Annotated in this window: 52 protein-coding genes and 1 tRNA gene (1 of these 53 running past the window's edge); 45 read left to right on the top strand and 8 right to left on the bottom strand. The window is 59.2% G+C overall.

Translation table 11 applies throughout. The annotated features are described in order from the left end of the window. The 16 genes from A7K61_RS08950 to A7K61_RS08885 all read left to right on the top strand — a co-directional run. On the top strand, positions 1–506 hold the 3' end of the coding sequence (locus A7K61_RS08950; protein WP_069557436.1) for an efflux transporter outer membrane subunit. It extends 937 nt beyond the left edge of the window; the window shows 506 of its 1,443 coding nt (coding positions 938–1,443); its start codon lies off the left edge, out of view; the stop codon is at positions 504–506. An 81-nt stretch (positions 507–587) separates the two neighbouring features. Continuing rightward, a complete protein-coding gene (locus A7K61_RS08945; protein WP_019819550.1) occupies positions 588–1,220 on the top strand; it encodes a hypothetical protein in 633 nt (210 codons plus the stop codon). 252 nt (positions 1,221–1,472) lie between these two features. After that, the gene (locus A7K61_RS08940) at positions 1,473–2,969 is read left to right on the top strand and encodes a YdgA family protein (RefSeq protein ID WP_047712291.1); all 1,497 of its coding nucleotides are present in this window, start codon (positions 1,473–1,475) and stop codon (positions 2,967–2,969) included. Positions 2,970–3,305: 336 nt separating this feature from the next. Next, on the top strand, positions 3,306–5,786 hold the full coding sequence (gene pgaA / locus A7K61_RS08935; RefSeq protein ID WP_069557435.1) for a poly-beta-1,6 N-acetyl-D-glucosamine export porin PgaA: 2,481 nt from the start codon (positions 3,306–3,308) through the stop codon (positions 5,784–5,786). Between the two features lie 12 nt (positions 5,787–5,798). Further along, positions 5,799–7,796, top strand: coding sequence for a poly-beta-1,6-N-acetyl-D-glucosamine N-deacetylase PgaB (gene pgaB / locus A7K61_RS08930; protein ID WP_047712293.1), 1,998 nt, complete (start codon positions 5,799–5,801; stop codon positions 7,794–7,796). 2 nt (positions 7,797–7,798) lie between these two features. After that, entirely contained in the window at positions 7,799–9,139 is a 1,341-nt protein-coding gene (pgaC, locus tag A7K61_RS08925; RefSeq protein ID WP_014716391.1) for a poly-beta-1,6-N-acetyl-D-glucosamine synthase, read from the top strand. Positions 9,140–9,141: 2 nt separating this feature from the next. Further along, a complete protein-coding gene (gene pgaD, locus A7K61_RS08920; protein WP_003187480.1) occupies positions 9,142–9,618 on the top strand; it encodes a poly-beta-1,6-N-acetyl-D-glucosamine biosynthesis protein PgaD in 477 nt (158 codons plus the stop codon). A 502-nt stretch (positions 9,619–10,120) separates the two neighbouring features. Further along, positions 10,121–11,842 carry a ShlB/FhaC/HecB family hemolysin secretion/activation protein gene (locus A7K61_RS08915; RefSeq protein ID WP_069557434.1) on the top strand — a complete coding sequence of 574 codons (1,722 nt, stop codon included), beginning with the start codon at positions 10,121–10,123 and terminating at the stop codon, positions 11,840–11,842. A 30-nt stretch (positions 11,843–11,872) separates the two neighbouring features. Beyond that, a complete protein-coding gene (locus A7K61_RS08910; RefSeq protein WP_256557728.1) occupies positions 11,873–19,792 on the top strand; it encodes a filamentous hemagglutinin N-terminal domain-containing protein in 7,920 nt (2,639 codons plus the stop codon). Beyond that, a complete protein-coding gene (locus A7K61_RS31125) occupies positions 19,789–20,280 on the top strand; it encodes a pentapeptide repeat-containing protein (protein ID WP_082239679.1) in 492 nt (163 codons plus the stop codon). Before A7K61_RS08910 ends, A7K61_RS31125 begins: the two co-directional genes overlap by 4 nt. A 297-nt stretch (positions 20,281–20,577) precedes the next feature. Beyond that, on the top strand, positions 20,578–21,174 hold the full coding sequence (locus tag A7K61_RS08900) for a hypothetical protein (RefSeq protein ID WP_069557433.1): 597 nt from the start codon (positions 20,578–20,580) through the stop codon (positions 21,172–21,174). Between the two features lie 167 nt (positions 21,175–21,341). Next, entirely contained in the window at positions 21,342–22,037 is a 696-nt protein-coding gene (locus tag A7K61_RS08895; RefSeq protein ID WP_019819568.1) for a hypothetical protein, read from the top strand. A gap of 116 nt (positions 22,038–22,153) precedes the next feature. Next, a complete protein-coding gene (locus A7K61_RS31120; RefSeq protein ID WP_072435749.1) occupies positions 22,154–22,597 on the top strand; it encodes a hypothetical protein in 444 nt (147 codons plus the stop codon). 210 nt (positions 22,598–22,807) lie between these two features. Further along, on the top strand, positions 22,808–23,185 hold the full coding sequence (locus A7K61_RS31115; RefSeq protein WP_081088332.1) for a hypothetical protein: 378 nt from the start codon (positions 22,808–22,810) through the stop codon (positions 23,183–23,185). 670 nt (positions 23,186–23,855) lie between these two features. Next, positions 23,856–24,191 carry an Imm63 family immunity protein gene (locus A7K61_RS08890; protein ID WP_256557727.1) on the top strand — a complete coding sequence of 112 codons (336 nt, stop codon included), beginning with the start codon at positions 23,856–23,858 and terminating at the stop codon, positions 24,189–24,191. 216 nt (positions 24,192–24,407) lie between these two features. Beyond that, positions 24,408–25,073: a hypothetical protein gene (locus A7K61_RS08885; RefSeq protein WP_032901603.1), complete on the top strand. Its 666-nt coding sequence runs from the start codon at positions 24,408–24,410 to the stop codon at positions 25,071–25,073. Positions 25,074–25,337: 264 nt separating this feature from the next. Here A7K61_RS08885 and A7K61_RS08880 read toward each other — a convergent pair whose 3' ends face one another. Beyond that, the gene (locus A7K61_RS08880) at positions 25,338–25,595 is read right to left on the bottom strand and encodes a hypothetical protein (protein WP_005783616.1); all 258 of its coding nucleotides are present in this window, start codon (positions 25,593–25,595) and stop codon (positions 25,338–25,340) included. 474 nt (positions 25,596–26,069) lie between these two features. On the opposite strand from A7K61_RS08880, the gene A7K61_RS08875 reads away from it, so the two are divergent. From A7K61_RS08875 to A7K61_RS08840, 8 genes are all read left to right on the top strand, one after another. Next, entirely contained in the window at positions 26,070–26,462 is a 393-nt protein-coding gene (locus tag A7K61_RS08875; protein WP_171905465.1) for a DUF2846 domain-containing protein, read from the top strand. A 73-nt stretch (positions 26,463–26,535) separates the two neighbouring features. Further along, the gene (locus A7K61_RS08870; RefSeq protein ID WP_069557432.1) at positions 26,536–27,228 is read left to right on the top strand and encodes a hypothetical protein; all 693 of its coding nucleotides are present in this window, start codon (positions 26,536–26,538) and stop codon (positions 27,226–27,228) included. A 374-nt stretch (positions 27,229–27,602) separates the two neighbouring features. Beyond that, complete coding sequence (locus A7K61_RS08865; protein ID WP_005783620.1) at positions 27,603–28,283, top strand: CsgG/HfaB family protein; 681 nt, start codon at positions 27,603–27,605, stop codon at positions 28,281–28,283. Positions 28,284–28,312: 29 nt separating this feature from the next. Continuing rightward, positions 28,313–28,675, top strand: a complete 363-nt coding sequence (locus tag A7K61_RS08860; RefSeq protein WP_003187504.1) for a DUF4810 domain-containing protein — start codon at positions 28,313–28,315, stop codon at positions 28,673–28,675. After that, complete coding sequence (locus A7K61_RS08855) at positions 28,672–29,322, top strand: DUF799 domain-containing protein (protein ID WP_003187506.1); 651 nt, start codon at positions 28,672–28,674, stop codon at positions 29,320–29,322. The genes A7K61_RS08860 and A7K61_RS08855 overlap by 4 nt, the downstream gene beginning before the upstream one ends. A 201-nt stretch (positions 29,323–29,523) precedes the next feature. Next, positions 29,524–31,146, top strand: a complete 1,623-nt coding sequence (locus tag A7K61_RS08850) for a VWA domain-containing protein (protein WP_069557431.1) — start codon at positions 29,524–29,526, stop codon at positions 31,144–31,146. Positions 31,147–31,340: 194 nt separating this feature from the next. Continuing rightward, positions 31,341–31,913 carry an RNA polymerase sigma factor gene (locus A7K61_RS08845; RefSeq protein WP_069557430.1) on the top strand — a complete coding sequence of 191 codons (573 nt, stop codon included), beginning with the start codon at positions 31,341–31,343 and terminating at the stop codon, positions 31,911–31,913. Then, on the top strand, positions 31,910–32,497 hold the full coding sequence (locus A7K61_RS08840; RefSeq protein WP_069557429.1) for a hypothetical protein: 588 nt from the start codon (positions 31,910–31,912) through the stop codon (positions 32,495–32,497). Before A7K61_RS08845 ends, A7K61_RS08840 begins: the two co-directional genes overlap by 4 nt. 48 nt (positions 32,498–32,545) lie before the next feature. Here A7K61_RS08840 and A7K61_RS08835 read toward each other — a convergent pair whose 3' ends face one another. Then, the gene (locus A7K61_RS08835) at positions 32,546–33,577 is read right to left on the bottom strand and encodes an SDR family oxidoreductase (protein WP_069557428.1); all 1,032 of its coding nucleotides are present in this window, start codon (positions 33,575–33,577) and stop codon (positions 32,546–32,548) included. 116 nt (positions 33,578–33,693) lie between these two features. Between A7K61_RS08835 and A7K61_RS08830 the strand changes: the two genes are divergently transcribed. The 3 genes from A7K61_RS08830 (at position 33,694) to A7K61_RS33610 (ending at position 36,815) form a co-directional block, all read left to right on the top strand. Further along, the gene (locus A7K61_RS08830) at positions 33,694–34,581 is read left to right on the top strand and encodes a LysR family transcriptional regulator (protein ID WP_069557427.1); all 888 of its coding nucleotides are present in this window, start codon (positions 33,694–33,696) and stop codon (positions 34,579–34,581) included. 210 nt (positions 34,582–34,791) lie between these two features. Beyond that, on the top strand, positions 34,792–35,925 hold the full coding sequence (locus tag A7K61_RS08825) for a type IV toxin-antitoxin system AbiEi family antitoxin (protein ID WP_069557426.1): 1,134 nt from the start codon (positions 34,792–34,794) through the stop codon (positions 35,923–35,925). Beyond that, a complete protein-coding gene (locus A7K61_RS33610; RefSeq protein ID WP_069557425.1) occupies positions 35,910–36,815 on the top strand; it encodes a hypothetical protein in 906 nt (301 codons plus the stop codon). The genes A7K61_RS08825 and A7K61_RS33610 overlap by 16 nt, the downstream gene beginning before the upstream one ends. A gap of 150 nt (positions 36,816–36,965) precedes the next feature. Here A7K61_RS33610 and A7K61_RS08815 read toward each other — a convergent pair. Further along, positions 36,966–37,042, bottom strand: a tRNA-Arg gene (locus A7K61_RS08815). Positions 37,043–37,237: 195 nt separating this feature from the next. On the opposite strand from A7K61_RS08815, the gene A7K61_RS08810 reads away from it, so the two are divergent. The 11 genes from A7K61_RS08810 (at position 37,238) to A7K61_RS08760 (ending at position 46,060) form a co-directional block, all read left to right on the top strand. Continuing rightward, positions 37,238–37,954, top strand: coding sequence for a Crp/Fnr family transcriptional regulator (locus A7K61_RS08810; protein ID WP_047712299.1), 717 nt, complete (start codon positions 37,238–37,240; stop codon positions 37,952–37,954). An 87-nt stretch (positions 37,955–38,041) separates the two neighbouring features. Beyond that, complete coding sequence (locus A7K61_RS08805; protein ID WP_171905464.1) at positions 38,042–38,584, top strand: RNA polymerase sigma factor; 543 nt, start codon at positions 38,042–38,044, stop codon at positions 38,582–38,584. Between the two features lie 103 nt (positions 38,585–38,687). After that, positions 38,688–38,915, top strand: coding sequence for a RebB family R body protein (locus A7K61_RS08800; RefSeq protein ID WP_003187543.1), 228 nt, complete (start codon positions 38,688–38,690; stop codon positions 38,913–38,915). 18 nt (positions 38,916–38,933) lie between these two features. Then, on the top strand, positions 38,934–39,506 hold the full coding sequence (locus A7K61_RS08795) for a hypothetical protein (protein ID WP_069557423.1): 573 nt from the start codon (positions 38,934–38,936) through the stop codon (positions 39,504–39,506). 82 nt (positions 39,507–39,588) lie between these two features. Next, entirely contained in the window at positions 39,589–40,215 is a 627-nt protein-coding gene (locus A7K61_RS08790) for a hypothetical protein (RefSeq protein WP_003187547.1), read from the top strand. Positions 40,216–40,255: 40 nt separating this feature from the next. After that, a complete protein-coding gene (locus A7K61_RS08785; protein ID WP_044271326.1) occupies positions 40,256–40,567 on the top strand; it encodes a hypothetical protein in 312 nt (103 codons plus the stop codon). Between the two features lie 79 nt (positions 40,568–40,646). Next, positions 40,647–40,961: a RebB family R body protein gene (locus tag A7K61_RS08780; protein ID WP_003187550.1), complete on the top strand. Its 315-nt coding sequence runs from the start codon at positions 40,647–40,649 to the stop codon at positions 40,959–40,961. A 50-nt stretch (positions 40,962–41,011) separates the two neighbouring features. Further along, positions 41,012–41,326 carry a RebB family R body protein gene (locus A7K61_RS08775; protein ID WP_003187551.1) on the top strand — a complete coding sequence of 105 codons (315 nt, stop codon included), beginning with the start codon at positions 41,012–41,014 and terminating at the stop codon, positions 41,324–41,326. Between the two features lie 419 nt (positions 41,327–41,745). Beyond that, a complete protein-coding gene (gene gabD, locus A7K61_RS08770; protein WP_003187552.1) occupies positions 41,746–43,188 on the top strand; it encodes an NADP-dependent succinate-semialdehyde dehydrogenase in 1,443 nt (480 codons plus the stop codon). A 177-nt stretch (positions 43,189–43,365) separates the two neighbouring features. After that, complete coding sequence (gabT, locus tag A7K61_RS08765) at positions 43,366–44,643, top strand: 4-aminobutyrate--2-oxoglutarate transaminase (RefSeq protein WP_014716416.1); 1,278 nt, start codon at positions 43,366–43,368, stop codon at positions 44,641–44,643. 214 nt (positions 44,644–44,857) lie between these two features. Continuing rightward, positions 44,858–46,060, top strand: a complete 1,203-nt coding sequence (locus A7K61_RS08760) for an HDOD domain-containing protein (RefSeq protein WP_003187555.1) — start codon at positions 44,858–44,860, stop codon at positions 46,058–46,060. 99 nt (positions 46,061–46,159) lie between these two features. On the opposite strand, the gene A7K61_RS08755 is transcribed toward A7K61_RS08760, so the two are convergent. Both A7K61_RS08755 and desA read right to left on the bottom strand, forming a co-directional pair. Continuing rightward, on the bottom strand, positions 46,160–47,161 hold the full coding sequence (locus tag A7K61_RS08755; protein ID WP_034134599.1) for a sensor domain-containing diguanylate cyclase: 1,002 nt from the start codon (positions 47,159–47,161) through the stop codon (positions 46,160–46,162). 187 nt (positions 47,162–47,348) lie between these two features. Continuing rightward, on the bottom strand, positions 47,349–48,533 hold the full coding sequence (gene desA, locus A7K61_RS08750) for a delta-9 fatty acid desaturase DesA (protein WP_032894197.1): 1,185 nt from the start codon (positions 48,531–48,533) through the stop codon (positions 47,349–47,351). A gap of 166 nt (positions 48,534–48,699) precedes the next feature. On the opposite strand from desA, the gene dibA reads away from it, so the two are divergent. The 6 genes from dibA to A7K61_RS08720 all read left to right on the top strand — a co-directional run bounded on the left by dibA (position 48,700) and on the right by A7K61_RS08720 (position 55,109). After that, positions 48,700–50,616, top strand: a complete 1,917-nt coding sequence (gene dibA, locus A7K61_RS08745) for a phosphodiesterase DibA (protein WP_069557422.1) — start codon at positions 48,700–48,702, stop codon at positions 50,614–50,616. A gap of 296 nt (positions 50,617–50,912) precedes the next feature. Next, positions 50,913–51,095 carry a sulfur starvation response protein OscA gene (oscA, locus tag A7K61_RS08740; protein WP_010565387.1) on the top strand — a complete coding sequence of 61 codons (183 nt, stop codon included), beginning with the start codon at positions 50,913–50,915 and terminating at the stop codon, positions 51,093–51,095. Between the two features lie 148 nt (positions 51,096–51,243). Beyond that, on the top strand, positions 51,244–52,254 hold the full coding sequence (locus tag A7K61_RS08735) for a sulfate ABC transporter substrate-binding protein (protein WP_003187562.1): 1,011 nt from the start codon (positions 51,244–51,246) through the stop codon (positions 52,252–52,254). Positions 52,255–52,432: 178 nt separating this feature from the next. Beyond that, positions 52,433–53,251 (top strand): sulfate ABC transporter permease subunit CysT, encoded by an 819-nt coding sequence (gene cysT / locus A7K61_RS08730; RefSeq protein ID WP_032894195.1) that lies wholly within the window; start codon positions 52,433–52,435, stop codon positions 53,249–53,251. A gap of 13 nt (positions 53,252–53,264) precedes the next feature. Further along, positions 53,265–54,137, top strand: a complete 873-nt coding sequence (gene cysW, locus A7K61_RS08725) for a sulfate ABC transporter permease subunit CysW (protein ID WP_044271338.1) — start codon at positions 53,265–53,267, stop codon at positions 54,135–54,137. A 3-nt stretch (positions 54,138–54,140) separates the two neighbouring features. Further along, positions 54,141–55,109 carry a sulfate/molybdate ABC transporter ATP-binding protein gene (locus A7K61_RS08720; RefSeq protein ID WP_032894194.1) on the top strand — a complete coding sequence of 323 codons (969 nt, stop codon included), beginning with the start codon at positions 54,141–54,143 and terminating at the stop codon, positions 55,107–55,109. Positions 55,110–55,216: 107 nt separating this feature from the next. Here A7K61_RS08720 and A7K61_RS08715 read toward each other — a convergent pair whose 3' ends face one another. Continuing rightward, positions 55,217–55,744, bottom strand: a complete 528-nt coding sequence (locus tag A7K61_RS08715) for a DUF962 domain-containing protein (protein ID WP_069557421.1) — start codon at positions 55,742–55,744, stop codon at positions 55,217–55,219. Positions 55,745–55,827: 83 nt separating this feature from the next. Between A7K61_RS08715 and A7K61_RS08710 the strand changes: the two genes are divergently transcribed. Further along, positions 55,828–56,514, top strand: coding sequence for a Crp/Fnr family transcriptional regulator (locus tag A7K61_RS08710; protein WP_069557420.1), 687 nt, complete (start codon positions 55,828–55,830; stop codon positions 56,512–56,514). On the opposite strand, the gene uraH is transcribed toward A7K61_RS08710, so the two are convergent. Both uraH and A7K61_RS08700 read right to left on the bottom strand, forming a co-directional pair. Beyond that, the gene (uraH, locus tag A7K61_RS08705; RefSeq protein WP_069557419.1) at positions 56,509–56,919 is read right to left on the bottom strand and encodes a hydroxyisourate hydrolase; all 411 of its coding nucleotides are present in this window, start codon (positions 56,917–56,919) and stop codon (positions 56,509–56,511) included. The two genes, A7K61_RS08710 and uraH, sit on opposite strands and share 6 nt — an antisense overlap. 27 nt (positions 56,920–56,946) lie before the next feature. Beyond that, the gene (locus A7K61_RS08700) at positions 56,947–57,420 is read right to left on the bottom strand and encodes a heme-binding protein (protein ID WP_044271345.1); all 474 of its coding nucleotides are present in this window, start codon (positions 57,418–57,420) and stop codon (positions 56,947–56,949) included. Positions 57,421–57,671 lie beyond the last annotated feature (251 nt).

Below are 57,671 nucleotides of genomic sequence, written 5' to 3'. Positions count from 1 at the left end.
GCGCGTTGTACCCGGATATCAGCATCGGCGCCACGGTCGGCACCGTCGGCTTGTTGGAGAACCTCGGCACGCCTGCCACCAACCGCTGGGGCTTTGGCCCGATGATCAGCTGGACTGTACCGACCAACGGCGCTCGCGCCCGCGTGCATGAAGCCGAAGCCGCGACCCAGGGCGCCCTGGCCCACTTCGACGGCGTGGTGCTCAACGCCATCCGCGAAACCCAGACCGGCCTGGCGCAATACACCGCCGTGTTGCAACGCCGCGACGCCCTGGCCGACGCCGAACAGTCGGCCCGAGAAGCGGCAGGCCAGACCCACCGCTTCTTCCAGGCCGGCCGCGAATCCTTCCTGGCCGACCTGCAAGCCACTCGCACCTACACCGACATGCGTGCGCAACTGGCGGCCGCCAACACCCAGGTTGCCATGAGCCAGATCGACCTGTTCCTGGCCCTGGGCGGCGGTTGGGAAAGCGGACGAACGCAAGGGGAAAAACCCGGCAAACCGTGAGGTGATTGCTATGCTTTCTTGGGTGAGGCCCGCTGACGCCTCGCCCGACAAAGCTCGCGTTTGCTCATGGGGATTCCAAGAATGAAAAACCCTTATGCTCCCGCTTTCTGGTGCGTGCTCTTTGCACTGGTGTTGTTATCGGCCGCGTATTTTTATGGCGTCATGCTCGCCCATCAACTCGACAAGGCCATGGTGTTCTTAGACAGCGCCTGCCTGGTGATTGGCACCTTGTCCATCGGCGTGGTGGCCTGGGCGTCGTATCAAAACCAGCGGGTGAAGAAAAAACTCCTCGAACAGGGCAAGACCCGCGTGGCGATCTGGGACACCAAGGTCGCCCTGCGCCGTGTCGAAACCGTGTTCGATCGCTATTTCTGGGGCAGCTATTGGCAGCCGGGGCGCACGTTCCAGGAAGTCATGGGCGACCTCACCGGCACGCCGCTGGAAAAAAGCCTCGAAGTCCTGAAAAAACAATGCGTGCTGCTGGACCGACAGGTTGCCGACGGTAGGCATTGGCTGGATAACGCGCGGGAATTGTCCGACGTGGCCACGCAAATGGCCCGCGAGCGCTACCAGCTGGATTTTTGCGACCCCAAGGCCGACACCCCCGGCAATGCCGTGATACACCGCGAGTTTGAGGTGCTGGTGTACACCTGGACCGCACGCTTGAAGAGTTTTGATCACCAATTGGATGAAGTCGAACAAGAGTACTCCTGAACTCCTGCTGAACTGATCCCTCTGAAAGGCTGGGCCGTTTACGCCCGCCAGTGCTAATCTTCCCCAGCCTTTGGCCTCTCGGGCCACGACTGTAGGAGCGAGCTTGCTCGCGAAAGACGCCAACGATAACGCGTGCATCCTGGATGAACGCGGTGCCCCTGCGGTCTTCGCGAGCACGCTCGCTCCTACAGGAACCCCTATAGGGTTCAAGGAAGACAGCCCACTTCTCACAGGATTTGATCAGGTCACTTCATGAATAAGCCAGCCGTTGTTTTCTTGGGTTTTGTTGTCGCCGTCGGCGCCGTCAGTGCGGGCGGTGCCTGGTACACCGGTAAACAACTGGAGCCGGTCCTGCAAACCGCTATCCAGAGTGCCAATAAAGAACTGCAGACCTCCATGGCCGGCGTCGATGGCAGCGTGACCCTGGAGCTGGTGTCCCTGGACCGTGGCGTGTTCAGCAGCACCGCGCACTATCGCCTCAAAGGGCAAGGCAGCGTGTTCGGCGAAGACAACCCGAACCCTGAATTGCTGTTCGTCGACCATATCGAACACGGCCCGCTGCCGTTCTCGCGCCTGGTGACCCTCAAGTGGTTGCCGGTCATGGCCACCAGTCACTACGAACTGGAAAAGAACCCCACCACCGAAAAATGGTTCGCCGCCAGCAAAGACGTATCGCCGCTCAAAGGCGTGGCGAATATCGGCTATAGCCGTTCGGTCAGCGGCAACATCGAATTGCTGCCCCTGGAATTCAAAGAGGCCACCTCCTCGGTGAGCTTCTCCGGTGCCAACCTCAACTTCGACAGCAGCGCCGAAGGCCAGAAGGTCAAGGCCGAAGGCTTCATGAACAGCCTCAAGGTCGCTGCAGTGGACGCCGAAGGCGCACCGTTCGAAGCGGAACTGGCCGGCTTGACCGTGGCCAGCAACCTGGAAAAAACCACCTTCGGTTTCTACACCGGCCAGAACACCGTGGAGCTGACCGACACCAAGGTCACCTTCGGCCCGCAGAAAGCCGTGCTGACCCTCAAGGGTTTCGAGCAGAAAGACTCCAGCGAGACCAAGGACAACAACCTGGCTGGCCGCGTCGACTACAAGATCGACGAGATCGGCTACCAGGGCAAAGCCGTCGGTTCGGCCGCCATGGCCGTGAGCATGAAGAACGTCGACATCCCGGCGATGCTGGTGCTGACCAAGCTCTACCAGGACAAAATGCAACCGGTGCAAGCCGCCGCCGCTGCCGGTCAACCGGTGCCGGAGCTGCAAATGACCGAAGCCGAGCAAGCCCTGGCCGAAGCCAACGTCAACCAGGTGCTGGCCGCCAAGCCGCAACTGGCCGTCGAAAACCTGTCGCTCAAAACCACCCGTGGCGAAAGCAAGTTCAACCTGGTGGTGGACCTGACCAAGCCAACGTCCATGGAACTGCCGCCGGTTGAACTGGGCAAGCAAATGGTCTCGCTGCTGGATGCCAACCTCACCCTGTCCAAGCCGATGATCAGCGACGTGGCGGCCCTGCAAGCCCAGGTGGGCGGCGTGACCGACCCGCAAGCCATCGAACAGCAATCGCAGATGGCGGCCGAGATGGTCAGCAGCATGGCGGTTGGCACCCAAATGGCGACCCTGGTGGGTACCGACGTGGTTTCCAAGCTGCACTACGCCAACAACGAAGTGACCTTCAACGGCCAGAAGATGACCGTTGAGCAGTTCCTCAGCTTCGTGATGTCCAAAGCCGGTGCGGTCAGCGGCGCCCAATAAACCTGAAATGCAGTAAAAAATGTGGAAGCGGGCTTGTGTGGGAGCTGGCTTGCCTGCGATAGCATCGCCTCGGTCTGGCTGAATAACCGAGGTGCCTGCATCGCGGGCAAGCCAGGCTCCCACCCAAATCTTGCTCCCACATTTGTTTTTTGTGAGGAGCAAAACACCGCGCTCGCACAATTCTGAACAATTGTTCTGATTTGAGCTTTTCTGAACCGCGCTCGGTGATAGTGCATGCAGGAAAGCTAGGTCGGGTCACGAGACGCCGACACCCTGATGCGTTTCGCTCAGGATCACCTATCGTTAAGGCTTTCCGTGTGTAAGGAAGCTCACGATATGCTGCGAAACCACCCCTACAGTGCCTCCGGCCGGTTGCGTCTGCTTATCGGGGCCGCCCTGTGCAGCCAATTGCTGGTTCCAGGCCTTGCGTTTGCCGACCCAGCCTACGACGCCCTGATCATCCAGGCCCGCAACGGCCACTTCACGCCGGCGCTGACCCAACTGCGCCAACTCTCCGCCGAACGCCAGACCCCAGGCCAGGTCAGTGACCACCTGGTGATCGCCGGCTGGGCCGGGCAAGACGCCGAAGTGCTCAAGGTGTACGAAGCGCAAGGCAAGCATCGCAACCTCACCACCCAGGCACTCGCCACGGTGGCGCGCACTTATCGCAATCAAAAGCAGTGGGCTCAGGCCGAAGCGGTCTATCGCCAGGCGTTGCTGCGTGAACCCAATAACGTCGACCTGCAACTGGGCCAGGCCCTCACCCAGGCCGATGGCGGCAAAGCCAACGAGGCGGTGCAACGCCTGCGTACGCTGGTGGCGGCCCAACCCAATGACCCCAACCGCCGCATGGCCCTGGGCTATGCGCTGACACGTGCCGGTTTGAACTACGACGCGCTGTTCGAATTTGACCAAGCCTTTATCCGCGCCGGTGACAAACCCGAAGTGGCCCGTGAATACATCGTCGCCCTGCAAAAGGCGCGGCTGCCGGAGCCGGCACTGCGTCTCTCAGCCAAGCGCCCGGGGTTGGTGGACGCCGTCACCCAGCGCCGCCTCGAAGGTGACCTTGCCGCCGAGCGTGTGCGCATGGCCGAGTTCGCCACGCGCAGCGAAAAGGAACGCTACGTTATCGCTGACCGTGCCCTGCAGGACTACGACAAACTGATCAGCCGCTGGGCCCCCGACGCCACAGCCAAGGACGATGTCATCCGCTGGCGCATCGACCGCCTGGGCGCGCTCAAGGCGCGAGCACGGCATGCCGAGGTGATCCGCGATTACCAAACCCTCACCAGCGAAGGGGTGCAACTGCCCACCTACGCCTTGCGTTGGGTCGCCGGCTCTTACCTGGAACAGCGCCAGCCGGAAAAGGCCGAGCCGTTGTATCGCCAGGTACTCACCGCCCCCGACACCGACGCCAGCTATCGGGTCGATGACAGCACGGCGCTGTTCTACGCCTTGTTGGAAAGCGACAAGGTCGACGAGGCTCGCCAGGTCGCCAACAACCTGGCCAAGGAGCAAAACCCCCGCGTTGAACTCAAGGGCTTGCCCATTGGCAACCCCAATGACAACTGGATGGACGCCCAACAATTATCCGCCCAGGCCGGTACCTATGGTGGTGACCTGCCCGGCAGCGAAGCCAGCCTGGAAGCCCTGGTGGCCAAAGCACCGGGCAACGTGGGCCTGCGCCTGGCCCAAGCCGACATGTACCGGGCCCGCGACTGGCCGCGCCGCGCCGAAGGCACGCTCAAGGAAACCGAAACCCAGGCCCCCCGCGACATCGGCCTGGAAGTCTCCCAAGCCTATACCGCCATGGACTTGCAAGAGTGGCGGCAGATGGACACGCTCACCGACGACGTGCTCGCCCGCAACCCGGACAACCGTCAGGTGCAGCGCCTGAGCCGCCTGCGCGATGTGCACGACATGGCCGAGCTGCGTGTCGAGGCCTACACCGGCAAAAGCTACGGTGGCGGCAATAACAACGACGCCGGCGCCGTCTCCGGCAGCCGAGACTGGGGCATCGAAAGCGTGATCTACACGCCGCCCATCGACGAAGACTGGCGCCTGTTCGCCGGCGCCGGCTATGCCACCGCCGACTTCCAGGAAGGCACTGGCCAACATCGCTGGCAGCGCGTGGGCGTGGAGCGTCGCACCCGCGACATGACTATCGAAGCCGAAGTGTCCAACCACTCCTATGGCGACGGCTCCAAGCAAGGCGCCAGCGTGTCGATTGCCCGCGACATCAACGACCACTGGCAATACGGCGGCAGCCTCGGCTATTTGCTCAGCACCACGCCGTTGCGGGCCTTGAATGACGGCGTCACAGCCAACGGCGGCAGCGGTTTTATCCGCTGGCGCGCCAACGAAAGCCGCGAGTGGAAGCTGACCCTCAGCCCGTCCCATTTCAGCGATGGCAACGACCGCTTCGAAGCCTTGCTCACCGGCCGCGAGGGCCTCTACAGCTCGCCCCATGTGCAAGTGGACCTGGGCCTGGAAGTGGGTGCCAGCCGCAACAGCAAGGAAGACACCGTGTACTTCAACCCGAAGTCGGACTTCACGGTGTTGCCCATGATCAACGTCAATCACGTGCTCTATCACCGCTACGAAACCCAGTGGAGTCAGCAGTTCCAAATCGGCGCGGGTACCTACAGCCAGCGTGACTATTCCACCGGCGGTATCGGCCTGATTGGCTACGGCCAACGCTATCGCTGGAACGACGTACTGGAAATGGGCGCCAACCTCAGCCTGATCAGCCGACCTTATGACGGTGATCGCGAACGCGATCTGCGCCTGCTCGTCGACCTCACTTACCGTTTCTAAAAGAGCCTGACCATGACCGTCCTCAGCCGTTGCTTGTTGGTCCTGGGTGTAATGCTGGCCGCCGCCTGCGCCCAACAACCCGCGCCCTACACCCCACCCGCCGAACGGCCGATAGCGCCCAACGAAGCGCCGTGGCCGAAGAACCACTTTTTGGGCATTGCCTATCACGACGTGGAAGATCGCGACCCCGATCAAGCCGTGGTGGCGGTGCGCACAGAGCGTTTGATCGAGCAGCTGGCGTGGCTGCGGGAGAATGGCTACCAGGCGGTCAGCGTCGATCAGATCCTGGCGGCCCGGCGCGGCGGCCCGGCATTGCCACCCAAGGCGGTGATGCTCAGCTTCGATGACGGTTACTCCAGCTTCTACACCCGCGTGATGCCGATTCTGCGTGCTTATCACTGGCCGGCTCTGTTGGCTCCGGTGGGCTCCTGGATCGACACGCCGCTGAACCAACCGGTGGATTTTGCCGGTACACCACGACCACGCGGAGAATTCCTGACGTGGCAGCAGATTCGCGAAGTGTCCCAGTCGGGCCTGGTGGAAATTGCCGCCCACACCGATGCCAACCACAAGGGCATCCTCGCCAACCCCCAGGGCAACCTGGAACCGGCCGCCACCACGCGAAGCTTTGACCCCAAGACCAACGGCTACGAAAGCGAAGCGCAGTTCCAGGCACGTATGCGGGCTGACGTCGCCGCGATTTCCAACAAAATCCGCACCGTCACCGGCAAGGCGCCGCGTGTATGGGTGTGGCCGTACGGGGCCGCCGATGGCACCTCGTTGGCGGTGGTCGGCGAGCACGGCTATGAAATGGCGCTGACCCTGGAGGATGGCCTCGACGACCTCGGCAACCTGATGAACAGCCCACGCTTTCTGGTGGCCTCCGACCCGGACGGCGAGCATTTTGCCAACAGCATGGTGGCCGTGCAGGCCAAGGCGCCGATGCGCGTGCTGCACGTAGACCTGGACAACGTGTACGACCCCGACCCGGCCCAACAGGCGCGCAACCTCGACGTGTTGGTTCAGCGCGTGGTGGACATGGGCGCCGGCACCGTCTTCCTGCAAGCCTTTGCCGACCCCAAGGGCGACGGCCTGGTGCATTCGCTGTACTTCCCCAACCGCCACCTGCCGATGCGGGCCGACCTGTTCAACCGGGTCGCCTGGCAGTTGCACACCCGTGCCCATGCCAGTGTGTACGCCTGGATGCCGGTGCTGAGTTTTGCCCTGGACCCCAAGTTGCCGCGTGTCACCCGCTGGGACCCGAAAACCGGCCAGGTCGGCCCCGACCCGGATCAATACAAACGCCTGTCGCCGTTTGATCCCAAGGTGCGGCAGATCATCGGTGAGATCTACCAAGACCTGGCGCGTGTAGGGCCGATTGACGGCATCCTTTACCACGATGACGCGGTGTTCAACGACTTCGAGGACGCCAGCCCCGCAGCGCTCAAGGCCTATGCGGCCCAAGGTTTGCCGGACAGCATCGCCGCCCTGCGGGCTGACCCTGCCGTGATGCAGCGCTGGACCCGCTTCAAAAGCCGCTACCTGATCGACTTTACCCATGAGCTCACCGCCAAGGTCCGCGCCATCCGTGGCCCGCAGGTGCTGACGGCGCGCAATATCTTCGCCGAGCCCATGCTCAACCCTGGCAGCGAAACCTGGTTCGCGCAGAACCTCGATGACTTCCTCCAGGCCTACGACTGGACCGCGCCGATGGCCATGCCGTTGATGGAAGGCCAGGAAGTGAAAACCTCCAACGCCTGGCTGGAAAAACTCATCGCCACGGTCAAGACGCGCCCTGGCGCCATGGAAAAAACCATCTTCGAATTGCAAGCCAAAGACTGGCGCACCCAAGCCGCGCCGGATATCAGCGCTGAGCAATTGGCAGAGTGGATGGGTGTACTCAAACGCCAGGGCGTCACCAGTTTCGGCTACTACCCGGACAACTTCCTGGAAAACTCCCCGGACTTGAAGACCATTCGTCCGGCCCTCTCCAACCAATGGAACCCTTGATCATGGTTGACAGAATCCTGGCTCTATTCGTGTTGGCACTGGTACTGGGCTTGCCCCTGGGCCTGATCTTCCTGGTGACCGGGCAGTTCCTGATGGACTTCGTGTTCTTCTACCCGTTGTTCATGTCGGCGCTGTGGATCGCCGGTGGCCTGTACTTCTGGCTGCACTGGGAACGACACTGGCCCTGGGAAGAAGACACGCCGGCGCCGACCCTGGCCGGCGAGCCGCTGATCTCGATCATCATCCCTTGCTACAACGAGGGCGATAACGTCGCCGACACCATTGATGCGGCCCTCGGCCAGGTGTACCCGAACATCGAAGTGATCGCGGTCAACGATGGCTCCAGCGACAACACCGCCGCAGTACTCGACGCCCTGGCGTTGCAACACCCGCGCCTACGCGTGCTGCACCTGGCGCAGAACCAGGGCAAGGCCGTGGCCCTGCGCATGGGCGCCGTGGCTGCCCGCAGCGAATACCTGGTCTGCATCGACGGCGATGCCTTGCTCGACAAAAACGCGGCCGCCTACATGGTCGCGCCGATGCTCGACAACCCGCGCCTGGGTGCCGTCACCGGCAACCCACGCATTCGTACCCGCTCCACCCTGATCGGCCGGGTGCAGGTGGGCGAGTTCTCCTCGATCATCGGTTTGATCAAGCGTACCCAGCGGGTGTTTGGCCGGATCTTCACGGTCTCCGGTGTGGTGGTGGCGTTTCGCAAGAAGGCCCTGGACCGCATCGACTACTGGAGCACCGACATGATCACCGAGGACATCGATGTCAGTTGGAAGCTGCAACTCGATCACTGGGCGATCTTCTACGAGCCGCGCGCGCTGTGCTGGATCCTCATGCCCGAAACCGTCGGCGGCCTGTGGAAGCAACGCCTGCGTTGGGCCCAGGGCGGCGCCGAAGTGCTGTTCAAGAACATCCGTGGCATCTGGCAATGGCGCCACCGCTACCTGTGGCCGCTGTTGTTCGAATACTGCCTGTCCACCGGCTGGGCCTTCACCTTCCTGCTGTCGGTGATCTTCTGGGCCGTGGGTAAATTCGTCACGCTGCCGGCGGCGATCACCGTGAGCTCGTTGGTGCCGCCCGCGTTCACCGGCCTGGTGCTGGCGATGGTGTGCCTGCTGCAGTTTGCGGTGAGCATCCTGATCGACCGGCGCTACGAAAAAGACCTGTGGAAAACCCTGTTCTGGACCGTGTGGTACCCGATGGTGTTCTGGCTGGTGAGCCTGCTCACCACCCTGGTCAGCTTTCCCAAGGTGTTGTTCAACCAACACCAGAAACGCGCCCGCTGGGTCAGCCCGGACCGCGGTATCAAACCTGCACAAGAGGAGGCGTGACTATGAAACTGGTCAGAACTCGCCAAAACACACTGATGTGGATCGTCGATGTGCTGCTGACCCTGCTGGCCTGGGGTGGGTTGATTTGGCTGCTGGCGCGAGGCATCAGCGCCATGCTTGAAACCCATGGCGGCCCACGCATTGAGGCGCCGATCTTTGCCGCGCTCAACACCCTGCAGGTTTACCTGTGGATCGCGCTGTTCAATGCGGTGATCCTGATCAGTTGGGCGCGCTATCAGCAGCATCGCGGGCGCAAATTCGCCCAGCGCCGCGCCGAAGCCAATGCACTGAGCGACCAGCACCTGAGTGAAAGTTTCAACTTGGGCGATGGCGACCTCGAACAACTGCGCCGCCCCGGCGTGCTGGTGATCCACAACGACGAAGAAGGCGGCGTCGAAGAAGTGAAATCCCACGTCTCCCGCGACGTCGAACGCCCCGGCCTGACCCTGGTACCCGACAAAGACAAGGGCATTGGCTAGACTCCAGCTCAGTTCAGCGAACGCAATGCCCAAAGCAATGAAGATCCAATGTGGGATCTGGCTTGCCTGCGAAAGCGATAGTGCAGTAACAGTTGCAGTGACTGACACACCGCCTTCGCGGGCAAGCCCGCTCCCACAGGTAGTATTTCCACCCATAGCGTGCAGTGGTTCACTCCTCTTGTTGGAATTCCGATAAATGGGATCCAATTCACAAAACCCCCGCGAACTTTTCCCCCTTCTCCGGTACTAACCTAACTCGACGAACACATGATGGCTAAGTAATGGCAGTCGGAAAGTCATTCGTCGAATCGCCATCAAAACAGTTGCCGCTTGTCGGAATAATCACTGTAAGTGCCCGACTTAAACTCTTTTGATGAAAAATTATTATTAATAATCAACAGGTTAGAAAACTAATCAATCGAACGGCCCCACTTCGCCCGTTTCTAGGCGAGCTGGAAGTTCGATGTTAGTTTCGCGGCCCTTGATTTTCGATGGATCGAACATGTCTTCGTTATTGCCATGGACCCGGTTATTGCTCTGCACCTTCCTGCTCACCTGCGTGGGCCTGAACAGTGCATCCGCCGCCCCCACGCCTGGCGATCAGGACTTGATCCGCGACCGGCAGAACCGCCTGCTCGAAGAGCAGCAGCGGCGCCTCCAGGAGCTTCAGGACCTGCCCGGCAAAGCGGACAAGCCTCAAGCCCCGGCAACCCCGGCTGACACCCGTTGCTTCCCCATCAAAACCATCGAACTCAAAGGCGCCGACAGCCTGCCGGCGCCCGACCGCGAGCGCCTGCTCAAGCCCTATATCGGCCAATGTCTGGGCGTGTCCCAGCTCAACGAGCTGCTCAAGGTCATCACCGACTACTACTTGGGCAAAGGCCGCGTTACCAGTCGTGCCTACCTGCCACAGCAAGACCTCTCCACCGGCCATCTGCAAGTGCTGGTGGTGGAAGGCAAACTCGAAGCGTTGCGCAGCGCCGAAGGCAGCACGGTGACCGACCGCGAACTGGCCATGGCCTTTCCCGGCAAAGTCGGTGAAGCACTGAACCTGCGCGAGATCGAGCAACTGGTGGACCAGCTCAACCGCCTGCCGTCCAAACAAGCGCAGATGGAACTCACCCCCGGCAAGCAAATCGGCGGCAGCGACGTGGTGGTCAAGAACACCGCGCAAAAGCCCTGGCGCGCCAGCCTGTCGCGCAACAACGACGGGCAGAAAAGCACTGGCGAACAGCAATGGGGCGCTGGCCTTGAGTGGGACAGCCCGCTGGGCCTGGGTGACCAACTGATGCTGCGCGGCGGCCACGACGCCATCAGCGACCACCAGAAAACCTCGAAAAACACCATGCTCTACTACAACGTGCCCTGGGGCTGGTGGAACTTCAGCTACACCTACAGCGAAAGCGACTACCGCACCTACGGCGTGACCGACGGCTTCAAATACAAGCAGGACGGCGACAACCAGAACCACCAACTGCGCGCCGAGCGGGTGATCCACCGCGATGACGTCAGCAAGACCTCGGTCAACGTCGGCCTGGCGCACCTGCGTACCAACAACTACATCCTCGACGTGCGCACCGCGCCCAGCAGCAACCGCCTCAGCGAACTGCAATTGGGCGTCAACCACGGTCGGCGCATCGGCAGTGCCTTCGTCAACCTGGACCTGGGCATGCAAAGCGGCATCGGCCTGCTCGACGCCCAGGCCCAAGATGAGCGTGACCCAGCAGGCCGTCGCCAGCCGAATGCGCGCTACCGCAAATACACCGCCACCGTCAGCTACCTGCAGCCTTTCAGCCTGTGGGGCGAGTCGTTCAGCTTCAGCAGTTTGGCCACCGGGCAACGCAGCGAAGACCCGCTGTTTTCGCCGCAGCGCATGAGCCTCGGCGGCTCGGCCTCGGTGCGTGGCTTCAAGGACCAATTACTGACCGGCGACAGCGGCGGCTACTGGCGCAACGAAGTGCGCTGGGCACGCCCGGTGACCCTCGACTGGATGCGCCCGGCCTTCGCCGAATACGGCGCCAGCGTCGGTTATGACCAAGGCGTGATCCGCAACGACCGCTACAACGACAACGTTCATGGCCGGGTGTCCAGCAACTCCCTGGAGCTGTTCGCCCGAGGCAAACACGTCAGCACCAGCGTGACCTTTGCTCATTCGTTAGAAAGACCCGGTGTAGTCACCGAGCGCGAAGCGCCGATCTACTTTCGCATGGATTTCTTCCTGTAATTCAACGCCCCGCTGCATGAGAGCCTGACAATGGATGTTCGCCAATTCGCCTTCCTGGCCCGCCAACCTTCTGCCGCCCTGAAGCGCCGGGACGCGTTCTTCGGCCTGCCCAAGCGCGGGCTGGCCTTGATCCTTGCCAACGCACTGTTCTGGCAGCCGCTGCTGGCCCAGGCCGAGGGCATTGTGGTCAGTGCGCCGGGCACCACCGTGGGCGCGGCAGGCAATGGCGTGCCGGTGGTAAACATTGCCACCCCCAATGGCGCGGGCTTGTCCCATAACCAGTTCAAGGACTACAACGTCGGCCCCAACGGCGTGATTCTCAACAATGGCAACGGCGCCATGGTCAACACCCAGCTGGGCGGGATCATCGTCGGCAACCCCAACCTCAAGGGCGGCGCGGCGAACGTCATCCTCAACGAAGTCAACGGCGGCAGCCCCAGCCAGTTGCGCGGCTATACCGAAGTGGCGGGGCAGTCGGCCAAGGTCATCGTGGCCAACCCGTACGGCGTGACGTGCAGCGGTTGCGGCTTTATCAACACCCCCAACGTCACCCTCACCACCGGCAAACCGGTGCTCGACGCCAGCGGTCAATTGCAGCGCTATGAAGTGGATGGCGGCGCGGTGACCATCGACGGCGAAGGCTTGAACGCCAGCAACGTCGAACGTTTCGACATCATCACCCGCTCGGCCAAGATCAACGCACAAATCAACGCCCGCGAACTCAACGTGATCGCCGGGCGCAACGACGTCGATGCGCAAAGCCTGAAAACCACCGCCCGCGCCGATGACGGCAGCGCCAAGCCCGAGTTGGCAATCGACTCGTCGGCCCTGGGCGGCATGTATGCCGGCGCGATCAAACTGGTGGGCACCGAGGCCGGTGTGGGCGTGAAGCTCGACGGCACCCTGGCCGCCAGTGGCGGCGATATTCAGCTCGACGCCAACGGGCGCCTGAGCATGGCGCAGGCGGCGGCCACCGGTAACGTCAAGGTCACCGCGCAAAACGTCGACCTCACCGACAAGGTCTACGCCAACGGCAACGTGCAGGTCACCAGCGTCCAGGCTTTGGTCAACCGCAAGAGCATCGCCGCCGGCCAGCGCATCGAGATCAACGCGGCCAGCGTGAACAACCCCGGCATCATCGAAGCCGGCGTCGCCGCCGATAACAGCCGCAACACCACGGGCGACCTGGTGGTGAACGCGCAAACCGTCACCACCAGCGGCAACCTGTTGGCCAGCCGCGCACTGGCGATTACCGCCGCGCAGGCGCTGACCAACCAGGGCGCGATCATCCAGGCCAAGACCGTCGAGGTCAGCAGCGCCAAACTCACCAACCAGGGCGCCAGCGCACGTCTGTTTGGCGAACAAACCCTGGCGATCAACTCGCCGGCCATCGTCAACCTCGGCGGCCTGATCCGCTTCGGCGAAGGCCAGGCCGCCACGCTCAACAGCGCCTCCCTGGACAACCGCCAGGGCCGTATCGAAATGGCCGGTGGCAGCCTGGTGCTCACCAGTGCCGACCTGAACAACAGCGGCGGGCAAGTCATCGCCAACGACCTGACCGTCAACGCCGGCAACCTGAACAACCAGAACGGCGTGCTGGTGGCCAAGACCGCGACCGTCACTGCCAGCAACCTTGACAACAGCCTCAAGGGTTTGATCCAGGCTGACGGTGGCGCGCTCAACCTCGCCGTGTCCAACACCTTCAACAACAATCAGGGTTTTACCCAGGCCAACACCGATCTGAACGTTAAGGCCGGCACCCTCAGCAGCAACGCAGGCGGCGTACTGAGCGCCGACACCGGCAACCTCACCCTCACCGCCGCGCAACAGCTCAACAACGCCCAGGGCCGTTTGCAGGCCGGGCAGGGCGATATCGAACTGCACGCCGCTAACCTGGATAACCAGGGCGGCACCATCGTCGGCAAGCAACTGCTGCTCGACGTGGCTGGCGGCGATATCGACAACCGCGCCGGGCGCGTGTTGGGTGACCACCTCGACGTGCGCGCCTCGGGCCTCGACAACCGCAACGCCGGCCTGCTGGCCGGTGGTGCCCAGGGCGTAAGCCTGCTGCTCAAAGGCCCGGGCCAGTTGCTCAACGCCCAGGGCCGCATCCAGAGCGAGGGCCTGCTGCAACTGCAAGGCGAGCGCTTCGACAACAACGCCGGCATCCTGCTGGGCCAGACCGTCGACGTCACCGCGCAGACCTTCACCAACAGCAACAAAGGCGCGCTGGTCAGCGATGGCGGCGACGTGGTGCTCAAGGTCAGCGACCTGCTCACCAACGTCGGCGGCCAGATCGACGCGGGCGAACGCAGCGTGCTGGTCAAGCAACTCACCACCCTCAACAACGACGGCGGCACCCTGCGCGGCAAGCGCCTGGACATCGCCGCCCAGCACCTGAACAACGACAACGGCCAACTGCTGGCCGGCGCCGAAGGCCTGAGCTACAGCGGCCAGGATGTGAGCAACCGCAAGGGCCTGATCCTCAGCGGCGGCGCCCTCACCGAACTGAACACCACCCGCCTGGATAACCAGGGCGGCACCGTGCAGGGCGACAGCCTGAGCGTCACCGCCAACAGCGTCGACAACGCCAGCGGCGGCCTGATGGCCAGCCTGGTCGGCAACCTGCAACTCACCGTAGAAGCCCTGGCCAACCGTGGCGGCAAGCTGTTCGGCAAAGAACAAGTGACCGTCAGCGGCGCCAGCCTCGACAACAGCGCGGGCGGCCAGGTCAGCGGCAATCAGATCAACCTGACCTCCCGCGACACCCTCACCAACCAGGGCGGCCTGATCGAAGCCAACCAGGGCCTGACCCTCACCGGCGGCAACCTGGATAACAGCGCCAACGGCCAACTGCGTGCCCTGGGCGGCGCCAGCAGCAAGCTCAACCTCAGCGGTGCGCTGAACAACCAGAACGGCACCCTCGAATTCGGCAGCCAGGCCTTCAGCCTTGACGCCGCCAGCGTCAACAACCAGAGCGGCATGCTGCAACACGCCGGCACCGGCCTGTTCCACCTCAACACCGCCAGCCTCGCAGGCAGCCAGGGCAATATCCAGGGCATGGGCAGCGCCGACTGGGCATTCGGCAAGGTCGACGGCCTGGGCCGTGTGCAACTCAACGATGTGCTCACCTACAAGAGCGACCAAGGGCTGGCCCTCAAGGCCGGTGACCGCATGGCCAGCGCCAAGGGCTTGACCCTCAACGTGGCCAGCCTGGACAACGGCGGCGAACTGCTCAGCGACGGTGACATCAGCATCACCACCGGCGATATCATCAACAGCGGCCGCGTCTCGGCTCTGCAAACACTCACCGTCGCCGCCAACAACCTCAGCCAGAACGGCGGCCGCCTGGCCGCAACCAATGCGCGCCTGACCCTGGGCGGCACCCTGGACAACCTCGGTTTCCTCACCGCCCGCCAGCAACTGGACATCGCCGCCGCGCAAATCAACAACCGTGGCACTCTCGGTGCCCAGGGCGCGGTGAACCTCACCGCAGTCAACGGCATCACCAATGCCGCCAACACGCTGCTGTTCAGCGGCGGCGACATGACCTTGCGCAGCAATGGCTTCAGCAACAGCTATGGCGATGTCTACAGCAAAGGCAACCTGAGCTTCGCCGCCCGCGATGGCGGGCGTGCCGTGCTGTTCAGCAACCGCTCCGGCACCGTGGAAAGCGAAGGCTCGATCGGCATCAATGCAGGCTTTATCGAAAACGCCAAAGACGCATTCGAACTCGGGCAAACGCTGACCACCGGCAGTTTGAGTTGGATCTGTGGCCAGCACTGCGGCGAGAGCGACAACTGGGAACGTGGCGAGATCACCATCTACGAAACGTACCTCGAGGCGGCGACCAAGGATTCGGTAGCGGCGCGCCTGGTGGCGGGCAAAAACATGCTGCTGCAAGGCGACAACGTGCAGAACCGCTACAGCCTGATGGCCGCCAATGGCGACCTGAGCATCACCGCCGGTGAGCTGCTCAACCAGGGCGCCGCCACGCGCACGGGCCAGCGCAAGCTTGTCATCGGCACGCCAGGTCACGTCTCCGACGATTTGTTTGAACGCATGCAATATGTCGACGTGCCCGCGTTCAATGCGGCCACGGCGGCCGGGAATTTCGATAAGGCGCGCTTCGAAGAACTCAAAAGCCGCTCACCCAATAGCCTGCCGTTCGCCTATGCAAGTGACGTCACCACCTGGACCAACAACAGCGGCCCCGGCTACGACGCCACCCTGCAAGCTGGCGGCACGGTCAACCTCAACGTCGCCCGCACCCTGCAAAACGGCACGCTGCACAACAACACCCTGGCGCAGTTGACCGGCACCCTCGGCGACGACCAGACCGGCATCCCCGTCGGCGGCATCAACATCAACCTGAGCAAACACGTCAACGACCCGAGCGCCCAGGCGCCTGGCAGCGTATTGCCCGTGGTAGGCGTGGCCCCCGGTGGCGGCTTCGTGCCCGTGGACTACACCGGCACCGCGTTTGCCCCGGTCGACCCCACCACCTCGCCCACCTTCCAACTGCCTAAGGGCGAGTACGGCCTGTTCGTCAAAAACGCCGACCCTACCAGCCACTACCTGATCGAAACCAACCCCGAGTTCACCTCGGTGTCGGGCTTCTTCAGCTCCGACTACATGCTCGGCAAACTCGGTTTCACCGCCGACAACGCCTGGCGCCGCCTCGGTGACGGCCAGTACGAAACCCGCTTGATCCGCGACGCCGTCCTCGCGCAAACCGGCCAACGCTTCCTCGCCGGCGGCCTGTACAGCGACGCCGACCAGTTCCGCTACCTGATGGACAACGGCCTCGCCAGCAAAGACGCCCTGCGCCTGAGCCTGGGCGTGGCCCTCACCGACCAGCAAGTCGGCGCCCTGACCCACGACATCGTGTGGATGGAAAACCGCGTCATCGACGGCCAGACCGTGCTCGTGCCGGTGCTGTACCTGGCCCAGGCCGACTCGCGCAACGTGCGCGGCAACAGCCTCATCCAGGGCCGCGACCTCAACCTGGTCACCGGCGGCGACCTGATCAACGTCGGCACCCTGCGCGCCAGCAACAACCTCTCCGCCATCAGCAGCGGCAGTATTTACACCGGCGGCCTGGTCGAAGCCGGCAACAACCTCAACCTGCTGGCCCAAGACAGCATCCGCAACGCCATGGCCGGCGAAATCCGCGGCAAACAAGTCAGCCTTACGGCCCTCAAAGGCGACATCACCAACGAAACCACCACCATCCAGGTGCGTGACGGCGCCGGCATGCGCACCCTCACCGACACCAGCGCCGGCACCATCGTCGCCCGCGAAAACCTCGCCATCGACGCCGGGCGCGACCTCACCAACCGTGGTGCCCTCACCGCCGGCAACGACGCCAACCTAACCGCCGGCCGCGACCTCAACCTCATCGCCGCCAGCGACACCCGCGTCAAACACGAGACCCGCGACGGCGGCGAGAAATCCAGCATCACCACCGACGTCAAAAACCTCGCCGCCAGCGTCACAGCAGGCGGCAACCTCAACATGCAGGCCGGGCAAGACGTCAACATCATCGGCAGCAATGCCACCGCCGGCAAAGACCTCAACATCGCCGCCGGCCGCGACTTCAACGTCGCCTCGGTCAGCGACATGCACAACGTCGAGGGCAAGGAAAAGGACGGCAAAAAACGCATCAAGACCTCGGACGACCAGACCACCCAAGTGGCGAGCGTGCTGACGGCGGGTGGGGATTTTGTCAGCCAGGCGGGGCGTGATACCACGATTGTGGCGAGCAGGATCAGTGCGGGGAATGAGGCTTATCTGTATAGCGGGGATAAGTTGAGTTTGTTGGCGGCGCAGAACAGCACTTACAGTCTTTACGACATGAAGGAGAAGGGGGGCTGGGGCGCGAAGAAGACCAAGCGTGATGAGGTGACCCACGTTACGAATGTGGGAACTGAGATCAAGACTGGTGGTGATCTGGTACTCAAAAGTGGAGGCGACCAGACCTATCAACTTGCCAAGCTTCAGAGCGGCCGGGACATCACTTTGGATAGCGGTGGCGCGATTACCTTTGAGGCGGTCAAGGATCTACATCAAGAAAGCCATGAAAAAAGCAAGAACAGCCTGGTTTGGACCAGCGCCAAAGGCAAAGGAAATACTGACGAAACGTTGCGCCAGAGCCAGCTGATTGCGCAGGGACAAGTGGTTATTAAAGCCGTAGATGGCTTGAAGATTGACGTCACGCATGTTGATCAGCAAACGGTTAGTCAGGCCATTGATGCAATGGTGAAGGCAGATCCGCAGTTGGCTTGGCTGAAAGAGGCTGAGAAACGTGGGGACGTGGACTGGCGCAGGGTTCAGGAGGTTCACGATAGCTTTAAATACGATAACTCTGGCTTAGGTGGCGGCGCATCTTTAGTCATTGCAATTATTGTCACCTACTTTACGTGGGGCGCCGGTGCGGGTCTTGTCGGCGCAGCCTCCACTAGCGCAACGGGCATTGCCGCAAGCTCAGTAGTGTCCGCAGCTGCCGTAAATGCCACGACAAGCACCATCAATAATCGTGGCAATCTTGGCGCAGTGGCTAAAGATGTCACCTCCAGCGATAGCCTGAAAGGCTATGCGGTTGCCGGCATTAGCGGCGGCTTTATGCCTAGCAGCCTCGGTGCTCAGCTTGCCGTTCGATCAGCCCTGAACACGCTCACTAACGGTGGGAAGTTCAAGGATAACGTTGTGCAAGCCGCGATCAGCATGGCTGCAGACGGCCTAAGTGGCGCGATTTTCGACCGAGTGGGTGATTCACTATTGGGCAGTGGCCTTCCTAAGAAAATCGCTGTACATGCGATTGTGGGCGGGTTGATTGGCGAGGCCGCGGGGGGCGACTTCCGAACTGCGGCCTTGGCCGCCGGAGCTAACGAAGCGTTGATCAGCCTGGTCGGTGAAAAAATCTTTCCGGGTGAGGCGCACGAACGAGTTCTGGCAATGACCTCCCAGTTAGTCGGTATGACGGTTGCCGCAGCAGCAGGTGGAGATGCAAAGGCTCAGGAAAAAGCCGCATGGGTGGCTCAGCAAGCTACGGTCTATAACAATCTGAATCACGTTGAGGCTGAGAATCTACTTAAAGAAATTAAGGACTGCCGCGCAACCAAGACCTGCGGTGAAGCCAAAATAAAAGAAATATTGAATAAATATGAAAATATTTCTGCGGACAACTCCAGCCCCATCAAGGACTGCCCGACGCGAAAATGTGTCGACGATATCCTGAATAGTTCGGTTCGAATGGACAGTCCTGTTGCACAGGAACTGCTTAGCCTGCTGCGACAGACGACGTATGACACGCCTGGATTGCTTCAAGGGAACCCTAGTGATGTGGTTTCACAGTCGCCTAACCCAAGTGGATGGGGCGATATGTTTGCTGCGGATAAGCAGGTAGCTTTTGCTAAGAATCTCAAAGAAGGATGGCTGACTCCGGAAGAAACAGCGGACATTGATCGCTGGAATGAATCCACGAGGTGGGTAGATCGCGCTTACGGCTATAGATTAGAGCCCAAGGAAAAGGCCTATATACTTACAGAATTGGGTACCGCCGCTGCGATGATTTTGATTGCCGGTCGGGCAGGCAGTAGCGTCGCGAGCAAAAATACTTCAGGGAAACCGTTGGTCTCGTCGGGGGCTGAAGTAACTCCAGAAATAATTGAAAAAGCGCTGAAGGGGGACTCTGCTGCCAGCGCCCAGCGAGCGGTTTCATTACCTGCTATTCAAAGATATGTTGATCGTCTTCTAAAGGGCGATGTTGCTCCACCGATTTCAATGGATGGGAAGGTCATCGTTGAGGGTAATCATCGCTACATTGCTGCTAAAATCTTAGGCCGGACTCCGGATGTGAATCCTGGAACATTACCGCCGAATAAAGCTGGCTTAACTAAGCCAATGTCTGAAGTGAAGGTGGATCCGGTGGATTGGGGAAATAAATGATTAATATTAATTTTGAGACGGGCGAGATATTAACTTTACCTTTGGATAGTTTTGTCGGTGCAAGTTTGAAAGGGTTGCAGTTGCATCGCGCTATATTTGATGAACTTAATATTGGAAGTGCCGACTTTTCTGGTTCGAATCTGAGAAATGCCTCATTTATTAACGCGTTTATAGATCGAGCTATATTTGATCGAGCAGCTCTGATGAATTCAAATTTTATGAATTCAGTTATGAGTAATACTTCTTTCGCAGGCGCAATGGCAGCATTTGCTGATTTTGCCGGTGCAAATCTTTCATGTGCAAGTTTTGATGGTGCTGATATTGGTGGTGCTAGCTTTATTAGATCAAATTTATGTGGCGCTGATCTTTGTGCAAATAGAATCGAAGAGGCGTTTTTTTTGGGCGCTACGTATAATGACGCTACTGTCTGGCCAAGTGGGTTTCGACCAGAAAGTTATGGTGCGATTAAAGTGCTTAAACGAGAGTAGAAAAGGGGGGCGTTATTTATGTTAGAGTTGAAAAGCATATTAAATAAATCTGTCCCCTTTTTCTATCGTGGTTGTATTTGATGTCGATGCTAAACTCCATAGTGAAATTATGGCTAACGCAGTTCCTCAACGTCCGATTCCAGGAGTCAACCGAGACCCGTCAGCGCCTAAAATTGTAGATCCGACCAAGCCTGGGACAGCCCTGGAACTTCCTAAGGTGTGGGAATCGTTGCTTGAAAAGCACTCAAGCAACGCCCGCATTTACGCTCATGAAGAATTTTTAAAGGAGTTCGGGAATTGAATTTAAATAAAGAAGTGCTTGATGGTTTATGGTCTGGTGAGAAAAGTATCTGTTTTTTTGTAAGTGGTGCTAAGTGTTATTGGGTTTTGGATTATAAGTATAACTTTTCATTGGATGCGGAAAAAGACTATCGCGCATATTTGGATAAAGGGCATATAACGCAGGCGCAGTATGAAGAAGCGTGTAGGGTGTTCCGTGGTGGAATTTTAAAGCTAACAGCCGATAATTTTTCGCAGTATCTAAATAGTGTTAGTGAAGGTGTGTTGACGGGTGAAGACCTTTCAAAAATTTTTGAGCTGGATGACGACTGTAGTTTACCCCGGTTGTTGAAAGAGGTTGAGGGCTACTTTTTGTCAGGCGCGAGTTTGAGTGCGGATATATTCGGTCTTGTTGGCCGTGTAGCGTCTAGGTTGCCCGTATTCTATATTAATTTTGATAGAAGAATATATATGCATATGGATCAAGACCGATTCCACGAGGAACTCTCATATTCTGATTGGACATCCATGTGTTCAGATTTTAGTTTTTTAATACCAGATGCTGAGAGATATTGGATGAAGAGCGGTGATCTCTGGAAGTTTCGCTATGTTTAGTCGTGGTGTTGAGGCGATTTATTCGTGAATCTGACACAAAAATGGCCTTTCGTCGTGCTATAACTAAGGTGGGCGTCAAGATTTGATGGGCGAAGTTGCGTTTATTTAGGGGGGTAAGCCTTTTGGGTTTAGTTTTCAAGTTCGCCTAACTTTCAAGAGTGTTATATATGAAAAAAATTTTCGTAGTTTTTTGCACTTTATTTCTGCTGGTTGGCTGCGTAACACAAGACCTGAGCATTGAAAACCGCCATAAAATCACGACTGTCACTATTTTGCCTGCCTCGTTTTCGGAGCAGCAGTTCAAGTACACCAGCATGGATCAAGCCTGGGGGGCCGGCTTAGGTGCCGGTGCCGGGGTGGCTGTGGGAATGGCATCGGATTCGTCCAAAGTCGCTACCAGTGCTATGGCTGGCGTGGGTGTGGCAGCGGGCGCGAAAGTGGCTGATGGTGGAGCTTCAAGTCCACGGCAGGCAATTTTGTTGAACTTGCAGCGTAACGAAATAGATCCAAGGCAGTTGTTCAAACAACTGTTGGAGGCACGGATCAGTGCTGAGCATTTATTCAAAGTTGAACCGGAGGGCGGCCGGGCCGATGCGCATATAGAATTTGTCGTGTCCGAATGGGGCTTTGCCTTGAAAAACTACAGTGCAGAGCTTTATCCCACAGTGGGCATTGTAGCGACCATGAAGCTCGGCGACGCAGTAGTTTGGAGGAATTTCGAAACTGTAACAGCGTTCAGTGAGGGAAATGTCCAGGCGTATACACCTCAGGAGTACGCAACAAACCCTGAAGCTCTCCGTAGCGCTTTGCAGAATGCTTTCGAGTTAGTGATAGCTAAACTAATGGCTGACTTAAACCAATAGGCGCTATAAGGGATAGAGAGAAAATGGCACAGATTTATTTAAATTTTAGCTGGGAAAGTGTATCAGATAAACCTGTCCTATTTTGTTGTGCTTAATTGCATAGGGCGCGGCGAGTTATGACGGATAAACAAGTATGTGAGCTGACGATTGATGATCTTGGTAGTTATAGCGTTTGGTTCTTTCCGATGGACGACACCGTGGAGGACGAATTAACTATACGCCCCCTCGCCGAACAGGAAACGTGCTCAGACTTTCAGATTATCGTTCGAGCTGATTTTTTTGGTGAAAATGGCTCTGTGTATTGCGGTTATTTGTATTGGGACTCCAATCTTGCAGTTGAATACTTGAGGCCTGTTGTATTGTCTGGAACGGGAGAGGCCGTAAGTTTTTGGAACGGTATAGTAACTCCCGCGTGGGAAAGTTCGGAGTTCGCCGATTTGATTAGATCCGAGTTGCCTATTTCTTATACCTCAGAACCGATTTTTGGTCTTCCTTCCATTTGCGGAAAACTGGAGGGACTTTATTATCTTTCTGATGATCAAGTTTGCTGCGTGAAATGACGAAAAAAGTGGACCGGTTTTTTGGTTGGATTGCTCACGCACAAAGCGGGCGACACAAAGGCCGCCCGATTTTCACTCAAGGAAAAGGGGACAGATTTATTTAAGTTAGAGTTGAAAGGTATATTAAATAAATCTGTCCCCTTTCGTTCAGTCCCCTTTTGTTCACAGCAAAATTGGACACATAGGTGGTGAAGCTATGGGGGGCGGAAAGTGATTATAGAAAAAACTGAGCGTTACAGTGATGAGCTTTTAGGGTTTGTAATTACCTGTCTGTTCTGCGAGGCTATTGATAGATCAGAGTTACAATCGTGGTGCGCAGGATTTTTAGGGGCGGAGGGAGCTCCAGATTTTTTATATGATTTGATTGAGTTTGATGAGCCTATTTTCAAGATCTACAAAGTAATTGGCTATGTTCCAAATTGGAGTCACTCTAAAAACGAGGAATATGCCTTATATGGAATAGCACTGCTCCGTGGCACGGTACCCTACGATATGCCGCTTTCGGCTGCCGAAATGTTGGACGAACTAGCCCGGTTGCCAGCGATACAGCATATGTTTCGTAAAGTATTTCCAAGTGTTGTATTTTAAAAGGTAGGATAGATTTTTTTTGGTTAGAGATGAGGGTGTGTTAGCAATAATGTGGAAATGAAAAAAGGAGACTGAAAAAAAGGGGAAGAATTTATTTAAGTTAGAGTTGAAAAATACCTATTAAATAAATCTGTCCCCTTTTGTTCGTGCCGCCTGCTCTGCTTGTAAATTATGGAGCACTGTACGATAAGTAGCGCCCAGCAATTGAGTCGGAGAAAAAGCGTGAAAATTAATAAATGGCTTTTAGTAGTATTATTGTCGGCCTTGGCTGGCTGCGCACCTTCCCATTCCAATTGGGAAAATGGAATGAATCTATGGGTAGGTACTCATTTCGATTCCCACCTTTACAAAGACTGCACTCGAGGATGTGGCGACTCATATTGGTCGCCTGTAAATAAAAATAAGACCTTTGATAAGGTTGTTGATGAAAACGGAGGCAGGCGGTATTACATAACTTGGATTAGAGATTGCCGATATTCGGTTTTTGTCGCTGCGGATCGGCTAATAAAGTCATGGAGATACGAAACTTCTAACGTAAAAGGATGTTATGTCTTTTAACTGCTGTTTTAAGGGTAAAGAAAAGAGAGAAAAGGGGGCGGATTTATTTAAATTAGAGTTTAAAGGTGCATTAAATAAATCAGTCCCCTTTTGTTGAGGCGAACGAATTAGTATGGTTTCCAATTTCGGTGAGCTGCAGAAAACCGTGAGTTTGATAGGCGCTAAGTTGGGAGCGCCTAAGTCTATGCTGTTGGTTAGAGAGAGCTCCCCCGAAGATGGTACTCCTCACGTGGAGTTTAAAAGTGAGGGTTTTGAATATGTCTCCTCAGAAAGAGGTTATGAGATTTTCAGAAAGCACACGCATTCGCTGGATGAACTTCTCTTTTGGATAATCAGTCGTGTAGCTTTCAATATGGCGGTAGATTACGAGCTCTCCCATCGTGCTGCCGGAAAAGACTCCAGAATAATGATTTTTGAAAAGTACCTCTCGGAACTTAGTAGGATTTAATAAGGAATGGGGAAAAAAAGCGTCTGATGAAATCGAGGCGGTACTGCTCGCCGCTCCATTTTCAGATAGTTGAAGTCGATGGGAATGATCAGGAAAGGTTAAGGGTTTGAGAAAAGGTGAGAAAAGGAGACAGATTTATTTAAATTAGAGTTGAAAAGCATATTAAATAAATCTGTCCCCTTTTGTTCGAAATATTTCTGTAAGGGTGGCACGGTAATGACTAAATATAAGCTTGAGTTTCGGCATAGACCTAGTGTTTCAGAGTCTATCGAAGAGAGGCATAAAGATTTTTTGAGAGCTATAGGCGATTTGGGCGTTCCGTGGAGTTTGAACGATGCCTTTGAAGTGCCCCCTATTGGAAGCGAGTTGGTGACCTCGGTGTCATTGGATAAGCTACTTCCAGTCGGCGTTAAAGGTCGAATTTCATATGCTCTGCGAGATCAGAAGTATCTCCAAGATGATGCGCAGTTTGATGATACGCTATTTATTGAATTTACAGACTCCAAAGTCGACTATTCGTATTTGTTGAAGGTTGTTTTTCCTGTTTATATAAAGGCGTTTGGCTCCTATCGCTCAGCTTTACATGATTGGAGTGTTACGAGGAGCGATTGGCCTTTAGTGTTGGAAGCTTGTGATGCTACAAAAAAAGACGTTAACGGTAGGGATGGCGTTTTTCGTATAAATGCAGCGAATTATTTCGATAAGGAGTTGTGTTTTCGCGCCTTTGAAAAAGGGCCTCGTGAACTTGTTGATTTGTTGAATGGTTATGTAGAAGAAGTGTGTGAGTTTGAAGAGGGGGTTTTGATTGTAATTAGTTATACTCCGCTTTCTGCCGACGAACTACTCAGTGCGGGTGATCGAATAAAGAGCTTAGTGGTTTGATTTTTTGTCTAGTCAAATTGGTTGGTGTATTGCAGTTTTGATTGCAAACGAAAAGGGGGCAGATTTATTTAAATTAGAGTTTAAAGGCGCACTAAATAAATCTGTCCCCTTTTTCACCTTTTTCATTTACGCAATACCTACTGGGGTAGGAGTTTGGATACAGTCCTGGTTGAAAAATCGTAAAGAGCGTGAGTCTAACGATAAAGACAGGGGCCAAGGGAATTGAGCACAAAGCGGGCGACACAAAGGCCGCCCGGTTTTCACTCAGGACGGATCGGCATTAAGCCTGCGACTGATGACATCCAGCAAATCACACCCATCGCGCAGCGGAATGGCCAGCAAGTGGGCGAAGTCTGAAAGCACTACGGCATCGCTGCTGAGTTGTTCGCGGAAGGCCAGGTTTTCCAGCAGTTGGGTGACGGCCCGAATGCGGTGCACGGCGGCGTCGTGAAGGACGTCGAGAGGTGCCTGGGTGTCGATGATCAGGGCTGGGACGGTGCAGTCGTGGCCGGTTAGGGGCATGTATCTATTCATACTTAACACTCTGTTTTTGGTGGTTGAAGCCACCACTCAATCGTCGCCAAACGAATGGGTGGCAGCTGTACGCAGGTTGGCGAACCGGCAACAGAGTAAACCGGCAGACCCGAAGGTCTCCCGCGCACAGCCGCCATAACGAGCACAGCTTTGCGGGTGCAAAAACACCTGCATGAAGCGGATTGCTTTTGCACTCTGTTGTCAGGTCGCCAAACCTGATCGCCGTATGGGCGACGGCCGGACTATAAGCCCCTCACCCAAAACCGCGCAAGGCATCACAGCAATGGCACAATGCTTCGGGCCATGCCATAAAAATGAGATCCCGCCATCATCGGCACTCTCAAAACCGCTCCACCGTTACCCACAAGGAAGAAATACATGATCAAGTTGTTCTGCAAAGCCGCTGTCGTTCTGTCCCTTGCCACGCTGTTTGGCTGTTCCTCGACGCCGTCGGTGGAGAAGATGCAGGCTGACGTGGCGAACTATTCGCTGCCCAAGGCTGCCGTGGCCGATAAAGGTTTGGTGTACGTCGTGCGCCCTAGCAATGTCGGGATGATGGTGCGGTTCAATGTGTTCCTGGATGACAAGGAAGCCGACTCGGAGATGGGTTACAACCGTGGTAACCAGTACATCTATTTTTTCGTGACGCCGGGCAAACACGTGATCAGCTCCAAGGCTGAAAACTGGGCGGACATGCCGATTGATGTCAAAGCGGGTGAGGTGGTTTACCTCAAGCAGGAAGTCGAAATGGGCTTCGCCGTGGCGCGTAACAGCCTCAAAGCGCTGAGCGAAGTCGAAGGCCGTTACCTGGTCAAGGATGCGTCCTTGGGCACCATTGCCAAAGAAAGCAAATGAGTTGAGCCAGTGTGTCGGCAGGGTCCAGGCTCTGCCGACTTCTCGTATTCACTGCAAACATTAAAGGACTGATGTGAAAAACCTCCTTTTCATTCTCCTCACCACCCTCATCCTCGGCGGCTGCGTCAGCCACCCCCTCACTCCCGAAAACCGCGCGCAGATCAAGACCGTCAAAGTCCTGCCCGTGAAGTGGGAAAAGAACATGGTGTACTTCGGCCGCGAACAGGCCTGGGGCGCGGCCCTGGGTGCCGGGGTTGGCGCGGGTGTTGGCATGGCCAGCGGGGCGTCCAAGGTGGGTACTGCGGCGTTGAGTGGTGCCGGGTTTGCCGGCGGCATGAAGCTTGGGCAGTTGGCCGAGATGCCGACGCCGGTGGCTATTATGACGGTGATGGAGGCGGAAAAACTCGATGTTGGCGTGTTGCTCAAGCAGGGCTTTGTCGATGAGTTGGGTAAGACTTCGACGCTCAAGGTGGTCGGCGACGATGAGCCGGCTGATGCGCAGATCCAGCTGACTGTGTCCGAGTGGGGCTTTCGCCTGACCCAGGGTTTCAGCAGTGTGATTTACCCGACCCTTAACGTGTTAGCGCAGATGGATCGCGGCGATGAGATGGTCTGGCGCACCTTTGAAGCGGTCACGCCGTTTAATGGTCAGAACGTTTATGGCTATACGCCGTTAACCTACCGCACGGACCCTGAAGCTTTGCGCCGGGCGTTGACCGGGATTACGCAGATTTCTGCGCAGTACCTGGTGAAGGAGCTCAAGTAGGGCTGTGCGAAGGCTGGCTGCTGTTGGTGGGCGGGCTTGGACTAATACCAGCCAGGGTTAAACGCAGTTCCCCTGTGGGAGCGGGCTTGCCCGCGAAGGCGGTGTGTCAGTCGCTGCATCTGTTGCTGCACTATCGCTTTCGCAGGCAAGCCAGCTCCCACATTGGATCTTCGTTGCTTTGAGTATTGCGGTCGGCAGTAGGGTAAGCCCCCCACCTATGGCCGAAACAACTTGAGAACCGCTCTCAACCCCGTAAAATGCCGCAGCCGTTGTATCACCGTCTTTCAGGGAAGAATTCAGGCCAGTGCGTTTTCAGGCTGCCTTTCTCCTTGGAAAACCCGGCAACGCTGATTTCCTCACCCAAGGAGCACCCTGTGAAGACACTGTCCAAAATCCTGCTGTCGGGCCTCACCGCCGCGGCGCTGTTGACCGTGGCCGGTTGCGCCACCGAGAGCAACCGCGCGATGCCGGTGGAGCAAGTCGCCAGCGCCCACGTGGCCTATTCCGGCGTGCGTGTGCCGATTGCCGTGGGCAAGTTCGATAACCGCTCCAGCTACATGCGCGGCATCTTCTCCGATGGCGTTGACCGTCTCGGTGGCCAGGCCAAGACCATCCTCATCACCCACTTGCAGCAGACCAACCGCTTCAGCGTGCTGGACCGCGACAACATGGGCGAAATCTCCCAGGAAGCCAAGATCAAAGGCACCGTGCAGAAGCTCAAGGGCGCTGACTATGTGGTGACCGGCGATGTAACCGAGTTCGGCCGTAAAGAAACCGGCGACCGCCAGCTATTCGGCATTCTCGGCCGTGGCAAGACCCAAGTGGCCTACGCCAAAGTCGCGTTGAATATCGTCAACATCAACACCTCCGAAGTGGTGTATTCCACCCAGGGTGCCGGTGAGTACGCGCTGTCCAACCGTGAAGTGATCGGCTTCGGCGGCACCGCCAGCTATGACTCCACCCTCAACGGCAAGGTGCTGGACCTGGCCATGCGCGAAGCGATCAACCGCCTGGTCGACGGCATCAACGCCGGCGCCTGGAACCCGCGTAACTGATCAGCCACACCACAAGGAGCAGTACACGGATGAGCAAGGCAGTGAAATTGGCGCTGACGTTGGCAGCAGTCGCGACGGTAGCCGGGTGCCAGACGGCGCCCCAGCCCCTGTATCAATGGGAGAGCTACCAGCCGCAGGTTTACGAGTACTTCAAGGGCGAGCCCAAGGAAGCGCAGGTGGAAGCACTGGAGCGCGACCTGCAGAAGATCAACGCCAGTGGCCGCAAGGCGCCGCCGGGTTACCACGCGCACCTGGGCATGCTGTACATGAACATGGGTAAGGACGACCAGATGGTGCAGGAGTTTCGCACCGAGAAGGCGCTGTTCCCCGAGTCTGCTGCGTACATGGACTTTCTGTTGAAAAACGCCAAAGCCGGAGTCGCCACTAAATGAGCCTGTTAAAACTCACCGGCGCCTTGCTGGCCCTGGCGTTGCTCGGCGGTTGCGCCGCACCCAAGACGGTTGATTATTCGGCGTACAAACAGGCGCGGCCCAAGTCGATCCTGGTACTGCCGCCGATCAATGAATCGCCGGAAGTGCAGGCGTCTTACAGCCTGGTGTCGCAAGTCACCTACCCGCTGGCCGAAGCCGGCTACTACGTGTTGCCGATTGCCCTGGTGGACGAAACTTTCCGCCAGAACGGCCTCACCACCGCCAACGATGTCCAGGCCGTACAACCGGCCAAGCTGCATGACATCTTTGGTGCGGACGCGGCGCTGTACATCACCATCAGCGAGTACGGCACCCAGTACATGCTGATCTCCAGCGACACCTCGGTGACGGCCTCGGCCAAACTGGTGGACCTGCGCACCGGCACCACCCTGTGGACCGGTTCTGCGCGGGCGTCGAGCGAGGAGGGCAACAACAACGGTGGCGGCCTGGTGGGCATGTTGATCACGGCGGCGGTCAAGCAGGTGATCAACAGCTCCACCGATGCGGCACACCCGATTGCCGGTATCACCAGTGCGCGGTTGCTGTCGGCAGGGCAACGCACCGGCATCTTGTACGGCCCGCGTAACCCCAAATACGGCACAGACTAAGAGAACACCGCCATTCAAATGTGGGAGCTGGCTTGCCTGCGAAAGCGGTGGGCCAGTGCTGGAAAGGCTGGCTGACACACCGCTATCGCAGGCAAGCCAGCTCCCACATTGATCGGGGTGAATTTCGAGGGTTTAACCCGAACCCAACCTATGTCGCGTCTGACCTTGTGAACGGCTCATTCATTCACGAGGTTCAGCCCCATGTCCCGCCCTCTGCTTTACCTGCGTCCCGCTGCCCAAGGCTTCACCGTTACCCTGCTGGTAGCGCTGGCCGGGTGTGGGCTGTCTTCCTCTCCCGAGGTGGCCAAACCGGCACAACCCACCGCCGAGTTGCACAGCGCGCCAGTTGAGGGCGCGATGGCCAAACGCATGGCCATGCCGGCACCGATGGCGGTGCGTGAAATGGCGATGATGAATGACCGCAGCGAACCCCGCGAGCAATACGCCAACCTGCCCGATAACCCCGTGCACCGCGTCGCCGAAACTCCGGTCTCCACCTTCAGCGTGGATGTCGACACGGGCAGCTACGCCAACGTACGGCGCTTCCTCAACCAAGGCCGTCTACCGCCCGAAGGCGCGGTGCGATTGGAGGAAATGGTCAACTACTTTCCCTACAATTACGCGCTGCCCACCGATGGTTCGCCCTTTGGCGTCACCACCGAAGTGGCCACCACGCCATGGAACCCGCGCACAAAACTGCTGCGCATTGGCATCAAGGCCTCCGATAAAACCGTGGCCGAACTGGCGCCCGCCAACCTGGTGTTCCTGGTGGACGTGTCCGGCTCCATGGACCGCCGCGAAGGTTTGCCTATGGTCAAAAGCACGCTGAAATTACTGGTCGATCAACTGCGTGATCAGGACCGCGTGTCACTGGTGGTCTACGCCGGTGAATCCCGCGTGGTGCTCAAGCCCACCTCGGGCAGTGAAAAAGCCAGGATCCGCAACGCCATCGACCAACTCACCGCCGGCGGCTCCACCGCAGGCGCGTCCGGCATCGAGCTGGCCTATCAGATGGCCCGCGAAGGCTTTATCGATCAAGGTATCAACCGCATCCTGCTGGCCACCGACGGCGACTTCAACGTGGGCATCAGCGATTTTGACAGTCTCAAGCAAATGGCCATGGCCCAGCGCAAAAGCGGCGTATCGCTGACCACCCTCGGTTTTGGCGTGGATAACTACAACGAACACTTGATGGAGCAGCTCGCCGACGCGGGCGACGGTAACTACGCCTACATCGACAACCTGCGCGAAGCGCGCAAAGTGCTGGTGGAGCAACTCAGTTCGACCCTGGCGGTGGTGGCCAGGGATGTAAAACTGCAGGTTGAATTCAACCCGGCCCAGGTCAGCGAGTACCGCCTGCTGGGCTATGAAAACCGCGCCCTGAAGCGTGAAGATTTCAACAACGACAAAGTCGATGCCGGCGAGATTGGCGCAGGGCACACAGTGACGGCGCTGTATGAAATCGTGCCCAAGGGCGAGAAGGGCTGGTTGGAACCTCTGCGTTACGCCGCCGCGCCTGCGACCGAAGGCCAATCCGATGAGCTGGCGATGCTACGGGTGCGCTACAAGCCCGCTGCGGGCGGTAACAGCCAGTTAATCGAACGCCCCATCGCCAACCAGGCTACCCCGGCCAGCGACGACCTGCGTTTCGCCGCTGCCGTAGCCGCCTTCGCCCAACAGCTCAAAGGCGATGGCCGCTACACTGGCAGCATGAGTTTGCAGGACACCGCCAAGCTTGCCCGCTCGGCCCGCGGCGATGACCCCTTCGGACTGCGCAACGAATTCGTGCAACTGGTGGAGTTGGCCCAAAGCCTCAAACCCTGATCTCGCTCACAACCAAAATCAAATGTGGGAGGGGGCTTGCTGCTAAAGCTTTTTGTAGGAGCGAGCTTGCTCGCGAAAAACTCACAGGCACCGCGTTTATCCAGCAAGCACGCGTTATCGTTGACGTTCTTTGCGAGCAAGCTCGCTCCTACAGTAATCCTGTTTCGGCTGACCAAAAGGAGTTCGCCCACTATATGGCCGTTCCAGATGACTCACCCAGCGACGAATCGCTGCTGGCCCGCTACCGAACCGGTGACGCAGCCGCCTTCGAAGCCTTGTACACGCGCCACCGCCAGGGCCTGTACCGCTTCCTCGTGTCCCTGTGCAACAAAGCCGAACTGGCCGAAGAAATCTACCAGGACACCTGGCTCAGCCTGATCCGCAGCACCACCCAGCCACAAGGCCGGGCGAGTTTTCGCACGTGGTTGTTCCAGATCGCCCGCAACCGCCTGATCGACCACTGGCGCAAGCACGGCATCCACAACCCCTTGCACGACAGCTACGATGAACAGCTGCACGCACAGCCCGACCAGAGCGCCGGCCCCGAGCAGCAACTGACCCTCAGCCGCGACCAGGCCCGCCTCGACGCCGCCCTGCAAGACCTGCCCGAAGACCAGCGCGAAGTCTTCCTGCTACGCCTGCACGGCGAACTCGAAGTACCGCAAATCGCCACCCTCACCGGCGCCCCGCTGGAAACCGTAAAAAGCCGCCTGCGCTACGCCCTGCAAAAATTGCGGCGCCTGCTGGCCGAGGAGGTACCTGTATGACTGACCCCCGACACACCCCAGACGACGCGCTGCTCCAGCACTTTCGTCAACACAGCACGGGCGAACCGCCCGCGTCCCTCGACGCCTTCATCCTCAACGCCGCCCGCCGCGAAGCCCCGCAGCCGCAACCCAGCCTGTGGCAACGCTGGCTGCAAGCCTGCCAACGCCCGCGCTGGCAAATGGCATTCGCCACCGTCGCCGGGTTGGCACTGATGATCGGCGTGGTCATGCGCTCCCCCGTGCCGCAACCTGAAATCTCCACCGCGACATTCTCCGCGCTGCACCACGAAGAAGCTGCTCACCCGGCGCCGCAAGCGTTTTCCGCACCCGCGCCAATGGCCCGCATGGCCGCAGCGCCCAGGGTTGAAAGCGCGCCGGTTCAAGCCGAAAGCGCAGTGGCAGATCAGCCAACGGCAAAACTCAGCGAACGGGCGCTGCCTACGTTGGAAGAAGGCCTGCAGGAAATTGTGAACCTGCGTCGAGCGGGGGAAACCAAGGCGGCGGACGAGAAACTGCTGGCGCTGTACCAACGCTTCCCCCAGGAGGACTTGCCGGCGCGCTTAGAAGCACTGCAAACGCGTTAAACCTTCCGCCACAAAAAAGCCCCAGGCCTGTCGACCTGGGGCTTTTTATTACAACGCGCCGTAGGCTCGGGACCACGCCACCGTGTCCGTGAGGGTCTGCTCCAGCACGCGAAAACTCAGCCCCAGTTCCTCTTCACTTTTGCGGTGGTCAAAGCGGGTACGGTGCTCCTCGCGTATCAACAGCCGCAACGTCGCCATGCTCAGCAAAATGGGCTTTCCAGTCACGTACGCGTAGGCCTCTTGCACCGCTGCCAACAGATACAGCGCGGGCAGCGGCAGTTGGCGGGAGGGCACCTTGACCTCGGCAATACGCCCCAGCACCGGCATCAGCTGGCGCATGGTCAAGTTGCGACCGGCCGCGAGATAACGCTCGCCCCGACGCCCGCTCTGGGCGGCAGCAATGTGCGCCCAGGCCACATCGCGGGCATCGACCAGCGAAAAGGTGCCAGGAATCAGCCCCGGCAACTTGCCGTTGATCACGTCCCTCACGAACTGCCCCGAAGACGTCGGCCCACGGTCACCCGGCCCCCACATCCAACCGGGCAAGACCATGCAGGCGTGCATCTGCGGGTGGCTTTCAAGAAACCTCAACACCTCCCGCTCAGCCAGGATCTTGCTGCGGTAGTAGTCGTCCGCATCGGCTTCGGCCCGCAGGCACGTCTCGTCGATCGGCGTACCGGGGGCACCGTCGAGCACGGCAATCGACGAGGTATGCACAAACCGTCGCACACCCGCGTCATACGCCTGTTGCAGCAGAGCTCGCGTACCGACGACATTGATCTTATCCAGTTCCTCCCAATGGCTGCCGCCCTTGTAGTTATCGCGAAAAAACGCCGCGCAGTGAAACACCGTATCGCAGCCTTGCAACGCCGCCGCGAAGGCATCCACATCCGCCATGTCCCCCACCACCTGCTCCACGCCCGGCACATCGCCGAACTGCTGCGCACCCTTGACCGCCGAGCGCACCAGCGCCTTCACCGCATAACCCCGTGCGACCAGCTCCCGTACCAGGTTATTGCCCAGCAAGCCGGTGGCACCGGTCACAAAGGTGCTGCGCAAGCGATTGGGGATCGTGTTCATACAGGCCATTCCATTTGTTGAGAAGGCCAGTAGATATACCCGCGAGCCCGCGCCGTAAAAACAGCGCCTGCGGCATAATGGCTTTGCACATCTGCACACCAGGGAAGCGCGGAGATATGGCATTGCAGGCAAATTGGGACGATCTTCGACTGCTGCTGGCAGTCTCACGGCGCGGCAGCTTTTTACAGGCAGGCCAATTACTCGGTATCGCGGCCTCTACCGTCTCCCGCCGCCTCACCCAACTGGAAACCGCCCTGGGCGAGCCACTGGTGGAACGCGGCGTGGAAGGCTGCCGGCTCACCTCCCGAGGCCAAGCCCTGGTGGACGTCGCCCTGGCGGCTGAATCCGGCCTGCGACGCCAGGCCCCCGTCGACGGCACGCCAGCAACCCTCAGCGGCACCGTGCTGGTGAGCGCTGGCGAAGGCTTTTCCGCCAGCGTGCTCGAAGCCGCCAGCCGCTTCACAGCGCAGCACCCAGGCTGCTCCGTAGAACTGCAGGTCACCACCGACTTCCACAAAATCGTACGAGGTGTGGCCGACATCGCCATACGCACTGCACAACTGGGCGAACCCTCACTTATCTATCGGGGGCTCGGCAAACTCGCTTACGGCGTGTTCGCTACCGCCGAATACCTGCAACGGTTTCCTGCGCTAACGCCAGCCACTGCCGCCAGTATTGCCTTGCTGCCGCCGCTGGATCTGCTACCGCAAATGCGCGCTGCGAAAGCTGCGGGGCTGGACCATGCGCCGATTAGGGTGAGTTCGTTTGCGGTGCAGCTTGAGTCGGTGAAGCGGGGGATGGGGGTGGCGGTGTTGCCGCGTATTTTGGCGACGGGGTTGAGTGAGGTTTTTCAGGAGATAGAACTGCCGGCGATGGAGGTTTATTTGGTTACGCGGCCGCAGGCGTTGAAGCAGGGGCATATTCAGGGGTTTTTTGGGGTGTTGGAGGGGGTGTTGCGGGAGGGGTTGAAGGGGAGGTGTGGTGAATCGCGGTACAGGGCATAACGGCAAAAAGCTATAAGTCGCCGGGTAGGGGCGTTTTTTAATGAAAGTCCGGCGTCATTGGCGTGCCGCTCCGAGTTATTTTGATTAAAAAATGATCTATTTTTAGCTTTTTGGGTATATTTAGCTGTTCAGCTAAAGATGTGATTTGAGCTAACCTATTGCTCGTATCTGAAGTTTTGCTGCCCAGCTAAAGAGGACTAGAGCTAAGGTATGGAAAGACATCATGATTGGGGCTCCAAGGTTGAACGTGAAGTCTTGGATGGGTTGGTGCGTAGTCTCACTGAGGTCTTCGGGGATGAGGCGCGTCTTTATATGCACTCAGATCTCGACTTTTATCAAGGGCATGAAGGCGTGACTGCGGGGCCTGACGGTGTAATAGAACTGAGAACTTCTGCCACAGCGCTAAAGATCCTCGTCGAGGTCATTGGCAGTGCCTATCCCCGCGACATCCGAGACGCGGTCTGGCGGTTGGACAGTTTTGAACGAAGTCGCCCCCACGAGGAGGGCAGTGTTCGGATGATTGCAGCGCAATCGTTGAGCCCTGGCGCAAAGAAAGAATTGAAAGAGAGAGACATCGCCTTTTTTGAGCTAGGCGGAAGCCTTTACCTCAAACATGACTACTGGCTAATTGATATACAAAGACCATCAAAACCCCGAGCCTTGAAGCAAGCGACACAGCTTTTTACGGGTGCTCGTGAAAACGTCATTCATTCGCTGCTAATGCACTGCCATGAATGGCTGACGGGGGCTGAGTTATCGGAATTAGCAAAAACCTCTCAGTACACATGTTCACTGGTGCTTCAAGAGCTAACGCAACGCGAATGGTGCGAATCTATAGGTGGGGGCCCGACGCATCGCAGACGGTTGGTCAACCCAGGAGCTTTGCTCGACGCGTGGGCCGAGCAGTGGCAGACACGAACACGTGAGCGCTCATCCACTTGGTATACGTTTGTGGAAAACCCGAGGCACCTGCTTGCACGGATTGCCGAAACGATCGTCGAAAAGCAGGTCGATTTTCCATGGGCGTTTACAGGTGCGGCTGCAGGCAATGTATTAGCGCCATTGCTAACAAGCATAGACACGGTCGACCTGATTATCCCTAAGGGATATACAGATGATATGGCGGATATGCTCAGGCTCAAGCCCGTAAAAAAAGGCGCGAACGTAACCATCACTGAGCGTGAAGGCGCTAGCCTGCTTTTTACACAACCGTATCCTGAATATCCTGCATATTTTGCCAGCCCATACATTCAGTATCTTGATCTCCTTGATGGGCGAGGGAGAAACAAGGAGTTGGCTGAGCACATCAGAAATCTTTTGGAGGTTGAATGGGCAAGGAATTGAAACCTCGTACGGCTGCTGGGTACGACGCTGATGTGACGAGCGCATGTGAGAGGACCTTACTTACACTACTCAGTGCGTTCGGTAACTTGAAGGATACATTACGTCTAGTCGGCGGATTGGTGCCTCGATACCTGACTCCCGAGGCGCCACCAGAGGTGCCATTGCACGTGGGTACATCTGATGTAGACATTGTGCTCAACCTGGAAATTCTCGCGACCGGCGATGAATACGTCAGCCTCGCCGATCAGTTGAAGGCGCGCGGCTTTCTACGCTGGGTTGAGGATGGCAAACCCACGTCTTGGCGATGGCGCAGGCAGGTTGATGAACATATTGAGGTCGTCGTGGAGTTGTTGCGTGATGCCGGAGACGAGCAGCCTGGAAAGGCGGTAAGCGTCAGCGGTGAGCACGTTTCGGCACTGACCATTAAACACGCCAGAATCGTGCACGATTGGTATCAAGAAAGAGAGGTGGGCGCTCAATTGCTTGATGGTGGAGGAGTGTCGGTCGATACCGTACGTTTCGCAGACGTGCCTGCATTCGTAATTCTGAAGGCTATTGCTCTTGATCAGCGGCAAGAGAACAAGGATGCGGCAGATCTCATCCATGTAGTTCGGTACACAGGCTCACTTGAAAGTGTGGCTGGGCTTTTTGTGGAGCGAATTCGTACGGGGAAGCATCAAGAGGCCGTGAGAGATGGGTTGGCTGCATTATCCCGGCGCTTCGGCGATGATGAATTCAGCGATGGTTTTGAAAAGGTAGGAGCAGTCGCTTATGCAAGGTTCCATGGCGACGAGGATGAAGACGAACTGATCAGGGCGCAGCGTTATGCAGCAGGCTTGATTCAAGGTTTACTCGCTGAAATCGAAGCTCAGATGGCGAAAGCTGTTTGACTCAGGCTGTTCAATTACCTGGGTACTGCACATTACTCATAACGCCGACCTCTACAATTTCAAAGCGACTTAAAGCATCCATCCGGTAGATAAAACATCAAAAACAAAAAAGCCCCAGATCTCCCGACCTGAGGCTTTTCTTTTCATATCTGGTGCACCCGGCGGGATTCGAACCCACGACCCCTGCCTTCGGAGGGCAGTACTCTATCCAGCTGAGCTACGGATGCTTGTGCGGGCGACATCATACCCATGTCGACCTGATGCGTCCATTCCGGCATTCCCCCCGCCCCCTGTCGTCCATTTCCGACAAAAAATGGCTAATCGCCACCCTCATTCACAACTCCCCGCGCCGCACGTCCCTTTGTTTGCTTTGCTCTTGTGGCTTTAACCCGCTTCCACGCCGCAATTCCTCAGGTGAACGCATGCATTCCAAAGGAACCGTGATGCTCGATCTCCCGCTCAGACAAACCCTGCTGGCTCGCTCCGATTTGTTTCGAGGTATGCCGGAGCATCTCTTGCGCTACGTCGCCACCCATATGGTGGAGCGCACGCTGGATGATCGTGAGCTGTTGTATTTCAAGGATGACACCCTCGAATTCATTGCGTTGGTGGTGGAGGGCCGGATTTATTCGGTGGTGCATGGGCCGGATGGGCGCGAGCAGATTATCGGCAGTACCGGGGCGGGGCAGGTGGTGGGGGAGACGGCGTTGATCAAGGATCATGGGCGCGAGTCTTCCACTTTTGCCAGCGGGCCTACGCGGTTGTTGCAGTTGGGGAGCCGGCATTTTGCTGTGTTGTTTGAGGAGCCGGTGTTTCTGCGGCGTTTGTTGATGCTGATGATGCTGCGGTTGCTGCACGCCATCGAATTGCTGGAGTTGGTATGCCTGCATCGGCTGGAGTCGCGGTTGGCGCGGTTTCTGTTGGCCAACCTGGGTGAGATTGACCTGGCGTTGGCTTTGCCCAGTGTGTCGTTGCCCGCGAGCCAAGGGGTGTTGGCGTCGATGCTGAATACCAGCCGCCCCAAGCTGAATGTGCAACTGCAAGTATGGCGGCGCAGTGGGGTGATCAGCGGCGATCTGGAGCGCATGGTGATCAATGATGTTGAGCATTTGAGGCGCAAGGCTTTTGCGCTGAATTAGTTGTGGCGGTGTTCCCCAGGTAACAGCGTACCCCCGTCGAGCCCTCGCAGACTGGCCCTTCATCAAGGATGCACAGGAGTGCTGGCGATGGGGATGACTGTTCAGTTCAAGGATCAATGGGCCGCCGATGACCGTTTGTTCGAAGCGAGTTGGCGCGCTGTGCACGGCGAGCTCAGGCGCCGGGCGTTGCGGCGGGCCAAGGGCAATCTGGATCAGGGCCAGGAGTGGTTGGCGGCCACGGCGATCAAGGCCCTGTTGTTTTTTCGGCGCTCGCCGGAGCGCATTCGTGACCCCGAGGGGTTTCTGTTTCTGGTGCTCGATCATGTGTTTCTCGACAGCCTGCGGCGCAGCAAGCGCGAGGGGCGGCTGTTCGATGATTCGGTGGACCTTGAGCACGATCACCTGGCCGCGCTCGCCGCGCCCTGCGCTTCGGTGCTGGAGCGGGTGGAGTGTTATGAGCGCCTGGAGCAGCTCGAGGCGCACGTCGCACGATTACCGCTGTTGCAGCAGCGCTTGTTCGAGATGCGTTTTGTCGATGACCTGCCTTACCCGCAAATCGCCGCCGAGTTGCACGTGAAGCTGCCGCTGGTGCGCAAGCGTGTGCAACTGCTGCGCGATGCGTTGCGCTGAAGGTGATTCACACATGTTGGCGTGGGGCGTTCTAGTGGTATGAGCGCAGCACGCCGCCGCTATCCACACCCAAACCTGGGTGAATGCCATCAAGGAGAGATGTATGACAGAGGTCAACAGCCAGATCACCGACGCGGTCACTCAAACCAACGTCAAGGTGGTAGCCGAGGCGCCGGCCCAGGCCATCGCGTCGCTGTACCAGGTGGCCAGCAGCGCGGCGGGCCTGTCGTTGCAGAACGCGGTCAACAGCCAGCAGGCGATGAATCAGATTTCCAACGCGGTGATCTCCAAGGCCGTGGCGCTGATCATGCAGATTGGCGAGAAGGGCTGAGCCCTCGGGAGATCGATTATGTCGTGGTTCAGCAGAAAGAAACCCGCCGCCTCCCAAGCAACGCCCGCCGCCGATCCACCTGCGCCGGCGCCTACCGCACCGGCCTCGCGCTCAATCATGGCGCGCATGAACGAGCACCTGCTCAACCAGGTGAGCGCGCCGTCATCCGACAGCACGGCGGCGCTCAATAGCCAGATCGTGCAGGCGGTGCAGTTCACCAATTCGCAGAACTTTGCCTATGCGCCGGCGCAGATCGCGGTGCCGGCCGACATGATGATTAGCCAGGCGGCCGGGCTGGTGGCGCAGGCGGCGGCGGGGTACTTCGACGGGGTCAGCAAGATCGCGTTGGCGGCCCAGGCCGTGCTGCTCCAGCAAATGACCGAGAACATCGTCAAGGACAACCTGCCAGCCGCTGCCGAAGACGCCCTGGGCGCCTTGGTCACGGACCTGCTGGTAGGCGCCGCTGCCGCCGTGGCTGCCGCTGCCGGGGCGATGGAAGCCGAAGCCGCCAGCGTGGCCATCGACAAGATCGACCAGAGCATCGCCAAGTACGCCAGCACCCTGGCCAACCGGGCCGCGCCAGCGGCTTGAACCGAGCACAGCGCTTCAGCGTTCTGCTGGGGCGGTGCAACAGCAACTTGAAAGCAACTTTTCTTGAGTGAGGAGCGACATCATGCAGCCTGGAGATATTATTTTTTCCGTCAAACAAGATGACGACAGCGCAACGCGGGCGTTTATCAAAGCCGGTCAACTGGTCAAGGCCAAGGTGTTCTCGCAGGACACGACCTACCTGAATGTGGTTCACCCAGCGATTGCGGTGAGTGACACGATGGTGATCGAAAGTGTCGGCAGTGGCCTGGCCCTGACCGACCTGAGCCTGGAAAAACCGCCGCGCTCGGCGATGGTGTTTTCCTGTGTGGATACCGAACTGGGCGAGGCGGCGACGGTGGCTGCCAAGCAGTTCTATTTCGACAAGATCGGCGGTGATATTCGGGGCCGCTACAGCGTGTGGAACGCGATGATCTCAGCCTTTCGGCGCTGGACTTCCGATACCAGCCTGGTGACGCGGATCAACGAGTCTATCGACATTGGCAGCGGGTCCTTTTGTTCGCAATTCGCGGCCAACTGCTATGAAGTCGGCAACCTCTACAACGAGGCCAACCTGCTACCGCCTCCGCCTGCCATTTTCCCCAACCAGCCCAGCGCCATAACGCCTGCGGAGTTGGCGACCTTCTGTGATTCGTCGCCGCACTTTTACTTTGCCGGTTTCTGGCAGGACAACGTTGAGGTGCGGCTTTAGCGGGCGTGTCGCCGCCAAGGCAGCCCCTAAGGAGGTCGCTATGCAACCCTCGGTCCTGTCCACCGACGACCGCCAACGGCTCGAAGCAATGCTGCGCAACCCGCAGGTATTCACCGGAACGCCCCAGGCCATCGTCGACGAAACCCTCAAGCGCGCCACCCAGGTGCTTGAGCAATCGAAGGCCAACGAACAAGCGCTCAAGACCGCTGCCCAGCAACGTGAAGCGGCCCTGCGACAGGTGTTGGACGGCGCAGCTCCCGACCAGGACGCGCAACGCAAGGAAGTGCAGGCACTGATCCAAGGGTTGATCGCCCAGATTGAAGCGGCGTTGGGTCCCGCAGCGAAACCCTAAACCAGGTTTCACAGCGCCTGTTTCGCAACGTTCATTGATGAACACGGAATGCACCGTGTACTAAATAAGGAAATTGATCATGCCATTAGTCAACGAGCAAATTACCGACGCGGTCACCCAGACCAACGTCAAAGTGGTGGCCGAATCGCCTGCGATGGCGATGAGCACTATCTATCAATCTATGGCGCAGGCCACGGCGATTCTGTTCCAGAACGCGGTGTCGGCCCAGCAGCAGCAAAACACCCTGGCCCAGGCGGCCACCAACCAGGGCGTGATGCAGATCTACAGCGTCGATACCACCGCAGGTGCGGCGGCCACCGAGAAAGTCGCCCAGGGCGGCGTGTCGGATAACCTCACCAGCCTGTTGACCGTGCTCAAGTCGTTTCAGCCTTAAGCACTGAGCAATAACGGATGTTGTTCTTTCTCAACCCAGGAGTTTCCACCATGAGTACAGTCAGCCCGCAAATCACCGATGCCGTCACCCAGACCAACGTCAAGGTGGTTGCCGAATCACCCGCAATGGCCATGAGCACCATCTACCAATCCATGGGCCAGGCCACGGCGATTCTGTTCCAGAACTCGGTCTCGGCCCAACAGCAACAAAACACCCTGGCCCAAGCCGCCACCAACCAGGGCGTGATGCAGATCTACAGCGTCGACACCACCGCTGGCGCCGCCGCCACCGAAAAAGTCGCCCAGGGCGGCGTGGCCGACAACTTGACCAGCCTGCTGGCCGTGCTCAAGTCGTTCCAACCTTAAGCTGCAAAGCCCCCAACAGCCCCGGCGCCCACAAGGCTCCGGGGCTGTTGCCGTGTGTGCGTTTGATCCGAAAGATGAGCCCGATGCGCCATAATCGTTCTTTTTTTCGAACAGACTATTGCCCTGCACCCCCATTGATCCTAGGATTCGTTTGAGATTTCAAACGCTCTGTCTCCCGTGCGCTTTTCACCTATCCTGGCGTGCTGGACTGATTTCCCTGACGGCAGCCCAGGTTGATGTCGTGTAGGAGCGAGCTTGCTCGCGAAAATCGTTAACGATGACGTCGCGCTTCTGGTTTTACGCGGCGCCTTTGAATTTTTCGCCAGCAAGCTCGCTCCTACAAAGACATCGCCCACAAGGCGCCTTTCAACAACTCTAATTCGCTCCGCGTGCGCGCGGTGCTGTTAAGGAAAGCCGACATGCAGCTTAAAGACACCCAGTTGTTCCGCCAGCAAGCCTTCATTGATGGCGCTTGGGTCGATGCGGACAATGGTCAAACCATCAAGGTCAACAACCCAGCCACGGGCGAGATTCTCGGCACCGTGCCGAAGATGGGCGCCGCGGAAACCCGCCGCGCCATCGAAGCCGCCGACAAGGCCCTGCCAGCCTGGCGCGCACTCACCGCCAAGGAGCGCGCCAACAAGCTGCGCCGCTGGTTTGAGCTACTGATCGAAAACCAGGACGACCTCGGCCGCCTGATGACCCTCGAACAAGGCAAGCCGCTGGCCGAAGCCAAGGGCGAAATCGTCTACGCCGCGTCCTTTATCGAGTGGTTCGCCGAAGAAGCCAAGCGCATCTACGGTGACGTGATCCCCGGCCACCAGCCCGACAAGCGCCTGATCGTGATCAAGCAGCCTATCGGCGTGACCGCAGCCATCACCCCGTGGAACTTCCCTGCGGCGATGATCACCCGCAAAGCCGGCCCGGCCCTGGCCGCCGGTTGCACCATGGTGATCAAGCCCGCCTCGCAAACTCCGTTCTCGGCCCTGGCCCTGGTTGAGCTGGCGCACCGCGCCGGTATCCCCAAAGGCGTGCTCAGCGTAGTCACCGGCAGCGCTGGCGACATCGGTGGCGAGCTGACCAGCAACCCCATCGTGCGTAAATTGTCCTTCACCGGCTCGACCGAAATTGGTCGCCAGCTGATGGCCGAATGCGCCAAGGACATCAAGAAAGTTTCCCTGGAGCTGGGCGGTAACGCGCCGTTCATCGTGTTCGACGACGCCGACCTGGATAAGGCCGTCGAAGGCGCGATCATCTCCAAGTACCGTAACAACGGCCAGACCTGCGTCTGCGCCAACCGCCTGTACATTCAGGATTCGGTGTACGACGCCTTCGCTGAAAAGCTCAAGGTAGCGGTGACCAAACTGAAGATCGGTAACGGCCTGGAAGACGGCACCACCACCGGCCCGCTGATCGACGAAAAAGCCGTGGCCAAGGTGCAGGAACATATCGCTGATGCCCTGAGCAAAGGCGCCAAGCTGTTGGCCGGTGGCAAGGTGATGGAAGGCAACTTCTTCGAACCGACCATCCTGGTCGACGTGCCGAAAAACGCCGCCGTCGCCAAGGAAGAAACCTTCGGCCCGCTGGCGCCGCTGTTCCGCTTCAAAGACGAAGCCGAAGTGATCGCCATGTCCAACGACACCGAGTTCGGCCTGGCTTCCTACTTCTACGCCCGCGACCTGGGCCGTGTGTTCCGTGTGGCCGAGGCCCTAGAATACGGTATGGTCGGCGTCAACACCGGGTTGATCTCCAACGAAGTGGCGCCGTTCGGCGGCATCAAGGCCTCGGGCCTGGGCCGTGAAGGCTCCAAGTACGGGATCGAGGACTACCTGGAAATCAAATACCTCTGCCTGGGCATCTAAGGCACGGGATTGCAGTAAACGCAGAGGGCACGAGAGCGCTGCCCCTTTGCGTGTTTCACATGGTTATTCGCAGTGGCCGGGAAAGCTGTGGCAGTCGATCATCGCATGCTGCCGTAGTTGCCTCCCCGCCACCTATCCTTGAGCCACGCCGCCCGATGAGCGGCGAATGAGGACTTTATGAGCAAGACCAACGCATCCCTGATGAAACGCCGCGAAGCCGCTGTACCGCGCGGTGTTGGCCAGATTCACCCGATCTTCGCCGACTCCGCGAAGAACGCCACCGTGACCGACGTTGAAGGTCGCGAGTTCATCGACTTCGCCGGTGGTATCGCCGTGCTGAACACCGGCCACGTGCACCCCAAAATCATCGCGGCCGTGACCGAGCAACTCAACAAGCTGACCCACACCTGCTTCCAGGTATTGGCCTACGAGCCCTACGTAGAAGTGTGCGAGAAAGTCGCCGCCAAGGTGCCAGGTGATTTCGCCAAGAAAACCCTGCTGGTCACCACCGGTTCCGAAGCGGTAGAAAACGCCGTGAAAATCGCCCGCGCCGCCACGGGCCGTGCCGGTGTGATCGCCTTCACCGGTGCTTACCACGGCCGTACCATGATGACCCTGGGCCTCACCGGTAAGGTGGTGCCTTACTCGGCCGGCATGGGCCTGATGCCAGGTGGCGTGTTCCGTGCGCTGTACCCTAACGAACTGCACGGTGTGAGCGTCGACGACTCCATCGCCAGCATCGAGCGCATTTTCAAGAACGATGCCGAGCCGCGTGATATCGCCGCCATCATCATCGAGCCGGTGCAGGGCGAAGGCGGTTTCTACGTCGCGCCAAAAGCCTTCATGAAGCGCCTGCGCGAACTGTGCGACAAGCACGGTATCCTGCTGATTGCCGACGAAGTGCAAACCGGTGCCGGGCGTACCGGTACCTTCTTCGCCATGGAACAGATGGGCGTTGCCGCCGACCTGACCACCTTCGCCAAATCCATCGCCGGCGGCTTCCCGCTGGCCGGTGTGTGCGGCAAGGCCGAATACATGGATGCCATCGCCCCGGGTGGCCTGGGCGGCACCTATGCCGGTAGCCCGATCGCCTGCGCCGCGGCCCTGGCCGTGATGGAAGTGTTCGAAGAAGAACACCTGCTGGACCGCTGCAAGGCCGTGGGCGAGCGCCTGGTGACTGGCCTCAAGGCTATCCAGGCCAAGTACCCGGTGATCGGCGAAGTGCGTGCCTTGGGCGCGATGATCGCGGTCGAGCTGTTCGAAGACGGCGATACCCACAAGCCAAACGCTGCCGCTGTTGCCTCCGTGGTGGCCAAGGCGCGTGACAAGGGCCTGATCCTGCTGTCCTGCGGTACCTACGGCAACGTATTGCGCGTACTGGTGCCCCTGACCTCGCCGGACGAGCAGTTGGACAAAGGCCTGGCGATCATCGAAGAGTGCTTCTCCGAACTCTGACACGCCCCTGTAGGAGCGAGCTTGCTCGCGAAAAAAACCCAGGCACCGCGTTTCAAAGGCTGCCCGCGTTTTCGTTGACGACCTTTGCGAGCAAGCTCGCTCCTACAAAAAGAAAAAGCAAAAAAACCGCTTCGGCGGTTTTTTTGTGCCTGCTTCATTGTACGCACGCGCCTGCATTGTCTAAGGTGCAAGCATTGCCGATGGAGCGTGCTGGATGACTGCTGTTGATTTACCCGCTGTACCCCGAGTGTTAATCGCCGAAGCAGACCCTTGGTCGCGGGACCTGCTCAAGCAAGTGCTGCTGAATGTGCGCTGTGACGCACGGCTGGATGTGTGCGCCGATGGGCAGCACGCCGCCACGCTGTTGGGCGAAAAAACCTATGACCTGATCCTCGCGGATTGGGAGCTGCCGGGCGTGGATGGCCTGAGCCTGCTGCGCAGCGTGCGCCAGAAGCGTCGCTCGCTGCCGTTTATCTTGCTGAGCAGTCGCAACGACAGCGCCAGCGTGCGCGAAGCCTTGCCCCTGGCGCCCACCGCCTACCTCACCCGCCCACTGAACATGGAAAGCCTGACCCAGCGCCTGCAAGACCTGCTGCTCAACGAAGGCGAAAGCGTGTACTGCGAGATCCCACCGCTGGCGCCGGGCATGACCCTGCCCGCCTTCCTGGAGCGGCGCCGTGAGGTCTGCGATGGGGCGCCACTGCGCGTGGATGTGAAAGCGGCCGTGCAACACAGCCTCGGCCCCGAAGGCCTGGACCTCAAGCAGTTGGAAGACCAGGTACACAGCGACCCGCAAATCACCGCCGTACTGATCGCCGCCGCCAACAGCGCCGGCTACCACGGCACGCCGGTGCAGACCCTGCCAGAAGCCCTGCATAAGTTGGTGCCCGGCCAGAGCATGAACCTCATCCTCGGCCTGGCGCTCAAGCACAACGTAGTGTTGGGTGACCCTGGGCTGGTGGCCTACGCCGAGCGGCACTGGCAACTGTCCCAGGACAGCGCCGACTACGCCCGGCGCCTGGCGCGCATGCTGGAGCTCGATCACGAGCGTTGCTACAGCGCCTGCATCCTGCACCGCTTGGGCGACCTGGCTTTGTTGCGCTGCCTGGAAGACTGGCGCCAGGGCGGCGGCGCCCTGGATGACCAAACCATCGGCGAATCCCTCGACGCCTTTGGCGCCGCCTACGGTTCGGCATTGCGCACACGTTGGCGCTTGCCGCTGGAGTTGCGGCAGTTGATCGCGGGGATCTATTCACTTGAAGGCGGGGTGTATTCGCGCGAAGCCCTGGTGGTGAACCTGGCGGTGCAAATGGCGCGGCTGACCGAGCACGAAGGGCTCGAAGAACTGGCAGGCAGCAAGACCGCACGGCTGCTCAAGGTCGGCCTGCCGGAACTCACCCGAGTACGCAAAACCTGAAACACACACCGAACAACTGTGGGAGCTGGCTTGCCTGCGATAGCGGTGTGTCAGTCAAGACGCCATCGCAGGCAAGCCAGCTCCCACAGTTGACCGGTGTTAACCGGCGATAACGCGGTTCTTGCCTTGGCGCTTGGCCTCGTACATCGCCGCATCCGCTCGCGCAAACAGGCCGTCGAGGGTGGAGTCATCTTCGCGCAGGCCGGCCAGGCCCTGGCTGACGGTCACGTTGAATTCATGCCCCTCATAGCTGAACACCAACGCCTGGATCTCCTTGCCCAACCGTTCGGCCACCTGCAGGGCCATCTCCGGTGGGCAACCCGGCAGCACAGCAGCAAATTCTTCGCCGCCAACGCGCCCGAACAGGTCGCCACGGCGCAATACCCCGCGACCGCTCTCGGCGATGCGCCGCAGCACCTGGTCGCCTTCCAGGTGGCCGTAGGTGTCGTTGATGTCTTTGAAGTCATCGATGTCCAGCAACAGGAACGCCAGCGGCGTGCCTTGCGCGCAGGCATTGTCGAACGCCTGGTTGGCGAGTTCGAAGAAGTGTCGGCGGTTGCTGCTTTGGGTCAGTACGTCGGTGGTGGCGAGGCGATGCAGTTCCAGCTCAAGTTGCTTCTTTTCGGTGATGTCTTCGGCGATGCCCACCACGATCAGCGCTTCACCGGGTACCACTTGCTGATTGATGTAGCACTTGTCGCTCAACCAGCGGATCTGCCCGTCAGCGGTGATGATGCGGTACTCGCGGTCCTCCACGGCGCCCTGTTCCAGCACGCGGGCCAGGCTGTGCTCGGCGTAGTCGAGGTCTTCGGGGTGGACGCTGTTGCGCCATTCACGGTGGTCGGCCAGCAGCAGGCCGGCGGAGCGGCCAAACAGGCGCTCGTAGGCCGGGCTCACATACAGCACGCGGCGTGTTTCCCAGTCGATGGCCCAGAGCACGGCGTTCACGCTGACCAGCAGGGAGCTGAGCAGTTGCTCGCGCTCACTCAGCCGCTCGACTTCACCTTGAGCATGCATAAGCGCCAACAGGGTCGCCGCCGCGGCCGGGCGCGGCGGCTCTGCGGTGGGCACATCGGGCAGGCTGGGCTTTTCGTGAACCATCGGTACAACTCTCTCTGGGCGCGCCGCAGGTGCAAAAGCGGTCACTACAAGGGGTCACCATGATGGCGAAGTGTTCTTTGAGAGAGGGGAATTGCGGTGAAGTTCCGTGAACGGCGTGGATTGACGGTGCCCGGAAAATGGCGCCAAAAAGCCAGTGCGTGGGAGGGCGAACCCTCCCACGGCGCCCTCACGCCGCTGTAGGACGCAGCGAGTAAGTCTTCAACTGGTGGGCAAAATCGCGCAGGGATTGGATGCCGCTGGCCTCGGCCTCATGCACCCATTCCTTGATCGCAGCCAGCATGTCGTGGCCGTTGGAACTGGTCTTGAGCCAGATCTGCTGCAGCGCCAGGCGCTTTTCGTAGATCACGGTCAGGGCATGGCTGTGTTCCAGCATGCTCTGGATGCGCAGGTGGTGGCGGTCTTCCAGCAAGCTGGTTTCCCGCGACAACAGGCGCTTGGCGCGATGGAACTGGTGGCGCACTGAATGATCGACTTTCTCCAGCTCCTGCTTGACCAGTGGGCCAATCACCAACTTGCGGTATTGGGCCATGATCTGGAAGCGGTTGTTGAGGATCGCCATGGCGGTGTCCATGTCCAGGCTGCCCTTGCCTTCCACGCGGTGGGCGATGGGCGCTACACGCTGCACCTTGGCCAGGCGCAGGAAGCTGAACACTTTGATCCAGGCCCAACCCAGGTCGAATTCCCACTTCTTCACCGACAGCTTCGCCGAGTTGGGGTAGGTGTGGTGGTTGTTGTGCAGCTCTTCGCCGCCGACGATGATGCCCCACGGCACCAGGTTGGTGGCGGCGTCACGGCATTCGAAGTTGCGATAGCCCACGGCATGCCCCAGGCCATTGATCACGCCGGCGGCCCAGAATGGGATCCACATCATCTGGATCGCCCAGATGGTGATACCGATGGTGCCGAACAGCAGCAGGTCGATCACGCCCATGAGCGCCACGCCCAACAGCGGGTAGCGCGTGTAGAGCTTGCGTTCGATCCAGTCGTCCGGGCAGTTCTTGCCGTAGATGCGCAGGGTCTCGGGGTTTTCCGCCTCGGCGCGGTACAGCTCGGCACCTTTGCGCAGCACGGTGGACAAGCCCTTGATCACCGGGCTGTGCGGGTCATCGACGGTTTCGCACTTGGCGTGGTGTTTGCGGTGGATGGCGGTCCACTCGCGGGTGTTCTGCGCCGTGGTCAGCCACAGCCAGAAGCGGAAGAAGTGTTTAAGGCCGGCATTGAGCTCGAGCGAGCGATGGGCCGAATAACGGTGCAGATAGACAGTGACCCCAATAATGGTCACGTGGGTCATCAACAGCGTGACTGCCACCAGTTGCCAGGCGGACAGATCAAGAAAACCGTTGTACCACATAGGCTGTATGGCCCTCAGATAAAGTAAAAAACAGCACCCGCATTATCACTTCCTTTGCAGATAAAACCAGTCACCGTTTCAGATAAGACTTACAAAGTGTTTCCTACTCTATAATCCGGATTCTTTGTAGGGCGATTCTGGTTATTTAGTAAGGATTACTAAGCATATGCTGTTTTCATACCGAGGTGCCCTACGTGCGGGGTTGGTATACCTGCTGGTTTCTATCGTTTGGCTCCAGCTCAGCAATTACCTATTAATCAACTTTATCGATGAACCCATGGAGCTGGGGCACTGGCTGCAGGCGCGTGGATACGTGGGGGTCAGCCTCAGCGCGTTGCTCATTTACTGGATAGGCCGGCGTTTTGCCCGCGCCCACGCGTTGCAACAACCCCTGAAAGAGAATCGCGAGCGCCTGCGCCAGGCCGCTGCGGTGTTCGATTGCACCCGCGAAGGGGTGCTGGTCACCGATACCCAGGGGCTGATCGTGCACGTCAACCGCGCGTTCATGGAGATCACCGGCTACCAGCGCCACGACGTGATGGGCCAGCGGCCAAGCCTGTTCAAGTCCGGGCGCCACTCGGCGCATTTCTACCAGCACATGTTCCAGGCCCTGGAAAGCACCGGCGAATGGAGCGGCGAAATCTGGAACCGACGTAAAAGCGGCGAGGTTTACCCCCAGTGGCAAACCATCCGCGTGATTCACGACGACCAGGGCAAGGTCAGCCACTACGTCGCGGTGTTCTCGGACATCAGCGCCATGAAGAACTCTGAGCACGAATTGGCGCACCTGGCCCATCACGACCCGCTCACCGACCTGCCCAACCGCCTGTTGTTTACCGATCGCGCCGAGCAGGCCCTGGCCTCTGCGCAGGTGCATAAGCGTGGCTGCGCCCTGCTGTTGATGGACCTGGACCACTTCAAGATCATCAACGACAGCCTGGGCCATAACGTCGGCGATCAATTGCTCAAGCTGGTGGCCGAACGCCTGAGCGGCCTGTTTGGGCCGGGGGTGACCCTGGCGCGCCTGGGGGGTGACGAATTTGCCGTGCTGGCCGAAAGCTGCCCGCAGGTGGTGCAAGCGGCGGCCTTGGCGCAGCGCATGCTCAACGCCATGAAGGAACCGTTCATTTTTGACGGCAACCAGCTGTTTATCAGCGCCAGTATCGGTATCAGCCTGTTCCCCAGTGACGCCTTGAGCGCCGAGCAACTGCTGCGCAACGCCGATTCCGCCTTGTTCAAGGCCAAGAGCGCCGGGCGCGAAGGTTACGCGTTGTATACCGAAGAGCTGACCGCCCATGCCCAACACCGAGTGGAAATCGCCGGTGAGCTGCGCCGCGCCCTCGATCAACATGAGCTGCGCGTGTATTACCAGCCGGTGCACGACCTGCACGACAGCCGTTTGGTCGGCGTTGAAGCACTGGTGCGCTGGCAGCACCCGGAACGCGGCCTGGTCCCGCCGGGCGAGTTCATCCCCATCGCCGAGCGCACCGGGCTGATTGCCGACATCGATGCATGGGTGATGGACCAGGCCTGCCGCCAGATGTGCCAGTGGCTGGCCGACGGCGCGCCGCTGAGCTTTATCGCAATCAATGTCTCCAGCCGCCTGTTTGCCCGGCGCGAACTGTATGAGCAAGTGGCCCAAGTGCTGCACGCCACGGGGCTGGATCCGGCCTTCCTGGAGCTGGAAGTCACCGAGAGCGCCGTGATGGACGACCCTGAAGTCGCCCTGGAGCAACTGCACCGCTTGCGCGAACTGGGCCTGCGCCTGGCCATCGACGACTTTGGCACCGGTTATTCCTCGTTGCTGCGCCTCAAACGCCTGCCGGTGCAGAAGCTCAAGATCGACCAGGGCTTTGTGGCGGGCTTGCCATGGGACGAAGACGACGCGGCGATTGTGCGCGTGGTGATCGCCCTGGCCAAAAGCATGGGCATGCAGGTACACGCCGAAGGCATCGAGCAGGTGGAACAGGCGCGGTTCCTGCTGGACCAGGAATGCGACATGGGGCAGGGGTATTGGTTTGGGCGGCCCATGCCGGCCCAGGAGATTGATTGGACGCGGGCCCCTCTGATCCGCCAAGACTGACTCGGTCAATGTGGGAGCCGAGCTTGCCCGCGAAGGCGGTGTGTCAGTCACTGCAGGTGTTACTGCACCACCGCTTTCGCAGGCAAGCCAGCTCCCACAGAGGTTCTGCGGCGCCTGTGTGTGTGCGTTTTTTCTGCCGAAAGCCTTGCAACCCCATGCCCTATCAGAAAATTCTTTCTGGTTATATAAACATTCTTAAATAGTATTTTTAAGAATATCCGCGCTTATCTACTATCGCCCTCACGCCGCAAGCAGTGCCGCCACTGCCAGGCACTACTCATTTCAGGAGCGAGACCATGAGCGCATCTCTACGTAGCGTTGACGGCCAGGACGAAGCAGCCATTTTGCGTGAAATCCAGAGCGCCCTGCGCGACCTGCGGTTTGGCGCGGTGGAAATCACCGTGCACAACGCCCAAGTGGTACAGATCGAACGCAAGGAAAAATTCCGTCTGCAGAACCCGGGTAACAAACCCGCCTAAGAACACGTCACCAGTAGGAGCGAGCTTGCTCGCGAAAAACGCCAACGATAACGCAGCGCATCAGTTTTAACGCGGTGCTCTTGGGTTTTTCGCGAGCAAGCTCGCTCCTACAGGGTTGCGCCAACATATAAGAATTTCAGGAGCTTCTATGTCGTCGATTCGCCGTTATGCCTTGGCCGCATTGGCCAGTGCCGTGTTTGCCGGTTCCGCCGTTGCCAAGGACTACGAGTTGCTCAACGTTTCGTACGACCCCACTCGTGAGCTGTACCAGGACTACAACGCTGAGTTCACCAGCTTCTGGAAGCAGTCCCACCCCGGCGACAACGTCAAGATCCAGCAGTCCCACGGTGGCTCGGGCAAACAAGGCCGGGCGGTGATCGATGGTCTGCGCGCCGACGTCGTCACCCTGGCCCTGGCCGGTGACATCGACGAAATCGCCAAGCTGGGCAAGACCCTGCCAGAGAACTGGCAGACCCGCCTGCCGGACGCCAGCACGCCGTACACCTCCACCATTGTGTTCCTGGTGCGCAAGGGCAACCCCAAAGGCATCAAGGACTGGGGCGACCTGATCAAGAAAGACGTGTCGGTGATCACGCCCAACCCGAAAACCTCCGGTGGTGCGCGCTGGAACTTCCTCGCCGCCTGGGCCTACGGCCTCAAGGCCGGCGGCAGTGAAGCCAAGGCCCAGGAATACGTCAAAGAGCTGTTCAAGCATGTCCCGATACTGGACACCGGCGCGCGCGGTTCTACCATTACCTTCGTCAACAATGGCCAGGGTGACGTGCTGCTGGCGTGGGAAAACGAGGCGTTCCTGGCCTTGAAGGAAGACGGCGGCGCCGACAAATTCGACATCGTCGTGCCGTCCCTGTCGATCCTGGCGGAACCGCCGGTGGCGGTGGTGGACAAGAACGCCGAGAAAAAGGGCAACACCGAGATCGCCACCGCGTACCTCAACCACCTGTACAGCCCGGCGGGCCAGGAGATTGCGGCGAAGAACTTCTACCGTCCACGGGATGAAAAAGTCGCCGCCAAATACGCCCAGCAGTTCCCGAAACTGGACCTGGTGACTATCGACAAAGACTTCGGCGGCTGGAAAACTGCCCAACCGAAATTCTTCAATGATGGTGGTGTGTTCGACCAGATCTACACGGCGCAATAACTACACCGATCACTGTAGGAGCGAGCTTGCTCGCGAAAAACTTCAAGGCACCGCGTGCAAACAGACTGCCCGCGTTATCGTTGACGATCTTCGCGAGCAAGCTCGCTCCTACAGGGGTCAGGAGAGCCCGCATTCATTTGCGGATTTTGCATATCCGTTCCGCTAACCAAGGACTCTTATGTCGCGTCGTATCTCCCCCGTCATACCCGGCTTCGGGCTGACGCTGGGCTACACCGTGGTGTACCTCAGCCTGATCGTACTCATCCCCCTGGCGGCGATGTTTGTACACGCCGCTCAACTCACCTGGGATCAGTTCTGGAACATCATTTCCGCACCTCGCGTATTGGCGGCCTTGAAGCTGAGCTTCAGCACTGCGCTGTACGCCGCGCTGATCAACGGTGTGATCGGCACGCTGCTCGCCTGGGTGCTGGTGCGCTACACCTTCCCCGGGCGCAAGGTCATTGATGCGATGATCGACCTGCCGTTCGCTCTGCCCACTGCCGTCGCCGGTATCGCGCTCACGGCGTTGTACGCACCCAATGGCCTGGTCGGCCAGTTTGCCACCGACCTGGGTTTCAAGATCGCCTACACCCCCCTGGGTATCACCCTGGCGCTGACCTTCGTCACGTTGCCTTTTGTGGTGCGCACCGTGCAGCCGGTACTGGCCGATATCCCCCGGGAAATCGAAGAGGCCGCCGCTTGCCTCGGCGCCAAGCCGTTGCAAGTGTTCCGCTACATCCTCGTGCCGGCATTGTTGCCCGCCTGGCTGACCGGCTTCGCCCTGGCGTTTGCCCGAGGCGTGGGTGAGTACGGTTCGGTGATCTTCATCGCCGGCAACATGCCGATGAAAACCGAGATCCTGCCACTGCTGATCATGGTCAAGCTCGACCAATACGACTACCGCGGCGCCACCTCCATTGGTGTGCTGATGCTGGTGGTGTCCTTTGTCTTGCTGCTGCTGATCAACTTGTTGCAGCGGCGCATCGAACGTCCATAAGGAGGCGCGGAACATGTCCCAATCGTCTATTTGCGCCGCGTCCTCGGCCAACGCCGCCCGCCGTGGCAGCGCGACCTCGCGACGCATCCTGATCGGCCTTGGCTGGCTGGTGTTCGTGCTGTTCCTGCTGCTGCCGTTGCTGGTGGTGGTGTCCCAGGGCTTGAAGAACGGCCTCGGGACGTTCTTCACCGCAATCCTTGAACCGGACGCGCTGTCGGCGCTGAAACTCACGGTGATCGCCGTGCTGATTTCGGTGCCGCTCAACCTGGTATTCGGCGTCAGCGCCGCCTGGTGCGTGAGCAAGTACTCGTTCCGTGGCAAGAGCATTCTGGTCACGCTGATCGACCTGCCGTTCTCGGTCTCGCCGGTGATCGCAGGCCTGGTGTACGTGCTGATGTTCGGCGCCCAGGGCTTCTTCGGGCCGTGGCTGCAAGACCATGACATCCAGATCGTGTTCGCCCTGCCGGGCATCGTGCTGGCGACCATCTTCGTCACCGTGCCGTTCGTGGCCCGTGAACTGATCCCGCTGATGCAGGAGCAGGGCACCCAGGAAGAAGAAGCCGCACGCCTGCTGGGCGCCAATGGCTGGCAGATGTTCTGGCATGTCACCGTGCCGAACATCAAGTGGGGCCTGATCTACGGCGTGGTGCTGTGTACCGCGCGGGCCATGGGTGAGTTCGGCGCGGTGTCGGTGGTGTCCGGCCACATTCGCGGCGTTACCAACACGCTGCCGCTGCATGTCGAGATTCTCTACAACGAATACAACCACGTTGCCGCGTTTGCGGTGGCCAGCCTGTTGCTGATCCTGGCGCTCTTCATCCTGCTGCTCAAGCAGTGGAGCGAGAACCGAATCAACCGCCTGCGCAACAGCGCGGGTGAGGAATAAGTCATGTCGATCGAAGTCCGTAATGTCAGCAAGAACTTCAACGCCTTCAAGGCCCTGGACAGCATCAACCTGGATATCCAGAGTGGCGAGCTGGTGGCGTTGCTGGGCCCGTCCGGCTGCGGCAAGACCACCTTGCTGCGCATCATTGCCGGCTTGGAAACCCCGGATGCCGGCAGCATCGTGTTCCATGGCGAAGACGTCTCCGGCCACGATGTGCGTGATCGCAACGTGGGCTTTGTGTTCCAGCACTACGCGCTGTTTCGCCACATGACTGTGTTCGATAACGTCGCCTTCGGCCTGCGCATGAAGCCGAAAAACCAACGCCCCAGCGAAAGCCAGATCGCGAGCAAGGTTCATGAGCTGCTGAACATGGTGCAGCTGGATTGGTTGTCCGACCGTTACCCCGAACAACTCTCCGGCGGCCAGCGCCAGCGTATCGCCCTGGCCCGCGCCCTGGCGGTGGAGCCCAAGGTGTTGCTGCTCGACGAACCCTTCGGCGCCCTCGACGCCAAGGTGCGTAAAGAACTGCGCCGCTGGCTGGCGCGCCTGCACGAGGATATCAACCTGACCTCGGTCTTCGTGACCCATGACCAGGAAGAGGCCATGGAAGTCGCCGACCGTATTGTGGTGATGAACAAGGGCGTGATCGAGCAGATCGGTTCACCGGGCGACGTCTACGAAAACCCGGCCAGTGACTTTGTTTATCACTTCCTGGGTGACTCCAACCGCCTGCATTTGGGCGAAGACAAGCACCTGCTGTTCCGCCCCCACGAAGTGTCGCTGTCGCGCCATGAGCTGGAGGATCACCATGCGGCGCAGGTGCGGGATATCCGGCCGTTGGGTGCCACGACGCGGGTTACGCTCAAGGTTGAAGGCCAAAGCGAACTGATCGAGGCCGAAGTGGTGAAAGACCACGACAGCCTCACCGGCCTGGCCCGTGGCGAGACCCTGTTCTTCAAACCCAAAACCTGAGCCCAACACAAAACCCTTGTGGGAGCGGGCTTGCTCGCGAATGCGCAGTGTCAGTTGATACATTCATCACTGACCCACCGCATTCGCGAGCAAGCCCGCTCCCACATTTAGACCTCGCTTGGCTTAAGATCGCGGCGAGCCACCGGCCCCGAACGCTCTTCAATCTGCCGCTTGAGCTCATGCCGCAACCCCAGCAAAAACGCCAACTCCGCCACCACAAACAACGGCCCCACGATCAGCCCCGACACATCGTCCACAAACGCAGGCTTCCTGCCTTCGTAGTAGTGCCCGACGAACTGAATCACCCAGCCCACCACAAACATGCCCACGCCGCTGCTCAGCCACACCGCCGTGCTTTGCGCCGCCAGCACATGCCCGGCCCACACCGACAAACCCATCAGCACCGTCATCAACACGCCCAGGGCCAGTTCCAGGCGCAGGTAAAACCACGCCGAAAACAGCGCCAACAGCACCGCAGGTGACAGCCACAGCCCGCCCACCGACCATTCGGGGCGCGACAGCAGCACGGCCACCGCCACCACAATCAACGGAATACCGATGAAGTGGCTGGCAATGTTGCGTGGGTCGCGGTGGTACGCGGCGTATTGACTGAGGTGGTCGACGAGGCTTTTCATTGTTGTTCCTCCTGTAGGATGTTTGATCATGCCCTGTCAGTCGGTGCCTAACTGTCAACTGGGCGACAATCTTCGGAGTTCGCATGGACACAGGGACATGGCACGCACAATTGGCTCGCGGTCAGTGGTTCAGCCATTTGCCACCTGACTTGCAGCGTAGCCTGCTGGCGGCGGCGCGGTTGCGTGTGCTGACGGCGGGGCAGTACCTGTTCAAGCGCGGTGACCCGCCGTGCGGCGTGTATGCGGTGCTGGAAGGCACGGTGCGCATCAGCGCGGTGAGTGCCCAAGGCAAGGAAGCGGTGCTGAGCCTGGTGGAAACGCCCTACTGGTTCGGCGAGATCTGCCTGTTCGACAACCTGCCGCGCACCCACGATGCCCTGGCCACCGGCGCATGCAAGTTGTTGCAGGTGCCGCAGGCGGCGATGCTCGGCATCCTCGAACAGCGTCCGCTGTTCTGGCGGGAGATGGCCCTGTTGATGAGCCATAAACTGCGGCTGTCGTTGATCACTATCGAACAGATAAGCCTGATGCCCGCCTCAGAGCGGCTGGCCCATCGGTTGCTGATGATTGCCCAAGGCTACGGCGAAGTGGAGCAGGCGCGCCGCGTGCTGCAGCTGCCCCAGGAGGATCTGGCGGCAATGCTGGGCCTGTCGCGCCAGACCATCAACAGTCTGCTCAAGGCGCTGGAGCAACAGGGCATTATCGGCTTGAGTTACGGCGCCATCGAGATACGCGACCTCAATGGGCTGCAGCTGGCCGCGGGCCTATGAACCGCGATAGGTGGAGAAGCCGTAAGGGCTGAGCAGCAGCGGGATGTGGTAGTGCTGGTCGGCCTGCTTGACCTGGAAAATCACCGGCACCTCGGGGAAGAACGTCTCGCGGTTAGCCTTCTTGTAGTAATCGCCGGTCTTGAACACCACGCGGTACTCGCCCGGCTGCATGCTGCGGTTGGCCGGGAACAGCTCGGCGATGCGGCCTTGCTGGTTGGTCACACCTTCAGACAGCGACTGCCATTTATCGCCCACGTGCTGTTCCAGGGTGACATTGACACCGGCGCTTGGCAGGCCATTTTCCAGGTTGAGTACGTGCACGCTCAGGGGGTTGCCGTCGGCCTGGGCCAGGTTGCACAGGCCACTCAGGCTCAGTGCGGCAAGGGTCATGCTCAAGGTTTTCATCGCGAAGTCCTTTTGAGGGAAGTGGAATCAAGGGGTGATTTTCAAGCCCAGTTGCTCGGCGGCCTGCACGGCGCAGGCTTCATCCTGCGCGGCGCCACCGGCACCGGCGATGCCTAGCGCACCGACCAGTTCGGCGTCGGCAAACAGCGGCACGCCGCCGCCGAGCAACAGCAGCTCGGGCAAGCTGTTGAGGTTGGCGGCCTCGGGGTTATTGCGCGCCCGTTCGGCAAACAGCCGGGTCGGGGTTTTTGTCGACAGCGCCGTGTACGCCTTGCGTTGGCTGGCGAGGCTGTTGTGCGGGCCGACACCGTCAGCGCGCAGGCCCAGCAACAGGTTGCCACCGCGGTCGAGGACGGTCAGCGCTGCGCTGCAGTGGGCCAGGCTGGCATCGGCCAGTTGGCGAGCGGTGTGCAAATCCAGCTCGGCGTGGCGGGGCAATTGTGGCGCCGCCTGGGCGGCGGTGGCCACGGCGAGGCTCAGGAACAAGGCAGTGCGGTACATAGTGAGGGCTCCAGAAAGCAGGCCGTCACGGTAACCAGCGGATGCGGACAAAAGCCGCACAATTGGATGACAGGTTTGTAATCAAACCCAGGGATGTGTGGTGGTTGTACCGGCCTCATCGCAGGTAAGCCCACACATGTGAACGCATTCCCCTGTGGGAGCGGGCTTGCCTGCGATGGCGACCTTTCAGCTGACGCCTATCTACCAGGCACCCCACAATCCAACTGTGGGAGCGGGCTTGCTCGCGAAAG

Origin of the sequence: Pseudomonas sp. AP42, assembly GCF_001728935.1 — a bacterium.
Taxonomy (GTDB): Bacteria; Pseudomonadota; Gammaproteobacteria; order Pseudomonadales; family Pseudomonadaceae; genus Aquipseudomonas; species Aquipseudomonas lactis.
The sequence above is the reverse complement of the archived record's forward strand: the minus strand, read 5'-3'. Positions and strand labels throughout refer to the sequence as shown.

Excerpts from the sequence above, each read along its gene's own strand:
- A7K61_RS31120 (WP_072435749.1), top strand. The coding sequence starts at position 22,154 with ATGACGGATAAACAAGTATGTGAGCTGACGATTGATGATCTTGGTAGT.
- A7K61_RS08805 (WP_171905464.1), top strand. The coding sequence starts at position 38,042 with ATGGGGATGACTGTTCAGTTCAAGGATCAATGGGCCGCCGATGACCGT.
- cysW (WP_044271338.1), top strand. The coding sequence starts at position 53,265 with ATGTCCCAATCGTCTATTTGCGCCGCGTCCTCGGCCAACGCCGCCCGC.
- pgaB (WP_047712293.1), top strand. The coding sequence starts at position 5,799 with ATGACCGTCCTCAGCCGTTGCTTGTTGGTCCTGGGTGTAATGCTGGCC.
- A7K61_RS08885 (WP_032901603.1), top strand. The coding sequence starts at position 24,408 with ATGACTAAATATAAGCTTGAGTTTCGGCATAGACCTAGTGTTTCAGAG.
- gabD (WP_003187552.1), top strand. The coding sequence starts at position 41,746 with ATGCAGCTTAAAGACACCCAGTTGTTCCGCCAGCAAGCCTTCATTGAT.
- A7K61_RS08895 (WP_019819568.1), top strand. The coding sequence starts at position 21,342 with ATGAAAAAAATTTTCGTAGTTTTTTGCACTTTATTTCTGCTGGTTGGC.
- A7K61_RS08830 (WP_069557427.1), top strand. The coding sequence starts at position 33,694 with ATGGCATTGCAGGCAAATTGGGACGATCTTCGACTGCTGCTGGCAGTC.
- A7K61_RS08790 (WP_003187547.1), top strand. The coding sequence starts at position 39,589 with ATGCAGCCTGGAGATATTATTTTTTCCGTCAAACAAGATGACGACAGC.
- A7K61_RS08835 (WP_069557428.1), bottom strand. The coding sequence starts at position 33,577 with ATGAACACGATCCCCAATCGCTTGCGCAGCACCTTTGTGACCGGTGCC.
- A7K61_RS08845 (WP_069557430.1), top strand. The coding sequence starts at position 31,341 with ATGGCCGTTCCAGATGACTCACCCAGCGACGAATCGCTGCTGGCCCGC.
- A7K61_RS08780 (WP_003187550.1), top strand. The coding sequence starts at position 40,647 with ATGCCATTAGTCAACGAGCAAATTACCGACGCGGTCACCCAGACCAAC.
- A7K61_RS08860 (WP_003187504.1), top strand. The coding sequence starts at position 28,313 with ATGAGCAAGGCAGTGAAATTGGCGCTGACGTTGGCAGCAGTCGCGACG.
- pgaC (WP_014716391.1), top strand. The coding sequence starts at position 7,799 with ATGGTTGACAGAATCCTGGCTCTATTCGTGTTGGCACTGGTACTGGGC.
- A7K61_RS08810 (WP_047712299.1), top strand. The coding sequence starts at position 37,238 with ATGCATTCCAAAGGAACCGTGATGCTCGATCTCCCGCTCAGACAAACC.
- pgaD (WP_003187480.1), top strand. The coding sequence starts at position 9,142 with ATGAAACTGGTCAGAACTCGCCAAAACACACTGATGTGGATCGTCGAT.
- A7K61_RS08715 (WP_069557421.1), bottom strand. The coding sequence starts at position 55,744 with ATGAAAAGCCTCGTCGACCACCTCAGTCAATACGCCGCGTACCACCGC.
- A7K61_RS08945 (WP_019819550.1), top strand. The coding sequence starts at position 588 with ATGAAAAACCCTTATGCTCCCGCTTTCTGGTGCGTGCTCTTTGCACTG.
- A7K61_RS31125 (WP_082239679.1), top strand. The coding sequence starts at position 19,789 with ATGATTAATATTAATTTTGAGACGGGCGAGATATTAACTTTACCTTTG.
- A7K61_RS08855 (WP_003187506.1), top strand. The coding sequence starts at position 28,672 with ATGAGCCTGTTAAAACTCACCGGCGCCTTGCTGGCCCTGGCGTTGCTC.
- A7K61_RS08785 (WP_044271326.1), top strand. The coding sequence starts at position 40,256 with ATGCAACCCTCGGTCCTGTCCACCGACGACCGCCAACGGCTCGAAGCA.
- gabT (WP_014716416.1), top strand. The coding sequence starts at position 43,366 with ATGAGCAAGACCAACGCATCCCTGATGAAACGCCGCGAAGCCGCTGTA.
- A7K61_RS08915 (WP_069557434.1), top strand. The coding sequence starts at position 10,121 with ATGTCTTCGTTATTGCCATGGACCCGGTTATTGCTCTGCACCTTCCTG.
- A7K61_RS08720 (WP_032894194.1), top strand. The coding sequence starts at position 54,141 with ATGTCGATCGAAGTCCGTAATGTCAGCAAGAACTTCAACGCCTTCAAG.
- A7K61_RS08775 (WP_003187551.1), top strand. The coding sequence starts at position 41,012 with ATGAGTACAGTCAGCCCGCAAATCACCGATGCCGTCACCCAGACCAAC.
- A7K61_RS08910 (WP_256557728.1), top strand. The coding sequence starts at position 11,873 with ATGGATGTTCGCCAATTCGCCTTCCTGGCCCGCCAACCTTCTGCCGCC.
- A7K61_RS08840 (WP_069557429.1), top strand. The coding sequence starts at position 31,910 with ATGACTGACCCCCGACACACCCCAGACGACGCGCTGCTCCAGCACTTT.
- A7K61_RS08890 (WP_256557727.1), top strand. The coding sequence starts at position 23,856 with ATGGTTTCCAATTTCGGTGAGCTGCAGAAAACCGTGAGTTTGATAGGC.
- uraH (WP_069557419.1), bottom strand. The coding sequence starts at position 56,919 with ATGAAAACCTTGAGCATGACCCTTGCCGCACTGAGCCTGAGTGGCCTG.
- A7K61_RS08795 (WP_069557423.1), top strand. The coding sequence starts at position 38,934 with ATGTCGTGGTTCAGCAGAAAGAAACCCGCCGCCTCCCAAGCAACGCCC.
- pgaA (WP_069557435.1), top strand. The coding sequence starts at position 3,306 with ATGCTGCGAAACCACCCCTACAGTGCCTCCGGCCGGTTGCGTCTGCTT.
- A7K61_RS08735 (WP_003187562.1), top strand. The coding sequence starts at position 51,244 with ATGTCGTCGATTCGCCGTTATGCCTTGGCCGCATTGGCCAGTGCCGTG.
- A7K61_RS08755 (WP_034134599.1), bottom strand. The coding sequence starts at position 47,161 with ATGGTTCACGAAAAGCCCAGCCTGCCCGATGTGCCCACCGCAGAGCCG.
- A7K61_RS08710 (WP_069557420.1), top strand. The coding sequence starts at position 55,828 with ATGGACACAGGGACATGGCACGCACAATTGGCTCGCGGTCAGTGGTTC.
- A7K61_RS08850 (WP_069557431.1), top strand. The coding sequence starts at position 29,524 with ATGTCCCGCCCTCTGCTTTACCTGCGTCCCGCTGCCCAAGGCTTCACC.
- A7K61_RS08825 (WP_069557426.1), top strand. The coding sequence starts at position 34,792 with ATGGAAAGACATCATGATTGGGGCTCCAAGGTTGAACGTGAAGTCTTG.
- A7K61_RS08700 (WP_044271345.1), bottom strand. The coding sequence starts at position 57,420 with ATGTACCGCACTGCCTTGTTCCTGAGCCTCGCCGTGGCCACCGCCGCC.
- A7K61_RS33610 (WP_069557425.1), top strand. The coding sequence starts at position 35,910 with ATGGGCAAGGAATTGAAACCTCGTACGGCTGCTGGGTACGACGCTGAT.
- A7K61_RS08800 (WP_003187543.1), top strand. The coding sequence starts at position 38,688 with ATGACAGAGGTCAACAGCCAGATCACCGACGCGGTCACTCAAACCAAC.
- cysT (WP_032894195.1), top strand. The coding sequence starts at position 52,433 with ATGTCGCGTCGTATCTCCCCCGTCATACCCGGCTTCGGGCTGACGCTG.
- dibA (WP_069557422.1), top strand. The coding sequence starts at position 48,700 with ATGCTGTTTTCATACCGAGGTGCCCTACGTGCGGGGTTGGTATACCTG.
- A7K61_RS08875 (WP_171905465.1), top strand. The coding sequence starts at position 26,070 with ATGCAGGCTGACGTGGCGAACTATTCGCTGCCCAAGGCTGCCGTGGCC.
- A7K61_RS08880 (WP_005783616.1), bottom strand. The coding sequence starts at position 25,595 with ATGCCCCTAACCGGCCACGACTGCACCGTCCCAGCCCTGATCATCGAC.
- oscA (WP_010565387.1), top strand. The coding sequence starts at position 50,913 with ATGAGCGCATCTCTACGTAGCGTTGACGGCCAGGACGAAGCAGCCATT.
- desA (WP_032894197.1), bottom strand. The coding sequence starts at position 48,533 with ATGTGGTACAACGGTTTTCTTGATCTGTCCGCCTGGCAACTGGTGGCA.
- A7K61_RS08760 (WP_003187555.1), top strand. The coding sequence starts at position 44,858 with ATGACTGCTGTTGATTTACCCGCTGTACCCCGAGTGTTAATCGCCGAA.
- A7K61_RS08940 (WP_047712291.1), top strand. The coding sequence starts at position 1,473 with ATGAATAAGCCAGCCGTTGTTTTCTTGGGTTTTGTTGTCGCCGTCGGC.